47 protein-coding genes, 2 tRNA genes, 2 pseudogenes and 1 riboswitch (2 of these 52 running past the window's edge) are annotated in these 57,394 nt (G+C 63.9%); of the genes and pseudogenes, 21 read left to right on the plus strand and 30 right to left on the minus strand.

The features are described from left to right. The 5 genes from uppS to rpsB all read right to left on the minus strand — a co-directional run. On the minus strand, window positions 1-257 hold the start of the coding sequence (gene uppS, locus CLU86_RS11535) for a polyprenyl diphosphate synthase (RefSeq protein WP_099741698.1). The gene continues 475 nt to the left of window position 1, outside the view; 257 of the gene's 732 nt are visible here — the first part of the coding sequence; its start codon is at window positions 255-257; its stop codon lies beyond the left edge, outside the window. A 32-nt stretch (window positions 258-289) separates the two neighbouring features. Continuing rightward, complete coding sequence (gene frr, locus CLU86_RS11540) at window positions 290-850, minus strand: ribosome recycling factor (protein WP_099656205.1); 561 nt, start codon at window positions 848-850, stop codon at window positions 290-292. Between the two features lie 42 nt (window positions 851-892). Then, complete coding sequence (pyrH, locus tag CLU86_RS11545) at window positions 893-1,615, minus strand: UMP kinase (protein WP_099741699.1); 723 nt, start codon at window positions 1,613-1,615, stop codon at window positions 893-895. A 54-nt stretch (window positions 1,616-1,669) separates the two neighbouring features. After that, the gene (tsf, locus tag CLU86_RS11550) at window positions 1,670-2,596 is read right to left on the minus strand and encodes a translation elongation factor Ts (RefSeq protein ID WP_099656206.1); all 927 of its coding nucleotides are present in this window, start codon (window positions 2,594-2,596) and stop codon (window positions 1,670-1,672) included. 109 nt (window positions 2,597-2,705) lie between these two features. Next, complete coding sequence (rpsB, locus tag CLU86_RS11555; protein ID WP_099656207.1) at window positions 2,706-3,458, minus strand: 30S ribosomal protein S2; 753 nt, start codon at window positions 3,456-3,458, stop codon at window positions 2,706-2,708. Window positions 3,459-3,631: 173 nt separating this feature from the next. On the opposite strand from rpsB, the gene CLU86_RS11560 reads away from it, so the two are divergent. The 3 genes from CLU86_RS11560 (at window position 3,632) to CLU86_RS11570 (ending at window position 7,910) form a co-directional block, all read left to right on the plus strand. After that, the gene (locus CLU86_RS11560; RefSeq protein WP_099741700.1) at window positions 3,632-4,975 is read left to right on the plus strand and encodes an amidase; all 1,344 of its coding nucleotides are present in this window, start codon (window positions 3,632-3,634) and stop codon (window positions 4,973-4,975) included. A gap of 52 nt (window positions 4,976-5,027) precedes the next feature. Then, on the plus strand, window positions 5,028-6,242 hold the full coding sequence (locus CLU86_RS11565; RefSeq protein WP_099741701.1) for an FAD-dependent oxidoreductase: 1,215 nt from the start codon (window positions 5,028-5,030) through the stop codon (window positions 6,240-6,242). 105 nt (window positions 6,243-6,347) lie between these two features. Beyond that, window positions 6,348-7,910 carry an NAD(P)H-hydrate dehydratase gene (locus tag CLU86_RS11570; RefSeq protein ID WP_099741702.1) on the plus strand — a complete coding sequence of 521 codons (1,563 nt, stop codon included), beginning with the start codon at window positions 6,348-6,350 and terminating at the stop codon, window positions 7,908-7,910. A gap of 54 nt (window positions 7,911-7,964) precedes the next feature. On the opposite strand, the gene rnr is transcribed toward CLU86_RS11570, so the two are convergent. After that, on the minus strand, window positions 7,965-10,328 hold the full coding sequence (gene rnr, locus CLU86_RS11575; RefSeq protein WP_099741703.1) for a ribonuclease R: 2,364 nt from the start codon (window positions 10,326-10,328) through the stop codon (window positions 7,965-7,967). A gap of 19 nt (window positions 10,329-10,347) precedes the next feature. On the opposite strand from rnr, the gene CLU86_RS11580 reads away from it, so the two are divergent. Beyond that, window positions 10,348-10,432 (plus strand) — tRNA-Leu (locus CLU86_RS11580). Between the two features lie 165 nt (window positions 10,433-10,597). Next, window positions 10,598-10,682, plus strand: a tRNA-Leu gene (locus CLU86_RS11585). Window positions 10,683-10,886: 204 nt separating this feature from the next. On the opposite strand, the gene CLU86_RS11590 is transcribed toward CLU86_RS11585, so the two are convergent. Together CLU86_RS11590 and CLU86_RS11595 are read right to left on the minus strand one after the other, a co-directional pair. Next, window positions 10,887-11,336, minus strand: coding sequence for a GNAT family acetyltransferase (locus tag CLU86_RS11590; protein WP_099741704.1), 450 nt, complete (start codon window positions 11,334-11,336; stop codon window positions 10,887-10,889). Between the two features lie 8 nt (window positions 11,337-11,344). Further along, window positions 11,345-14,086 carry a DUF349 domain-containing protein gene (locus CLU86_RS11595; protein ID WP_099741705.1) on the minus strand — a complete coding sequence of 914 codons (2,742 nt, stop codon included), beginning with the start codon at window positions 14,084-14,086 and terminating at the stop codon, window positions 11,345-11,347. A gap of 988 nt (window positions 14,087-15,074) precedes the next feature. On the opposite strand from CLU86_RS11595, the gene CLU86_RS11600 reads away from it, so the two are divergent. From CLU86_RS11600 to nrdR, 3 genes are all read left to right on the plus strand, one after another. After that, window positions 15,075-15,929, plus strand: coding sequence for a lytic transglycosylase domain-containing protein (locus tag CLU86_RS11600; RefSeq protein WP_099741706.1), 855 nt, complete (start codon window positions 15,075-15,077; stop codon window positions 15,927-15,929). A gap of 117 nt (window positions 15,930-16,046) precedes the next feature. Then, window positions 16,047-16,197: riboswitch (ZMP/ZTP riboswitch) on the plus strand. Window positions 16,198-16,234: 37 nt separating this feature from the next. Beyond that, window positions 16,235-17,479: a serine hydroxymethyltransferase gene (glyA, locus tag CLU86_RS11605; protein ID WP_099656215.1), complete on the plus strand. Its 1,245-nt coding sequence runs from the start codon at window positions 16,235-16,237 to the stop codon at window positions 17,477-17,479. A 28-nt stretch (window positions 17,480-17,507) separates the two neighbouring features. Further along, on the plus strand, window positions 17,508-17,957 hold the full coding sequence (nrdR, locus tag CLU86_RS11610; protein WP_044402746.1) for a transcriptional regulator NrdR: 450 nt from the start codon (window positions 17,508-17,510) through the stop codon (window positions 17,955-17,957). 303 nt (window positions 17,958-18,260) lie between these two features. Here nrdR and CLU86_RS11615 read toward each other — a convergent pair whose 3' ends face one another. From CLU86_RS11615 to aroC, 3 genes are all read right to left on the minus strand, one after another. Then, window positions 18,261-20,075 carry a bifunctional UDP-sugar hydrolase/5'-nucleotidase gene (locus tag CLU86_RS11615; protein WP_099741707.1) on the minus strand — a complete coding sequence of 605 codons (1,815 nt, stop codon included), beginning with the start codon at window positions 20,073-20,075 and terminating at the stop codon, window positions 18,261-18,263. A gap of 15 nt (window positions 20,076-20,090) precedes the next feature. After that, window positions 20,091-21,293 (minus strand): MFS transporter, encoded by a 1,203-nt coding sequence (locus CLU86_RS11620; RefSeq protein ID WP_099658733.1) that lies wholly within the window; start codon window positions 21,291-21,293, stop codon window positions 20,091-20,093. A gap of 86 nt (window positions 21,294-21,379) precedes the next feature. Then, complete coding sequence (aroC, locus tag CLU86_RS11625) at window positions 21,380-22,477, minus strand: chorismate synthase (protein ID WP_099656217.1); 1,098 nt, start codon at window positions 22,475-22,477, stop codon at window positions 21,380-21,382. Window positions 22,478-22,579: 102 nt separating this feature from the next. Here aroC and CLU86_RS11630 point away from each other — a divergent pair, with 102 nt between their 5' ends. Continuing rightward, window positions 22,580-24,826 (plus strand): EAL domain-containing protein, encoded by a 2,247-nt coding sequence (locus CLU86_RS11630; protein ID WP_099741708.1) that lies wholly within the window; start codon window positions 22,580-22,582, stop codon window positions 24,824-24,826. An 88-nt stretch (window positions 24,827-24,914) separates the two neighbouring features. Here the strand turns inward: CLU86_RS11630 and CLU86_RS11635 are convergent, their stop codons facing one another. Continuing rightward, complete coding sequence (locus CLU86_RS11635; RefSeq protein WP_099656219.1) at window positions 24,915-25,367, minus strand: CBS domain-containing protein; 453 nt, start codon at window positions 25,365-25,367, stop codon at window positions 24,915-24,917. 116 nt (window positions 25,368-25,483) lie between these two features. Between CLU86_RS11635 and CLU86_RS11640 the strand changes: the two genes are divergently transcribed. The 4 genes from CLU86_RS11640 (at window position 25,484) to CLU86_RS11655 (ending at window position 30,460) form a co-directional block, all read left to right on the plus strand. Next, the gene (locus CLU86_RS11640; RefSeq protein WP_099741709.1) at window positions 25,484-26,794 is read left to right on the plus strand and encodes an O-acetylhomoserine aminocarboxypropyltransferase; all 1,311 of its coding nucleotides are present in this window, start codon (window positions 25,484-25,486) and stop codon (window positions 26,792-26,794) included. Between the two features lie 3 nt (window positions 26,795-26,797). Next, window positions 26,798-27,607 (plus strand): alpha/beta fold hydrolase, encoded by an 810-nt coding sequence (locus tag CLU86_RS11645; RefSeq protein ID WP_099741710.1) that lies wholly within the window; start codon window positions 26,798-26,800, stop codon window positions 27,605-27,607. Between the two features lie 85 nt (window positions 27,608-27,692). Further along, on the plus strand, window positions 27,693-28,730 hold the full coding sequence (locus CLU86_RS11650) for a DUF2157 domain-containing protein (protein ID WP_099741711.1): 1,038 nt from the start codon (window positions 27,693-27,695) through the stop codon (window positions 28,728-28,730). Further along, window positions 28,727-30,460, plus strand: coding sequence for a GDYXXLXY domain-containing protein (locus CLU86_RS11655; protein ID WP_233194967.1), 1,734 nt, complete (start codon window positions 28,727-28,729; stop codon window positions 30,458-30,460). Before CLU86_RS11650 ends, CLU86_RS11655 begins: the two co-directional genes overlap by 4 nt. 223 nt (window positions 30,461-30,683) lie before the next feature. On the opposite strand, the gene CLU86_RS11660 is transcribed toward CLU86_RS11655, so the two are convergent. Further along, the gene (locus tag CLU86_RS11660) at window positions 30,684-31,934 is read right to left on the minus strand and encodes a YihY family inner membrane protein (protein WP_099741713.1); all 1,251 of its coding nucleotides are present in this window, start codon (window positions 31,932-31,934) and stop codon (window positions 30,684-30,686) included. A 176-nt stretch (window positions 31,935-32,110) separates the two neighbouring features. On the opposite strand from CLU86_RS11660, the pseudogene CLU86_RS11665 reads away from it, so the two are divergent. Together CLU86_RS11665 and CLU86_RS11670 are read left to right on the plus strand one after the other, a co-directional pair. Next, a pseudogene (locus CLU86_RS11665) lies at window positions 32,111-32,509 on the plus strand (DUF2069 domain-containing protein); the annotation flags it as partial. 157 nt (window positions 32,510-32,666) lie between these two features. Further along, window positions 32,667-34,097, plus strand: a complete 1,431-nt coding sequence (locus tag CLU86_RS11670) for an FAD-binding oxidoreductase (RefSeq protein WP_199175117.1) — start codon at window positions 32,667-32,669, stop codon at window positions 34,095-34,097. A 250-nt stretch (window positions 34,098-34,347) separates the two neighbouring features. Here the strand turns inward: CLU86_RS11670 and CLU86_RS11675 are convergent, their stop codons facing one another. Further along, window positions 34,348-35,007: a hypothetical protein gene (locus CLU86_RS11675; RefSeq protein WP_143226704.1), complete on the minus strand. Its 660-nt coding sequence runs from the start codon at window positions 35,005-35,007 to the stop codon at window positions 34,348-34,350. Between the two features lie 159 nt (window positions 35,008-35,166). Here CLU86_RS11675 and CLU86_RS11680 point away from each other — a divergent pair. Then, window positions 35,167-35,418: pseudogene (locus tag CLU86_RS11680) on the plus strand (GNAT family N-acetyltransferase); the annotation flags it as partial. An 81-nt stretch (window positions 35,419-35,499) separates the two neighbouring features. Here the strand turns inward: CLU86_RS11680 and CLU86_RS11685 are convergent. The 12 genes from CLU86_RS11685 to CLU86_RS11735 form a co-directional block, all read right to left on the minus strand. Further along, entirely contained in the window at window positions 35,500-36,003 is a 504-nt protein-coding gene (locus CLU86_RS11685) for a GNAT family N-acetyltransferase (protein WP_099741717.1), read from the minus strand. Between the two features lie 45 nt (window positions 36,004-36,048). Next, entirely contained in the window at window positions 36,049-36,318 is a 270-nt protein-coding gene (locus CLU86_RS11690; protein ID WP_099741718.1) for a hypothetical protein, read from the minus strand. A gap of 247 nt (window positions 36,319-36,565) precedes the next feature. Then, window positions 36,566-37,324 (minus strand): hypothetical protein, encoded by a 759-nt coding sequence (locus CLU86_RS11695; RefSeq protein WP_099741719.1) that lies wholly within the window; start codon window positions 37,322-37,324, stop codon window positions 36,566-36,568. 70 nt (window positions 37,325-37,394) lie between these two features. Continuing rightward, window positions 37,395-37,562: a hypothetical protein gene (locus CLU86_RS22825; protein ID WP_158236326.1), complete on the minus strand. Its 168-nt coding sequence runs from the start codon at window positions 37,560-37,562 to the stop codon at window positions 37,395-37,397. Between the two features lie 157 nt (window positions 37,563-37,719). Continuing rightward, complete coding sequence (locus CLU86_RS11700; RefSeq protein WP_233194971.1) at window positions 37,720-38,751, minus strand: PfkB family carbohydrate kinase; 1,032 nt, start codon at window positions 38,749-38,751, stop codon at window positions 37,720-37,722. 263 nt (window positions 38,752-39,014) lie between these two features. Next, on the minus strand, window positions 39,015-40,532 hold the full coding sequence (xylB, locus tag CLU86_RS11705) for a xylulokinase (protein ID WP_099741721.1): 1,518 nt from the start codon (window positions 40,530-40,532) through the stop codon (window positions 39,015-39,017). Between the two features lie 271 nt (window positions 40,533-40,803). Beyond that, a complete protein-coding gene (locus CLU86_RS11710; protein WP_099741722.1) occupies window positions 40,804-41,733 on the minus strand; it encodes an AraC family transcriptional regulator in 930 nt (309 codons plus the stop codon). Between the two features lie 35 nt (window positions 41,734-41,768). After that, complete coding sequence (dalD, locus tag CLU86_RS11715; RefSeq protein ID WP_099741723.1) at window positions 41,769-43,208, minus strand: D-arabinitol 4-dehydrogenase; 1,440 nt, start codon at window positions 43,206-43,208, stop codon at window positions 41,769-41,771. A 60-nt stretch (window positions 43,209-43,268) separates the two neighbouring features. Then, complete coding sequence (locus CLU86_RS11720) at window positions 43,269-44,318, minus strand: ABC transporter ATP-binding protein (RefSeq protein ID WP_099741724.1); 1,050 nt, start codon at window positions 44,316-44,318, stop codon at window positions 43,269-43,271. A gap of 52 nt (window positions 44,319-44,370) precedes the next feature. After that, a complete protein-coding gene (locus tag CLU86_RS11725) occupies window positions 44,371-45,210 on the minus strand; it encodes a carbohydrate ABC transporter permease (protein WP_099656238.1) in 840 nt (279 codons plus the stop codon). 12 nt (window positions 45,211-45,222) lie between these two features. Continuing rightward, window positions 45,223-46,083 (minus strand): carbohydrate ABC transporter permease, encoded by an 861-nt coding sequence (locus tag CLU86_RS11730; RefSeq protein ID WP_099656239.1) that lies wholly within the window; start codon window positions 46,081-46,083, stop codon window positions 45,223-45,225. A 163-nt stretch (window positions 46,084-46,246) separates the two neighbouring features. Beyond that, window positions 46,247-47,578 (minus strand): sugar ABC transporter substrate-binding protein, encoded by a 1,332-nt coding sequence (locus CLU86_RS11735; protein ID WP_099656240.1) that lies wholly within the window; start codon window positions 47,576-47,578, stop codon window positions 46,247-46,249. A 466-nt stretch (window positions 47,579-48,044) separates the two neighbouring features. On the opposite strand from CLU86_RS11735, the gene CLU86_RS11740 reads away from it, so the two are divergent. The 4 genes from CLU86_RS11740 (at window position 48,045) to CLU86_RS11755 (ending at window position 51,944) form a co-directional block, all read left to right on the plus strand. Then, complete coding sequence (locus tag CLU86_RS11740; protein ID WP_099741725.1) at window positions 48,045-48,899, plus strand: thymidylate synthase; 855 nt, start codon at window positions 48,045-48,047, stop codon at window positions 48,897-48,899. Window positions 48,900-49,115: 216 nt separating this feature from the next. Next, window positions 49,116-49,736, plus strand: a complete 621-nt coding sequence (locus CLU86_RS11745) for a DUF4337 domain-containing protein (protein WP_099741726.1) — start codon at window positions 49,116-49,118, stop codon at window positions 49,734-49,736. A gap of 28 nt (window positions 49,737-49,764) precedes the next feature. Next, entirely contained in the window at window positions 49,765-50,274 is a 510-nt protein-coding gene (locus CLU86_RS11750; protein WP_099741727.1) for a dihydrofolate reductase, read from the plus strand. Between the two features lie 185 nt (window positions 50,275-50,459). Then, window positions 50,460-51,944 carry an FAD-binding oxidoreductase gene (locus CLU86_RS11755; RefSeq protein ID WP_099741728.1) on the plus strand — a complete coding sequence of 495 codons (1,485 nt, stop codon included), beginning with the start codon at window positions 50,460-50,462 and terminating at the stop codon, window positions 51,942-51,944. Between the two features lie 52 nt (window positions 51,945-51,996). Here CLU86_RS11755 and CLU86_RS11760 read toward each other — a convergent pair whose 3' ends face one another. Next, entirely contained in the window at window positions 51,997-53,328 is a 1,332-nt protein-coding gene (locus CLU86_RS11760) for a diguanylate cyclase domain-containing protein (RefSeq protein WP_099741729.1), read from the minus strand. Window positions 53,329-53,634: 306 nt separating this feature from the next. On the opposite strand from CLU86_RS11760, the gene xth reads away from it, so the two are divergent. Then, window positions 53,635-54,426, plus strand: coding sequence for an exodeoxyribonuclease III (gene xth, locus CLU86_RS11765; RefSeq protein WP_099741730.1), 792 nt, complete (start codon window positions 53,635-53,637; stop codon window positions 54,424-54,426). A gap of 130 nt (window positions 54,427-54,556) precedes the next feature. Here xth and ntrC read toward each other — a convergent pair whose 3' ends face one another. From ntrC to CLU86_RS11780, 3 genes are all read right to left on the minus strand, one after another. Beyond that, on the minus strand, window positions 54,557-56,236 hold the full coding sequence (ntrC, locus tag CLU86_RS11770) for a nitrogen regulation protein NR(I) (protein ID WP_099741731.1): 1,680 nt from the start codon (window positions 56,234-56,236) through the stop codon (window positions 54,557-54,559). A 37-nt stretch (window positions 56,237-56,273) separates the two neighbouring features. Next, window positions 56,274-57,296 (minus strand): nitrogen regulation protein NR(II), encoded by a 1,023-nt coding sequence (glnL, locus tag CLU86_RS11775; RefSeq protein ID WP_099658735.1) that lies wholly within the window; start codon window positions 57,294-57,296, stop codon window positions 56,274-56,276. Window positions 57,297-57,369: 73 nt separating this feature from the next. Then, window positions 57,370-57,394, minus strand: partial view of a hypothetical protein gene (locus CLU86_RS11780; RefSeq protein WP_099656248.1) — the final stretch only. Its footprint extends 488 nt past the window's final position; the window shows 25 of its 513 coding nt (coding positions 489-513); the start codon falls outside the window, past its right edge; the stop codon is at window positions 57,370-57,372.

Raw genomic sequence — 57,394 nt, forward strand, 5'->3', positions numbered from 1 at the left:
TCGCGCCCCAAGGCCATGGCCAGCAACTCCATGAGGCCAGAGACCTCATCCGCAGGGCGATTCCAATTTTCGGATGAAAAGGCGAAGACGGTGAGCACCGCAACACCCCGCTGCACACAGGCTTGCACACAGCGGCGCAGCGAATCCACACCTTGCTTATGCCCGGCCAAACGCGGCATGAAGCGGCGCTTGGCCCAGCGGCCGTTGCCATCCATCACGATGGCGATGTGGTGGGGCACCACCGGCGAATCAGACATGCAAACGATCAGTCAGCTCCATTGACGGGAGCTTAGACCGCCATGATTTCTTGTTCTTTGGCAGAGACCAGCGCATCGATCTCAGCGATGTGCTTGTCGGTGAATTTCTGCACGTCGGTTTCTGCACGCTTTTGGTCGTCTTCCGAAGCGAGCTTGTCCTTGACCAGTTTCTTCACGGATTCATTGGCATCGCGACGCAGGTTGCGCACGGCGATTTTGGCGCTCTCGCCCTCATTGCGGGCCAGCTTGGTCATTTCCTTGCGACGCTCTTCGCTCATGGGCGGCATTGGCACGCGAATCAAATCCCCCATCGACGCTGGATTCAGGCCCAAATCGCTCTCGCGGATGGCTTTTTCGATTTTCGCGCCCATGCCCTTTTCCCAGGGCTGCACGCTGATGGTGCGCGAATCCAGCAGGGTCACGTTGGCCACCTGGCTCAGGGGCACCATGGAGCCGTAGTACTCCACCTGGATGCTATCGAGCAACGCAGGATTGGCACGGCCCGTGCGGATCTTCTGGAGGTTGTTCTTGAACGCTGCGATGGACTGGTCCATCTTGGTTTCAGCGGTTTTTTTGATATCGGCAATCGTCATGTTGTTTCCTCAGGGCGAAGCTGCTGCGGGGCACTTGGATGGTCAAGCGTAGACCAAGGTACCTTCGTCTTCACCCATCACCACGCGCTTGAGAGCGCCATGCTTGATGATGGAGAACACGCGCACGGGCAGCTTTTGATCACGGCACAAGGCAAACGCCGTGGCATCCATGATGCCCAGATTGCGGGACATAGCCTCGTCAAAGCTGAGCTTCGTGTAGCGCGTTGCGGTGGGGTCCTTGTGAGGGTCGGCAGTATATACGCCGTCGACCTTGGTGGCCTTCAACACCACCTCAGCACCGATCTCGGCGCCGCGCAGGGCAGCGGCGGTGTCTGTGGTGAAAAACGGGTTGCCCGTGCCTGCGGCAAACACCACGACCTTGCCCTCTTCGAGGTACTGCAGCGCCTTGGGACGCACATAGGGCTCCACCACCTGCTCAATGGCAATGGCCGACATCACCCGCGCCGTCAGGCCTTGCTTGTCCATGGCATCTGCCAAGGCCAGGGCATTCATGACCGTGGCCAGCATGCCCATGTAGTCGGCAGTGGCCCGGTCCATACCGACCGAGCCGCCCGCCACACCACGGAAAATATTCCCCCCCCCAATCACCACCGCGACCTGGACACCCAGGCGGGTCACCTCTGCAATTTCCTCCACCATCCGGACGATGGTGGCGCGGTTGATGCCAAAGGAGTCATCGCCCATCAGCGCCTCACCGGACAGCTTGAGCAAAATACGCTTGTGGGCTGGCGCGGCGGTGGTCATGGGCAATTTCTCCAATGGATGATGGTGTTTGAGGGTTAAGCGGGAGTCAGAAGATCAGGCTGCAGCCTTGGCAGCAGCCACTTGGGCGGCCACTTCAGCAGCAAAGTCGTCTACCTTCTTCTCAATGCCTTCACCCACCACGTACAGGGTGAAACCCTTCACAGTGGTGTTGTTGGCCTTGAGCATTTGCTCAACGGTTTGCTTGCCATCCGCAGCCTTCACGAAGACTTGGTTGAACAGCGAGACTTCCTTGAGGAACTTCTGCACGCCGCCTTCGATGCGCTTGGACACGATTTCATCGGACTGCACCGGCTTGCCTTCAGCTTCGGCCTTGGCCTTGTCTTCAGCCGCCTTGGCTGCGGCCACCGAGCGCTCTTTTTCGATCAGTTCGGCAGGCACATCAGCGCTGGTCAGCGCCACGGGCTTCATCGCAGCCACGTGCATTGCCACATCCTTGGCGGCGGCAGCATCACCGTCAAATTCGATGACCACGCCAATGCGCGTGCCGTGCAGGTAGGAAGCCAGGTTGCCACCCGAGAAACGCTTGAAGCGGCGGAACGACATGTTCTCGCCGATCTTGCCGATCAGACCCTTGCGCACATCTTCCAGCGTGGGGCCAAAGGTCTCTTGCTCGTACGCCAGAGCACTCAGTGCAGCGATATCAGCGGGGTTATGGTCAGCCACCAGCTTGGCAGCAGCGTTGGCCAGGGCGATGAAGCTGTCGTTCTTGGAGACGAAGTCGGTTTCGCTGTTCACTTCGATCAGGGCACCCACATCGCCGTTGATGTAGCTGGCCACGACGCCTTCAGCCGTCACGCGGGCAGCAGCCTTGCCAGCCTTGGTGCCCAGCTTGACGCGCAGCAGCTCTTCCGCCTTCGCCATATCGCCGTCGGCTTCTGTCAGTGCCTTCTTGCATTCCATCATGGGAGCGTCGGTCTTGCCGCGCAGTTCAGCAACCATGCTTGCGGTAATTGCAGCCATCTGTGTTCCTTCAGTATTCAGTTCAAACGATTCAAAACTCGGGCTAAAAAAAAGGGGGCTAACCAGGAGCCCCGCTTTCATTCGCGACCACGGTCGCGCAGCCGGGCGCTCAGGCAGCCGACTCTTGCACTTCCACGAATTCGTCAGTGCTTTCCGAAGCCACAGCCTTCACGACTTCGTTCACGGCGTTGGCACGGCCTTCGATGATCGCGTCAGCGATGCCACGGGCGTACAGCGTCACAGCCTTGGCCGAGTCGTCGTTACCAGGGATCACGTAGTCGATGCCTTCAGGCGAGTGGTTGGTGTCAACCACACCGATCAGTGGGATGCCCAGCTTCTTGGCTTCAGCCACGGCGATCTTGTGGAAGCCCACGTCGATGATGAAGATGGCATCAGGCAAGGCAGCCATGTCCTGGATGCCGCCGATGTCTTTTTCCAGCTTGGCGATTTCGCGGCTGAAAGTCAGTTGTTCTTTCTTGCTCAGGCTGTCCAGACCGGTTTCCATCTGGGCCTTCATGTCCTTCAGGCGCTTGATCGAAGTCTTCACAGTCTTGAAGTTCGTCAGCATGCCGCCCAACCAGCGTTGGTCCACGAATGGCACGCCAGCGCGCTGCGCTTCAGTGGACAGGATTTCACGGGCTTGGCGCTTGGTACCCACCATCAGGATGGTGCCGCGGTTCGCAGCCAGTTGCTTGGCGAACTTTTGGGCTTCCTGGAACAGTGGCAGCGACTTTTCCAAGTTGATGATGTGGATCTTGTTGCGGTGACCGAAGATGTACGGGGCCATCTTGGGGTTCCAGAAGCGGGTTTGGTGACCAAAGTGGACACCGGCTTCCAGCATTTCGCGCATAGTAACGGACATAAAAATACTCCAAAGGTTGGGTCTAAAATCCAGCCCCATAACTTGCGACTTCTGCTTGAAGCCGCAACACCTTGACGGGGCTGGTTTGCGATTGGTTTTGCCTCAACTGCGGGCCCAGGCCAAAAGACCACGCGCCACTGCGTACAGCAAAACCCAAAGATTCTAGCACACCCATGCAAGCCGACCTGATCGCGACCCGCGCCCTGTTACAAGAGGGCGCCCTGACCGCAGCCCAGGCCATGGAGGCATCGGAGCGCTTGGCGCAAGCCCCTGCTGCGGCCCACTGTTTTCTTTCCTCATCCTTTGAGCAAGAGCGTGATCGGTTGCAACGCACCGAAACAGCGCACCAACCCTTGGCGGGCCTGGCCATTTCCGTCAAAGACCTTTTTGACGTGGCAGGGCAAGTCACCGCAGCAGGCTCGCTGGCTTTGCAAAATGCCCCGGCAGCCGCAAGCGATGCGCCCGCCGTGGCCCGGCTGCGCGCCGCAGGCGGCAGCATTGTGGGCCGCACCCACATGGTGGAGTTCGCTTTTTCCGGAGTGGGCACCAACCCGCACTTCACCACCCCCGCCGCCTTCGACGCCCGCTTTGGCGCCATCCCCGGTGGTGCGCGCGTGCCGGGCGGATCGTCCTCGGGTGCCGCTGTATCGGTGGCCAGTGGCGCCTGCTTTGCCGCGCTGGGCTCAGACACAGGGGGGTCCATCCGCATCCCTGCGGCTTTCAATGGACTGGTCGGTTTCAAAAGCACGGCAAGGCTGGTGCCCACCGGGGGCGCCATTCCCCTGTCGACCACCCTAGACACCGCCTGCGCCATGACACGCAGCGTGCGCGATGCCATCCTGGTGCACGAGGTTCTGGCCGCACGGCACGCAGTGCGCAGCGCTGCCCCCCTGTCACAGTGGCGCCTTGCGGTACCCGCCACCACATTTTTGGAAGACCTCGCCCCAGAAGTTCGCACCGCGTTCCAGCGCTCTCTGGACGCACTGCAGCAAGCGGGCGCACACATCGAGACCATCGATCTGCGTGAAACAGCCGAACTAGGCCCCATGCAAGCACAGGGCAGCCTGGCCGCCGCCGAGAGCTACGCATGGCACCGCCCCCTGCTGGCCCAGTCGGCCCATCGGTACGACCCTCGGGTTCGCAGCCGCATCGAGCGGGGCGGCACCATGGGCGCCGCCGATTACATCGACCTGCAGCACGCCAGGCAAGACTGGATCAACCGCATGCAAGCCCGCATGGCCTCTTTTGATGCCCTGCTCTCCCCTTGCACCCCCATCCCCGCCCCGCTCATGGCCGATGTAGCACCAGGCGAAGCGCGTGACGAGGCCTTCTTCAAGGCCAACGCTTTGGTGCTGCGCAACACCAGCGTGGTCAATATGCTGGACGGCTGCGCACTCTCATTGCCCTGCCATGTGCGCGGCGAATTGCCCACCGGACTGATGGTCTGGCACGCGGGGGAGCACGATGACGCCGTGCTCGACATTGGCTTGCGCATCGAAGAATTGCTACAAAAATAATAGCTGCTAGCGCTTATAGAAAAAGCGCCAGAGCACCATTTCATTCAAAACCATGAAGATCGCCATTGTGGGCGCCGGGATCATCGGCGTAACCACCGCATACGAATTGGCCCACGACGGCCATGAAGTGACCGTGCTGGAACAGCGCAGCGCCGCCGCCGAGGAAGCCAGCTTTGCCAACGCCGGGCTGCTCGCCCCCTACCTGACCACCCCCTGTGCACTGGCTGGCAAAGCCGGGCTGCTGGGCAGCACACCAGCGGGCATCCGCATGGCGCAAGGCGCCGGACTGAAGGAGCTGGCCTGGCTGTGGCGCTGGCGGCGCAGCCAAACGCCACTGGCAGCACTGGAGGGCCTGGCCCGCTACAGCCGCCAACGCACCCTGGACCTTGCCGCGCACCACGAGCTGGATTTTGAAAGCAATACCGCCCGCTTGGTTCTTTTCCGGTCCGCCAAAGACCGCGCGCAGCTCCAGCCACTGCTGGACTGGCTGCGCGAATCCGGCACCCCGGTCCAAGACATCAGCCCAGACAATGCGCGCCAACTGGAGCCCGGCCTGTCGCCCGAAGCACCACTGGACAGCGTGGTGCTGCTGCCCTCCGCCGCGTCCGGCAACTGCCGACTGTTTGCCCAGATGCTGCGCCAAGGCATGCAAAGTGCCGGGGTGCAATTTGCGTTCAACACCCCAGTGACTGCGCTGTCCAGCGAGCCCACCGGCCTGTGGCTGCAGGGCGAGCCCGACATGCGACGGTTTGACGCCGTGGTGCTGTGCGCGGGCGCCGCCTCCCCCGCCCTGCTGCGCCCACGCGGGCTGAAGCTGCCCATGGCCTCGGTGTTTGGCTACTCCGTCAGCGCCCCCCTGCGCGAGGCCACCCATGCGCCGCTGACCAGCGCCATCGACGCGCAACAGCAAATCACCATCACACGGCAGGGCCAGCGCATTCGCATTGCTGGCGGCGCCGAAGTCGGATCGCCGCAGGCGCCGCACCACCACGCCACCCTGCAAAAGCTGTACCGCGCCGTCAATGACTGGTTTCCCGGCGGCGCGCAATTGTCTGGCAGCCTGCAAATCTGGCGGGGCGCACGCCCCACCCTGCCCGACGGAGCGCCCGCCCTGGGCAACAGCGGCTTGCCCGGCATCTGGCTCAACACCGGGCACGGCGCCGGTGGCTGGGCCCTGGCCTGCGGCAGCGCCCGCGTGTTGGCCGATCTGATCGGCCAACGCACCCCGGAAGTCAACCTGCAGGGGCTGGAGGCGCAGCGCTTTTAAGCGTGCTCAAGGCATGGGGGCTTCTCACCCTCGCGAGATCGTCAACAGCCCCCCAGCAGCGCAAAATCAAGGGATAAGCAGCCCTTTGCGCTGCGGGACCCTGCCATGCAACGCATCACGCCCGACCAAGCCCACCCGTTATTCGACACCGCCGCCACGCGCCGACAAGAACAGGCCATGGCGGCCGCACTCCCACCCCACACCCTGATGCAACGCGCCGGACGGGCCGTGGCCCAGCTGGCGCAGGCGATTGCCCCGCACGCACGCACCGTGTGGATTGCTTGCGGCCCGGGCAACAATGGCGGCGATGGGCTGGAGGCCGCCACCCATCTGGCACGCAGCGACCGCCAGGTCATCATCACCTGGCTGGGCTCGCCCGAGACACTGCCGGACGACGCACGGAAGTCCTGGGAGAAAGCCCGAAACACCGCCCACACCACCTGGAGCGACACCCCACCCGAGCACCTGACGCCGCAAGACCTGTGCATCGATGCCCTGCTGGGCATTGGCGTGCGCGCCTCCACCCCGCCCGCACCAGCCCCCAACACCGCAGGCAGCGTGCTCGCCCAATGGCTGGCACAGCTGCACACCTGCAGGGCCCCGGTGCTGGCAATCGACGTGCCATCGGGGCTGGATGCAGACACCGGGCAATATGCCCACGGGCTGGAAGCCGCTGCCAGCGCAGGCCTCGCGGGTGGCGCTGGGGCACGCTACACCCTCAGTCTGCTGACCCTGAAGCCGGGGCTGTTCACCGCCCACGGGCGAGACGCAGCAGGACAGGTGTGGCTGGACGACTTGAGCGCACCACCCCATCCGCACACACCGCACAGCCGCGCACAGGAAAACAGGGAGCCCCCCACCGCCTGGCTGGCAGGCCCACCCGCCAGAGCGCAGCGCCACCATGCCAGCCACAAAGGCAGCTATGGTGATGTCGCCATCGTGGGCGGCGAAGGGCTGGCCCAGCGCGGCATGGGCATGACAGGGGCCGCGCTGCTCGCCGCATCAGCAGCATTGCATGCAGGCGCTGGCAGGGTGCTGGTCAGCCTGCTGGACCCCGCGGAGACCGCCGAGATCAGCACACAGCCTGAGCTGATGCTGCGCCGTTTTGAAGCCTTGGAGCTGGAGGCCCTCACCGTGGTGTGCGGCTGTGGCGGCGGGCAAGCGGTGCGTGGCGTGCTGCCAGCCGTGCTGCAACGGGCAGGCACCTTGGTCTTGGACGCCGATGCCCTCAACGCCCTAGGCGCAGAGGGCAGCCTGCAACAGGTGCTCAAGGCGCGCGCCGCACGCCAGCACACCACCGTGCTTACCCCCCACCCGCTGGAAGCCGCACGCCTGCTGCACACCCACACCGCCCAGGTGCAAGCCCATCGGCTGGCTGCAGCGCAGCAACTCGCCCGTCAATTTCAGTGTGTGGTGGTTCTCAAAGGCTCAGGCACCATCATCGCCCCCCCCCAGGGCACCCCCACCATCAACCCCACGGGCAATGCCCGCCTGGCAACGGCGGGCACCGGCGATGTCTTGGCAGGCATGATTGGTGCCTATCTGGCACAAGGCATGCCCCCCGAGCAGGCGGCCATGACCGCCGTCTTTGTCCATGGGCAAGCAGCAGACCAGTGGCCAGAGCAAATGCCGTTGACTGCGGGAACACTGGCGCAACGCTTGGCCTAGCCGCCAGGCCTAACACGCCACCGGGGACGCCCCCCCCCCCCGGTGGCACTGTGCTCAACTGCGGCGCGCCTTACGGCCCTTGCCCTTGGCGGGCTTGCCACTGGTCACAGCCTGCTTGACCGAGGCCTTCAGTGACTGGATGGGGGAACGGTTGCCCCGGTCACGCGCGGACGGGGTCGCGTCCAAGGCCGATGCATCTGCCGCAGGCCTGCGGCCCTTGCCCGCCGCCCCTGCGGCAGAGCCTTTGCGCTCTGCCGCAGAGCGCCCTTTTTTACCGCCCGGTGCGGTGGCCGAATCACCGCCAACCCCCTTGTCCCTGAGCGCACGGCCGATCAGCTCTTCGTTCTCACGCACCAGACGGAAGTCAATCTTGCGCCCGTCCAGGTCCACACGGCTGACCTGCACCCGCACCCGCGTGCCAATGGCGTAACGGATGCCCGTGCGCTCACCGCGCAACTCCTGGCGCGCTTCATCGAACTTGAAGTACTCGCCCCCCAGCTCGGTGATGTGCACCAGCCCTTCGACATACATGGCGTCCAACGTCACAAAGATGCCGAAGCTGGTGGCCGCGCTGACCACGCCGCTGTACTCCTCGCCCAGATGCTCGCGCATGTACTTGCACTTGAGCCAAGCCTCCACATCACGGCTGGCCTCATCGGCGCGGCGCTCATTGGCACTGCAGTGCAGGCCCGCCGCCTCCCAGGCCTGGGTTTCACGGCTGGCAGGCTTGGCTTCTTTTCTTGGCTTGGTGCCCGGGGGCGCCACGCGCGCCGCCAGCCGCTTGGCCAGCTTGGCATGGGCCTCACCAGGGGTGGGCAAGGCGGGCAACTTGTACTGCGTCTTGCTCAAAATGGCTTTGATGACGCGGTGCACCAGCAAGTCGGGGTAGCGGCGAATCGGGCTGGTGAAATGTGTGTAGGCCTCAAACGCCAAGCCAAAGTGCCCACTATTGATGGGCGTGTAGATCGCCTGCTGCATGGAGCGCAGCAGCATGGTGTGGATCTGCTGCGCATCCGGGCGGTCTTTGGTCGCCTCGGCAATCGCCTGAAACTCCGAAGGCTTGGGGTTGTCGCTGATCGACATCCCCACCGCCATGGCCTTGAGGTAGCCCCGCAGAATTTCTTGCTTTTCAGGGGTTGGGCCCTCGTGCACCCGAAACAATCCGGGCTGCCCACCCTGTGCGATGAAGTCGGCACTGCAAACGTTGGCAGCCAGCATGGCTTCTTCAATCAGCTTGTGGGCATCGTTGCGGGTGCGGGGGACGATTTTTTCGATGCGTCCGTTTTCATCGCACACGATTTGCGTTTCAGTGGTCTCAAAGTCCACAGCCCCGCGTTCACGGCGCGCCACCAGCAGGGCGCGGTACACATCGTGAAGGTTCAGCAAATCCTTCACCCGGTCCTTGCGCTTGCTGGCCTCAGGACCACGGGTGTTGGCCAAAATCGCAGCCACTTCGGTGTAGGTGAAGCGGGCGTGGCTGAACATCACTGCCGGGTAGAACTGGTAGGCATGGACCTCGCCCTTGGCGGTCACCAGCATGTCGCACACCATGCACAGCCGCTCGACCTCGGGGTTCAAAGAGCACAGGCCATTGCTGAGCTTCTCGGGCAGCATGGGAATCACGCGGCGCGGAAAGTAAACGCTGGTGGCACGGTCGTAGGCGTCAATATCGATGTCACTGCCGGTTTCGACGTAGTGGCTCACATCGGCAATCGCCACCAGCAGGCGCCAGCCCTTACTGCGCCCCACTTTAGCGGGCTCGCAATACACGGCATCGTCAAAGTCGCGCGCGTCTTCTCCGTCAATGGTGACCAAAGGTACATCGGTCAAATCCACCCGGCGCTTCTTGTCCAACGCCCGAACCTTGTCTGGCAGCGCCTTGGCCTGCGCCAGACAGTCCGCAGAAAACTCATGCGGAACACCGTACTTGCGCACCGCAATCTCAATCTCCATCCCTGGGTCATCGACCTCGCCCAGCACTTCCACAATGCGGCCCACAGGTTGCCCGAACAAAGCAGGCGGCTCGGTCAGTTCCACCACCACCACTTGCCCCGGCTTGGCAGCGCCAGTGGCCCCCTTGGGGATCAGGACATCCTGTCCATAGCGCTTGTCCTCAGGGGCCACCAGCCATACGCCGCTTTCCTGCAACAAACGGCCAATGATGGGCTGAAAAGGACGCTCAATGATCTCAACGACCCGCCCCTCAGGGCGACCGCGGCGGTCCTGGCGAACGATGCGCACACGCACACGGTCCTTGTGCAACACAGCCCGCATCTCGTTGGGAGGGATGAAGATATCGCCATCCCCGTCGTCGCGGATGACAAACCCATGCCCATCTCGGTGCCCCTGAATGCTGCCTTCGATTTCGTCAGACAGGTGTGCAGGCGCTGCGCCGGGGGTGTTTTTTTTGATATACAATCTAAATCTTTCCTGAAATGCCCAGGTGGCGGAATTGGTAGACGCACTAGTTTCAGGTACTAGCGAGTAACATCGTGGAGGTTCGAGTCCTCTCCTGGGCACCAAGTTTAACGACAACCGATGACGGTTTTCTAAATAAAAAAGCCACTGCCTCTGCGGTGGCTTTTTTATGGATGGCAAACGGACTGCACAAGCCATCCTTCAAAAAAATCAAAACAACTTATAAAAACAGGAAAAACCTGTTCTATAATTCAAATCTTTCCTGAAATGCCCAGGTGGCGGAATTGGTAGACGCACTAGTTTCAGGTACTAGCGAGTAACATCGTGGAGGTTCGAGTCCTCTCCTGGGCACCAAATCATTAAAAAGCCGTTGCACATGCAACGGCTTTTTTGTTTTGCGCTAACCCTTTTTGGCAAAGTACCTCGCCGCAGCCCATTGGCCTTCACGCATGCCAAATGCGTTACAGACCTCGCCGAAACCCAGGAGAGAAAGAAAGATGATTCAGGGTCGGCACTGGAGCAAGATCGCGCTGACACACCAGCGCACCCAATCCGCACTCAATGGTCAGGGATCAATCGCTTGCCAAGGCAAAAAGCCTCATCCCGCGCGTAACCCAGCGCGTCATAAAAGCCAAGCACCTGCACATTGCTGGTCCGCACCAGCACATTGACCTTGGGGCAGCCTAGCGCCAGCAGACGCTGCTCCACTTCCTGCATCAGCCGACGACCCAAAGCCGCCCGCTGATGCCCTGGCGCGACAGCAAGGTAGTACACCGATCCACGGTGACCGTCGTACCCCGCCATGGCAGATCCGACCAACACCTCCACACCCGCCGCATCAGCCTGCGTGGCCACCAAAAAAAGCCCGGGCTGAAAGCTTCGTTTGCGCTCAATATCCTTGTACGGATCATTCCAGGGGCGCACCAGCCCGCAGGCATGCCAAAGCGCCACCACCTCCGACTCGTCAGCCGAGTCGAAGGTGCGGATGCACAGCGCAGCAGCGGGCATGGGCAGAGTTACTTGCGCAGCAATGCCTTCAGCACATTTTGCAAACGCCGTGCACCGGCGGCGTCGCTGGCACTGGCCAACACCTGGGCTGCATCAGCGCCCCAGGTTTGGTCTGGCGCTGGATCGTTGCGGCGCGTGAGCAATTGCAGTTGCAGCATGCGGCGAGCGGCAATGTGCTCTGCCGGAGTGGGCACTTCAGCGGCCATTTCCAAGCGCAACAGCGCCTGGGCCGCATCGCCCTTGGGCGCTGCAGACAAAGCCTGCGTCCAGGCAGAGCGAACAGCTGGCGTGACACGCCCGCCCAGATCCTGAGCGCTGGGCACCTGCGCCGCATCGCGCTTTTCCCAAGCCGACAGCAACTGGGTCAGGGCTTCGCCATGAGCCTGTGCCGCCAACTTTTTCAGCGCTTGCTGGGCATGCTCCATGGCATCGCGCTGGGCTCGGAAAGCAGCGTCCCCCAGACGAGGGCCACGGTCTTCGCGCTCTGCACGGTCGCCAAAGCGGCCTGGACGGTCATTGCGATCACCGAAACGCCCCTCCGTGCGAGGACCACGATTGGCATCGCGGTCACCAGGGCGCGCATCGCGGCGATCACCTGGGCGTGCGCCACGACCAGGGGCGGCCGGGGCTTCTTTTTTCATACCGGGTCGATCATCACCACGCACAGCCACCACTGGACGGGCCACTGGCTTGGGCGCTGCAACAGGCGCAGGGGTCGCCACGTCCTCAGAAGTTTCTGAAGAGGCCTCAACCGCTCCTTCTTTAGGAGCATCTTGCGCTGATTCAACGGGCGCTGGCGCCTGATTTGACTCATCTTTTTGCGCCGTCTCCACGGCTTGGGCTGCTTGCGCTTGTCCACGCAAAGCAGCCTCCAGGGCCTGCATGGCAGAGCGAATCTGCTGTGCGTCACCCGTGGCGTTAGCAGCCTCCAGCGCCTTGGAGGCATCCACCACCACACGGTCTCTGGCACTCAACTCAGTCACTGCGCGCTCACGGTCTGCAGACTTGCGATTGAACGCCTCATCAATCGGCTTACGGAAAGCATCCCACAGCTTTTGTTCGTGCTTGCGGTCCAGAGGCACAGACTGTGCCTCGCCTTGCCAGCGCTGCTGCAGCGCCTTGACCGCATCAATGCGCAACATGGGCGCGGCACCCAGGGCCGTAGCCTCTTCAATCATGGCATGGCGCCGGGCCAGACTTTCCTTCTGGGCTGCCTCAAACGGCGCGGCAGCGGCGGCAATGGCCTGCTTCCACAACGGCTGCAACTCGGCAAACAGCTTTTCACCGATATGACCGCTTTCGCGCCAACGGTCGCCAAACTGGTACAGCGCACGATGGATGCCCTTCCAATCGCCAGAGGCTGCATGCTGCTGGGCCCAGGCCTTGACCTCTTCGATCAAAGCCAGGCGCTGGGCCTTGTGCTCAGCAGCCTCCGCCCGGATCTTGTCCAGCCATGCTTCCACCACTTTGTGGGCTGCATTGCAGGCCTCGTCAAACTTCTTCCACAACCCGTGGTTGGGTGCGCCACCCTGGTCGGCTTGCTTCCATTGCTCACGCAGCTGGCGCAGGGTTTCCTGCATCTTGCGCCCACCCAAGGCCTGGCCTTCAGGGCGATTGAGCAGCGCTTCGGCCTTGGCCACCAACTCTTCACGCACCTGATCGGCACTCCAACGCTGCCAGCCTTCCAGCTCACCAGCGGCCACCAAGGCAGCATGCACTTGCTGCTCCAACGCGGCATCCAGGTGCTTGCCATGGACCTTCAGCACGGCGCGCAAAGCGGCTGCCGCACCCGCGCTGGCCTTGCCGTGGCCCTCGGCAGTTTCCTTTTCTAGCACGACCAGCGCTTCGCGTACGGCCTGCACCGCCTTGTCGCGCACCTCGGGAGCCACCTTGGGCTTGGCTGGACGGGCCGCCTTGGCCGCTGCGGCAGCCGCCTCAGAGGGCAGGCCCCGCGCCACACGCAACTCATCAGCCCACACAGGCACAGGCGGCAGTGGGGCATTGGCATCCTCGGCCGCCGCAACCGCTTGGGCCAGCGCAGGCTGAAATGCCTCCCACACCACCAGCAGCTGGGACTTGGAAGCATCCAACAGCGGGGGAAAACGGGCTTCCACACTGGCCCAACTGGCATCACCTGCCAGACCAAGGGCTTGCTCTTGCCAACGGGCGACATCCGCCCCCAGCAATTCCAAGGCGGCCTGCGCATCACGCCAAGATTTTGTCGATAGCACTTCAATGCGCTGTGCGAGCAATACGGCCGCTTCGCGCTGCACCTGGACACGGTGCTGCAGGTCTTCAATCACCTTGACGCGGTCGGCAATTTGCACCTTGAGCACAGACAGGGGCTCACGCGACAGAGGTGCACCTGCCTTGGCGGCATCCCGCTGCCAGGCTAAAGCGTCAGCGATATTGAGCTTGGAGGCCGCCAGCAGTGCCTGGGCTTTCTCGGCCCACTCGGCCGCGATCGCTTCTTGCCCCTTGGCCCGGCGAATCTCATCCAGACGCTCGCGCACCGCGCGGGCCGCGCCCTTGTCCCGGCCACTCAGCTCCTTGAACACCTCTTGCAGTTGCTCAGGCGCCGGCTGCGTGGTGAGCCAATCGCGGATACGCGAAGCGCGCTCACCAGAGGTCGCTGCTGAAAAAGCACCACCAGTCAGTGCGTCCAGCGGGTGCAACTCTTGGGTTTTGGCCGGGGCCGGATTCACTTCAGGGGCTTCAGACATTTTGCTGCGGGAAAAAAAAGGAAACATGGATCAATCAAAAACGAATGGGGCCTGGAGGCCAACACCCCTAGCCAGACCAGCCATGGCACCGGCCTTACAGACAGGCCATGGCAAAAGAAACTATTGTCACAGACAGGCCAACCGACCTGCGTGGGGATGATGCCCGGGCATCCGCCCGATCAACATGACATGGCACAAACACCCCCTGCCCATGCACAGCAACCCTGCTGGCCAGTGACCAGGGTCTAGGGCAACCCCAAGGGCAACAGCGCCCATTATCTATATATATGCAAAGGTACCGATTGACAGCCCCTGGAGCCGAGGAAAAACCAAAGGGGTGTCAACCACACCAAGCGCCAGCCCACAAACAAGAAAGCCCGATGAACACGGCCATGTGGCTTGCTCACCGGGCTTGACGGCTGACACAACGGTCTTTGCCATCGCTTCGCAACGCGGAGGTTCACGTCCTCGTTGCGAGGGGGCAATGGATTGCCCCCATGGGGTGCCATGAAAGCCTCGTCTGCTGCACCTAGGCACTGAATGCGGTTGGAGGGAGATTTGGCTTCGTCCGGCGATGCCTGATCTTTCAGGCGCCTCCACGTTAACAAACTACGCCAACCGCTTCAAACAGCAATTTCAATCACCACATATCAATTGATTGAAAAAATCTTTCAAACAACACCCTCCCCTCGACAAACCGAGGCCACAAAGCACTTCCTCCATCAAAAATATGGATGCAATCACAGTGTTTTTATAATTTTTATGTCTTAAATCAATTTTTGATAGTATTGACCATGAATTAAGTACCCTCCTAGAATCCGCCAGCCTTCAAAACCAAGGCTGGTAAAAACCCCAACCCGCTGCCGAACCCGGCTAAGTCAACTCTGCCAGCGTCGCAACCTGCGATCGCACCGACACAGAGTTTGATGGCGTACCAATCCAAGCGGACACCCGCAACCGCACTGCCAACACCGGCAGGCGCCCCGTGCGGAATCCGCCTCAGAAAGGAAGAGCTATGACAGCGTCAGGAAAAATAGTCTCCGGCGTACGAACCTTCGTTGCCGATGTGACCAACGGTTTTCTTGAGATCACCCACAACAGCTTTGCCCTCATCGGCTTGGCCGTTGCCTTTGTGGCCATCACTTTGACGGCCCGACCCGACCTGCGCCAAGCCGGCGAGGAGCAGCTCATGGGCTGGCTTCAGGCCCGGCAGGTCGCAGCCATTGGCATGCCCGTTGAGCCCGAGGCCAGCGAGCGCGCCACGGCCAGCAACCCCAAAGACCTGCCCAAAGAGCAGGCTGCGGTGGCCTTCTGGCTCAGCAAAAAATACAAGGTGGCAGCTGAGCCCCTGAGCGCGCTTGTGGCAGAAGCCTACGAAATCGGCGGGCGTACCAAGCTGGACCCCACGCTCATCCTCGCCATCATGGCGATTGAGTCCAACTTCAACCCCTTTGCGCAAAGCGCGGTGGGTGCGCAGGGCCTCATGCAAGTGATGACCACGGTGCACACCGAGAAGTACCAGAATTTTGGCGGTCACTTTGCCGCGTTTGATCCCGTCTCCAACCTCCGGGTTGGCGTCAAAGTGCTGCAGGAATGCATTGCACGTGCAGGCTCGATCGAAGGCGGGCTGCGCTACTACGTGGGCGCAGCCAACTTGGCAGACGACGGTGGCTACACCGCCAAGGTGATGGCCGAACATGCCCGCCTGAAGCAAGTGGCCAGCGGCCGCTCGGTGCCACTGAACGCACCAACGATGCTGTCAACCCAGGCGCCAGCGACACCAGCCCAGGCAACCCCCGCCACCTCGCGCAACACGCCTTCCGCAGCAGGGAACGACAGCAAGGTCGCGCTGCTCACGACCGGGCTCTGACAGCCCTGGTCAACGGGCCACCAAGGCACCGCCATGGCCCGCAGCGGGAGCACATTGCTTCGCACAGCCCCACAGCAAAGTCAGGCAAAGTGGCAGTCCCCAGACCTCAGCTACACTACGCGGGTACGCAACTGGCGATAGGCGCAAGGCCCTCACGGGTGTTGCCGCTGACGTGGAAACCAGCAAGAACCTGCTTCTTGTGAACCACTGGGGAGCGTGCCGCAAGGTCCCAAGACTTTGCGTTCCGCCGTTCGCCTGGGCAGCCCTTGTTTCAAGGGACACAAGTTCATAGGACTGCCAACACCATGTACGACCGCAATATTCTTGTCGAACAAACCGATCCCGAGCTGTTTGCCGCCATCCAGGCTGAAAACGCCCGCCAAGAGCACCACATCGAGCTGATCGCCAGCGAGAACTACGCCTCCCCCGCCGTGATGTGGGCGCAGGGCACCCAGCTCACCAACAAATACGCCGAAGGCTACCCAGGCAAGCGCTACTACGGTGGCTGCGAGCATGTGGATGTGGCCGAGCAACTGGCCATTGACCGCGTCAAGAAGATCTTCGGCGCCGACGCCGCCAACGTGCAGCCCCACTGCGGCGCATCTGCCAACGAAGCCGTGTTCCTGGCCTTCTTGAAGCCCGGCGACACCATCATGGGCATGAGCCTGGCCGAAGGCGGCCACCTGACACACGGCATGCCGCTGAACATGTCGGGCAAGTGGTTCAACGTGGTCAGCTACGGCCTGGACAAGAACGAAGCCATTGACTACGACGCGATGGAAGCCAAGGCCCGCGAACACAAGCCCAAGCTCATCGTGGCCGGTGCATCCGCCTACAGCCTGCACATCGACTTTGCCCGCTTCGCCAAGATCGCCAAGGAAATCGGCGCGATCTTCATGGTGGACATGGCCCACTACGCTGGCCTGATCGCTGCCGGCGTGTACCCCAACCCCGTGCCCCACGCTGATGTGGTCACCTCCACCACGCACAAGAGCCTGCGCGGCCCCCGTGGCGGCATCATCCTGATGAAAGCCGAGCACGAAAAAGCCATCAACAGCGCCATCTTCCCTGGCCTGCAAGGCGGCCCGCTGATGCACGTGATCGCAGCCAAGGCCGTGGCCTTCAAGGAAGCAATGCAGCCCGAGTTCAAGGCCTACCAGGAACAAGTGGCCAAGAACGCCAAGGTCGTGGCCGAGACGCTGACCGCACGCGGCCTGCGCATCGTGAGCGGTGGCACACAAAGCCACGTGATGCTGGTCGACCTGCGCGCCAAGGGCATCACCGGCAAGGAAGCCGAGGCCGTGCTGGGCGCCGCCCACATGACCATCAACAAGAACGCGATCCCCAACGACCCTGAAAAGCCGATGGTGACCAGCGGCGTGCGCATTGGCACCCCCGCCATGACCACACGCGGCTTCAAGGAAGAAGAAGCCCGCATCACTGCGAACCTGATCGCCGACGTGCTGGACAACCCACGCGATGAAGCCAACATCGCCGCCGTGCGCGCCAAGGTCAACGCCCTGACCGCACGCTTCCCTGTCTACCGCTAAGCCGTCAAGCCGATAGCGATCAGCGACCATGAAATGCCCCTTCTGCAGCCACCTGGAAACGCAAGTCGTTGAAACACGGGTGTCTGAAGACGGGGTGTTCATTCGCCGCCGCCGCCAGTGCGGCGCGTGCGACAAGCGCTTTACCACCTACGAACGGCCGGAAGTGAACTTCCCGGCCATCGTCAAAAAAGACGGCCGCCGCATCGAGTACGAGCGCGGCAAGCTGCTCGCCTCCTTCAACCTGGCGTTGCGCAAGCGCCCGGTGAGCACCGAGCAAATCGACAGCGCCATTGAGCGCATTGAAGAAAAGCTGCTGAACCTCGGCCAGCGCGAAGTGAACTCGGGCCGCATCGGCGAGTTGGTGATGCGCGAGCTCAAGAAGCTCGACAAGGTCGCCTACATCCGCTTTGCGAGCGTGTACCGCAGCTTTGAAGACATTGATGAGTTCCGGGCACTCGTAGACGAAGTGCGCAAGTAAGTCACCGCACCTCGCATTGGCGACCCGGGGCAAAGCTGCCGCAGACTGCACTGCAGTCATTCCACTTCTTCGGTAGCCCAGCGCCCAATTGCTACCAAATTTATAGCTGCCAGCGCTTTAACCACAAGCGATAGAGGCCTATTTGGCTTAAACCTCCAGCAAAAGCTCCAGCGCGCTTGCCGCCTGATGTGCGGTGCGAGGCAACGATCCCACAGGCATCCATCCCAGGCGGCGGGCTCACCCGGCAGTGGGCCGGGTCCGTAGACCTGGCTGCCACCACGCAGGGCGAAGCCCCTCAACCCATCAGCGCACCACCCGCTGAATGCGATCGGTGGCAGGCGGCACCACCGGGTTCTGCGCCCGCACATAGGCCTCCAGGGCATCCAGGTCCTGATCTCCCCCCAGGGTGTCACGCCCTTCAGAAAATACGGTGAACCCATCGCCCCCGCTGGCCAGGAAGCTGCTGATGGCCACGCGCACCTGGGCGCCCTCTTCCAGCGGCTTGCCGTGCATAGTCATGTGGGTGATGCGAGCCCCCGCAGGTTGCGAAAGGTCGTACCGGTAGCCAAAGCCTTCAGACACCGACAGCACCCGGGGTGCCTCTGGCCGGCTGGTGCCGCCGCTGAACTGCTGCTCCAGCACCGCGCGAATCTGAGCCCCGGTGTAGGTGCGCACCATGATGTTGTTGCCAAAGGGCTGCACGCTGAACAGCTGCCCATAGCTCAAGCGGCCCTGGGCATCAGGCACCAGGTCGGCACGCAGGCCGCCGGGGTTCATGAACGACAGCTGGGCGCCGCCCTTGTCAGGCGCCTGGGTAGCGGCCAGTTGCGCGTCGGCAATCAGGTTGCCCAGCGCGCTTTCCTGGGATGCGGCACGCGCCCGCAGCACCGGGGCGCTGGCCCGCCCCACAGGCCGCTGGGCCAGCGGCTCGGCCGCAGCGCGGTAGCGGGCCACCAGTTGGTGCACGAAGGGGTCTGCAGCGAAGGCTGGCACGGCCGGGTTCAGCGGCACCAGCCCCTGGCTGCCGGTAAAGGCCTCGCCTTGCACGATGTGGTTGTGTGCCGTCTTGCGCACCACGCGGCGGGTGCTCAGGTCCACCTGCAAAGCCACCTCGGTCACCAACGAGCCATATTGCCCCGCACTGGTCAGCAAAAATGGCCGTGAGGGGTTTACCCGGCCGTAGTCGCACACGTAGGCCTGGTGGGTGTGGCCCGACACCACCACATCCACCGCAGGGTCCAGCCGCTCCAGGATGGGCACGATGTCCCCATTGATGCCCGAGCAGCTCTGCTCCAGCACCTTGGCGTTGGTATAGCCGCCTTCATGGATGGCCACCACAATCACATCGGCGCCTTGGGCACGCAGCTGGGGAATCAGCGCATTGGCGGTGCTCGCCTCGTCTTCAAAGCGCAGGCCCTTCACCCCCGAGGGGCTGACCATGGTGGGCGTGGCCTTGAGGGTCATACCAATGAAGCCCACGGTCACGGTCACCCCGCCTTGGGTAAAGCGCTTGATGCCCGTGGCAGGCAGCAGCGGCTGTCCGTCTTCACGCAGGGTGTTGGCGGCCAGAAAGCCAAAACGCGCGCCCTCAAAGGGCTTGCTGATCTGGCACGGCTCGCGCACCGTGAACTTCTCGCAGCCGCCCCGCTGCAGGCGCAGCAGTTCCTGCCAGCCCCGGTCAAACTCATGGTTGCCCACGGCAGAAAAGTCGATCTGCATGTGGTTCACCGCTTCGATGGTGGGCTCGTCCAGAAACAGTGCCGAGACCAAGGGCGAGGCCCCCACCATGTCCCCCGCCGTGATCACGGCGTGGTGCGGGTTGCGCGACTTGAGCTGGGCGATGGCACTGGCCAGGTAGGCCGCTCCACCGGCAGGCACGCGTTCGACGCCAGCGGCACCACGGATGGGCACCGCGATGTGCGGTGGCTCCAGGTTGCCATGCAGGTCATTGAAGGCGATCAGCCCGATGTCCATCGTGGCGGCGCCAGGGGCTACCGCGCCGGGCTGCATCGCCGGGCCCGCTTCAGGGCCATGGGCACAGCCCACCAATGCGGCCGCAGCCAGCACGCAGGCCGCAGCACCCACCCATCGCACTTTGCCCGTTTGAATCTGATTCATGTCATCTCTCCCTATTCACTGCGGAAGGCGGGCAGCCAGCCGCCCCACCCTCCACGCACACACACAGGCCAGCAGGCTGCTGCCCATGGCCAGCCAGTACACCGAGGCCAGACCCAGCGCCGCGCCCACCGCGCCACCGGCCAAGGCACCCAGCACCCCTGGTAGGCCATAGGCCAGCACCGAGTACAGCGCCTGCCCCCGGCCACGCAAACGCCCTGGAAAGAACTGCGACAGCAACGCAATGCACGCCGTGTGGTGCGCGGCAAACGTCAGCGCGTGCAGCACCTGCGCAGCGCACAACACCGCCCACCACTCGCCGCCTGCCGCCGTCATGCCCATGCGCAAAGCCATGGCGGCAGCGCACACCAGCAGCCAGCCCGTCAAGGGCCAACGCGGCAGCCACCGGCTTTGGGTAAAGAACCAAACGATCTCGACCACCACCGACACCGCCCACAAAATGCCAATGGTGGATTTGGCGTAACCCAGCGCGTCCAGGTACAGCGAAAAAAACACATACACCGCCATGTGCGCCAGCACATGGAAAAACGCGGACGCAAAAAACCACCGCACCACGGGCTGGCACAGCACCGGCCACACAGGCGGGTTCAGGGTGCCGGGCGTAGCGGCCTCGGCAGCGTCTTCCTTGAGCCCCGGCAACAGCCAGGTGCTGACCACCACGGCCAGCAAGGTGCCCAGCGTCCAGCCCGGGAAATGCGCCATGCCATGGCGCTCAAACCAGGCCCCAGCCGCAAACACCGTGACCAAAAAGCCCAGCGAGCCCCACAGCCGCACCCGGCCATAGCGCCGCGCATCAAAGCTGCCACCCTGGCTGACCAGGTGCGCCATGGCGGCCTCGCTCATGGGCATCATGGCGCTGGTGTGGGTGAACATGAGCAGCAGCACAGCAGCCAGCCAGAACACACCAGCCTCCCACCACAAGCCCAGCGACACCACCAAGGCCACCGTGGCACACAAGCGCAGCCAGCGCACCCGCTCGCCCGTGTGGTCGCTGAGCATGCCCCAGCCATAGGGCGCAAACAACCGCGTGAGGGACTGCACCGACGTCAGCACGCTGATGGTGAGCAATGGCAAGCCCAGGCTTTTGAGCCACAGCGGAAGGTACGGGTTAAAGAACCCGATGTGCGCAAAATAGCTGGCCGACAGCGCAGCAAATGGCAGCAAGGGGCGGCTCGCCCAGGCCGTGCGCAGCCTGTTCATGCCTGTCAGGCCGCGCAGGCACAACGTGCCCGCGCAGCAACGCCCATGCCATCACGCCGCAAATTGCGCACAGGCCGTGCGGGTCTTCAGAGGAACGAGGCTTTGATCGGTGCCACGTCGTGCACCACATCGCCGCACTGGGCGCGGTGGCGCAGGGCATGGTCCATCACCACCAGCGCCAGCAGCGCTTCTGCGATAGGGGCCGCACGGATGCCCACGCACGGGTCGTGGCGGCCCTTGGTGATGACTTCGGTGGGGTTGCCGTGGATGTCAATGGAGTCGCGCGGGCTGATGATGGAGCTGGTGGGTTTGATGGCAATGCTCACTTCCAGGTCTTGCCCGGTGCTGATGCCGCCGAGCACACCGCCCGCGTTGTTCGAGAGAAAGCCGTTAGGCGCCATCGAATCGCCATGCGTGGTGCCCCGCTGGGCCACGCTGGCAAAGCCGGCACCAATCTCCACGCCTTTGACGGCATTGAGCCCCATCATGACAAAGGCGATGTCGGCATCCAGCTTGTCGTACAAGGGCTCGCCCAAGCCCACTGGCACGCCCGTGGCCTGCACCCGGATGCGCGCACCACACGAATCACCCGCCTTGCGCAGGGCATCCATGTAGTCCTCATACTGGGCCACATCGGCCACAGGGGCAAAAAACGGGTTGCTGCGCACGTGGTCCCAGCTCTCGAAGGGAATCTCCAGCTCACCCAGTTGCGTCATACAGGCACGAAACTGCGTGCCATATTGCTGCTGCAGCCACTTCTTGGCCACGGCGCCCGCCGCCACGGTGGGGGCCGTCAGGCGTGCAGACGAGCGACCACCGCCCCGAGGGTCGCGAATGCCGTACTTGTGCCAGTACGAATAATCGGCGTGGCCGGGGCGAAAGCTCTGGGCGATGTTGCCGTAGTCTTTGCTGCGCTGGTCGGTGTTGCGAATCAGCAGGGCAATGGGGGTGCCGGTGGTCTTGCCCTCGTACACGCCCGAGAGGATCTCCACCGCGTCAGGTTCGTTGCGCTGGGTCACGTGCCGGCTGGTACCAGGGCGGCGGCGGTCCAGGTCGATCTGGATGTCGGCCTCGGTCAACGGCATGCCGGGGGGGCAGCCGTCAATCACGCAGCCAATGGCTGGACCATGGGATTCACCAAAATTGGTGACAGCGAAAAGGGTGCCTAGGGTATTGCCGCTCATTCAAGGATTATCCCAGAGCAAACCTGTCCCGCATGCGTATCCAGCGCTTGGCAGAGCGCCCGCCAAGGGCTAGCATGGGGTACGACTCCTCCTGAGAAGCGCATGCCAGCCTCCATACTGCCCCCCGGAGACCCAGCCACCGCTGCAACGCAGCCAGCACCGGCCCCATTGCCGGAACTGGCCAATGGCCCTTTGCGCAACGCCCTGGACTGCAGCGACAACGCCATCGCCATGACCAACAGCGACCGCCAGGTCGTGTACGTCAACCACGGCTTCACGCGCCTGTTTGGCTTCAGCATGGAAGACATTCGCGGCAAATACCTCAGCAACCTGCTGCAAGGACCGCACACACAGCAAGGGCTGGCCGACGCCATTCGCAACGGGCTGCGACTGCACGGGCACTACCACGGCGATGCCCTCATTTACAGCCGCGACGGCCAGCCCCGCTGGGTGTCGATGGTGGTCAATGCGGCCGACGAAGCCGTGGGCGGACCCGGTGGGTCCATCACCGTGCTGACCGACATCACCCTCACCAAGATGCACGAAGTGCTGCAAAAGCGCGTGCTGGAGAGCATGGTCAGCGAAACCAGCCTGCCCGCGCTGATGGCCCAGGTGTGCAAAGAGGTCGAAGGCATTGCCCCCGAAGTCACTGCCTCCATCCTGGCGGTGGATGCCAACGGCCTGATCCACCCGCTGGCAGCCCCCGGCTTGCCGCCAGATATTTGTGCAGCGCTGGACGGCTTGCGCATTGGCCCCAAGGCGGGCTCGTGCGGCACCGCCGCCTACTGGGGGCTGCCCGTGGTGACCACCGACATTGCCACCGACCCACGCTGGGACGACTACCGAGCTCTCTTCCAGCCCACCGGGCTCAAGGCCTGCTGGTCCAGCCCCATCCGCGACCACCAGGGCCTGGTGGTGGGCACCTTTGCCTTCTACTTCAAAGAGCCCCGCGAACCCAACGCACTGCACCAAAGCCTGGTGCAGGTGTGCCTGCACCTGTGCGCCCTGGCCATCGAGCGCGATGCCGCACGCCAGCGCATCCACCAACTGGCGTTTTTTGACGCACTCACCGGTCTGCCCAACCGCGCCATGTTCCGCAGCAATGCCGAGCGGGCCCTGTCCCAGATGGAGCGAGACCACCAAAGCGGCGCTGTGCTCTTTGTGGACCTGGACCGGTTCAAGCAAGTGAATGACACCCAGGGCCACGCAGCGGGCGACGCACTGCTGCGCGAAGTGGCACAGCGCCTGGGCGAATGCGTGCGTGCGCAAGACGGCATTGGTCGCCTCTCGGGTGATGAATTCGTGCTGCTGCTGTCCAATTGCAGCAGCCAGCAGGCGGTGCAAACGGCCCAGCGCGTGCTGTCCAGCATCGCCCGCCCGGTGGACATCCAGGGCCAGGTCAACCTGCCCAGCGCCAGCATCGGCATTGCCATCTACCCAGACGACGGCACCGACATCGACACCCTGCTGCTGCACGCAGACCAGGCCATGTACCAGGCCAAAAGCGATCATCTGCACAGCCTGCAGCTCTTCAGCCTGGAGATGAACCGCCGCGCCCAAGAGCGCGCGGCCATGGAAAGGGCCTTGCGCCAGGCGCTGGAGCAGCGCCAGCTCACGCTGCACTACCAGCCGCAGACCACAGCGGACCCAGTGCTCACCCTGCACGGAGTGGAAGCTCTGGCCCGCTGGAGCCACCCCGAATGGGGCGCCATCTCGCCAGCCCAGTTCATCCCGCTGGCCGAAGAAACGGGGCTGATCCACCCTCTGACGCGATGGCTGGTGGACGAGGCCTGCACGCAGCTCACGGCCTGGCGCGCTGCGGGCCTGGCCGTGCCACATGTCGCACTGAACCTGTCGGGCCGCAGCTTCCACCAAAAAGGCTTTGCGCAAAGCATCAGCGCAACCCTGCTCCAGCACGGGCTCTGCGCCCAAGACCTGCTGCTGGAGATTACCGAGCGTGTGGTGATGGATGGCCGCGCCGTCACCCAGGAGAACATCGAGCAGCTCAGCCAGCAGGGCTTCAAGCTATCGCTGGATGACTTTGGCACCGGGTATTCCAGCCTGAGCTATCTGCACCGCCTGCCCATTGCAGAGCTCAAGCTGGACAAATCGTTTGTGCAAGACCTGGAACACAGCGAAACGGCACGGGCGCTGACCATCTCGGTGCTCAGCATCGCCAAAAGCCTGCACATGACGGTGGTTGCCGAAGGGGTGGAAACGCAGCACCAATGCCGCTGGCTCAAAGACCACGGCTGCGAGGTGATGCAGGGCTATTTGCTGGGTCGCCCCATGCCAGCAGAGATGCTGGCGTCGTGGATGCCAGGGGCTAGTACGGCCTGCTGCGCCTAATGCTGCAGGACAGGGACTGGGGTTACCGGTAATGACCCGCCCCACGTGGGCGGGCACCACATTGGCGCCCTAAAAACACCGTGACTTGTCAGGCCTTGGTGTCGTCCTCAGCGGGCCAGTCGCGGATGTAGGCCTTGAGCATCTGGTTTTCAAAGTTCTGGCTGTCCACCACGGCCTTGGCCACGTCGTAGAAGCTGATGACCCCCATGAGCATGCGCTTGTCCATCACGGGCATGTAGCGGGCATGGCGGTCCAGCATCATGCGGCGCACCTCGTCCATCTCGGTTTCCAGCGTGCAGGTCAGCGGCGCATCGTCCATGGCCGATCGCACCCGCAGCGTGCCCACCGAGCCCCCGTTGCGCACCACGGCCTGGATCACCTCGCGGAAGGTGAGCATGCCCACCAGGTCACCCAGCTCCATCACCACCAGCGAGCCAATGTCTTTCTCGGCCATCACCTGAGCGGCGTCGGCCAAGGGCTCGTCCGGTGTCACGGTGTAGAGGGTGTTTCCTTTGACGCGCAGGATGTCGCTGACTTTCATGGGGCAGGGTCTCCGAGGGGATGCGCGCAGCGCTGTAGGCTGCGTCTTAAGGCTGATTCCGGGTAAATATAGCCCACAATTTGCGCCCATATCGACAACATCGGAGACAGACACCTATGCCCGGATATTCAGACCCCGGCTTTGACACGCTCGCCTTGCACGCAGGCGCCGTGCCCGACCCCGCCACCGGCGCGCGTGCGGTGCCCATCCACCTGACCACCTCGTTCGTGTTCGAGTCCAGCGAACACGCTGCCTCGCTGTTCAACCTGGAGCGGCCCGGCCATGTGTACAGCCGCATCAGCAACCCCACCAACGCGGTGCTGGAACAGCGTGTGGCCGCGCTGGAAGGCGGCGTGGGCGCCATTGCCGTGGCCAGCGGCCAGGCCGCGCTGCACCTGGCCATTGCCACGCTGATGGGCGCGGGCAGCCACATTGTAGCCAGCACGGCCTTGTACGGGGGCAGCCAGAACCTGCTGCACTACACGCTGAGCCGCTTCGGCATTGAAACCACGTTTGTGAAGCCCAGCGACATCGACGGCTGGCGCGCGGCCATGCGGCCCAACACCAAGCTGTTCTTTGGCGAGACCGTGGGCAACCCAGGCCTGGATGTGCTGGACATCCCCACCATCAGCGCGATTGCGCACGAGGCCGGGGTGCCGCTGCTGGTCGATTCGACCCTCACCTCGCCCTGGCTGATGAAGCCGCTGGAGCATGGGGCCGATCTGGTCTACCACTCGGCCACCAAATTCCTCTCGGGCCACGGCACTGTGGTGGGCGGCATTGTGGTGGACGGCGGCAGCTTTGACTGGGATGGCCCACGCGCGGCAGGCCGCTTTGCCGAGCTGACAGCGCCCTACGCAGGCTTTCACAACATGGTGTTCACCGAAGAAAGCTCAGTAGGCGCCTTCTTGCTGCGCGCGCGGCGCGAAGGCCTGCGCGACTTTGGCGCCTGCATGAGCCCGCACACGGCCTGGCTCATTTTGCAGGGCATTGAGACCCTGCCCCTGCGCATGGAGCGCCACATGCGCAACACGGCGCGGGTGGTCGAATTCCTGGCCAGCCAGCCCTTCGTCTCGCGCGTGGGCCACCCCATGCTCGCATCGCACCCCAGCCACCAGCTCGCGCAAAAGCTGCTGCCGCGCGGCGCGGGCTCGGTGTTCAGCTTTGACCTCAAGGGCAACCGCGAGCAAGGCAAGAAGTTCATCGAAACCCTCAAGGTCTTCAGCCACCTGGCCAATGTGGGCGACTGCCGCAGCCTGGTCATTCACCCCGCCAGCACCACGCACTTCCGCATGAGCGATGAGGCGCTGGTGCAGGCGGGCATCACGCAGGGCACCATCCGTCTGTCCATTGGTCTGGAAGACGCGGACGACCTCATCGACGACCTGAAGCGCGCACTCAAAGCGGCAGAGAAAGCGGGGGCCTGAGCCATGTACACCACCGTCAACGGACACAGCACCTTCTGCTACACCGGCGGCAAGCCCTTCGATGCTGCCAAGCCCACCGTGGTCATGGTCCACGGCGTGCTCAACGACCACAGCGTGTGGGCCCTGCAAAGCCGCTACCTGGCGCACCACGGCTACAACGTGCTGGCCGTGGACCTGCCAGGGCACTGCAAAAGCGCGGGCGATGCCCCCGCTACGGTAGAGCAGGCGGCCGACTTCATCGTGGCGCTGCTCGATGCCCTGGGCATTGCCCGCGCTGCGCTGGTGGGCCACAGCTGGGGTTCGCTCATTGCGCTGCAGGCCGCCGCCCAGTTGGGCGAGCGCGCCACACACCTGGCCCTGGTGGGCACGGCCTACCCCATGAAGGTCTCGCCCGCGCTGCTCGAATCGGCACTGAATGAGCCAGAAAAAGCCCTGCACATGGTCAACGTGTTCTCACGCTGCTCGCTGGCGTCGCCCTCAGGCGCCGGGTTCTGGGTGTTTGGCGCAGGCATGGCGCTGGGGCGCAAGGTGCTGCGCAGCAATCCCACCGTCAACGTGTTCCACCGGGGCTTCAACGCCTGCAACACCTACGCGAACGGCGAACAGGCCATGGCGCAAGTCACCTGCCCGGTGCTGTTTGCGCTGGGCGAGCAAGACCAGATGACCCCGCCCAAAGCGGCGCAGACCCTGGTGAAGGCCGCCCAGGCCGCAGGCAAAGCGGTGCAGATCCGCCACCTGCCCAGCGGCCACCACCAGATGACCGAAGCCCCTGAGGAGACGCTGACAGCGCTGCGCGATTTTCTGGCGCAGTAAAGTGCGCACTCACGAGGAATGCAGCGGGCCACCGTCTACCCAGCGCAGGTAGGCACTCCAGGCCCCGTTCCTCGAGGGAGAAAACATGAACCTGCGCACCGCTTGGCTGGCCCTCGTCCAGCACCACGCGCTGGACCGCCCCGCCGCGCTCCAGCTCGAATCCCTGGCCCCCTGGCACGAGCCCCCGCCCCAGCTGCAGCGCCACCTGTGGCGCACCGTGGCCGTGCTGGCGGCCGCCCTCGGCGGCCTGGGCATCGTGATGTGGATCGCATCGAACTGGGACACGCTGGGCCGCCCCGCCCGCTTTGCCCTGCTGCAAGGCTTTGTGGCCGTGATGTATGCCGGGGCGCTGTGGCGTGCAGCGGCGCGGGTGCCTCTGGGCATTCTGGCGCTGCTGGGCACGGGCGCTCTGTTTGCCTACTTCGGGCAAACCTACCAAACCGGGGCCGACCCCTGGCAGCTGTTTGCCTGGTGGGCCGTGTTGACGCTGCCCCTGGCCATAGCCGGGCGCAGCGATGCGCTGTGGGCCCCGTGGGTGCTGGTGGCCACCACCGGCATTGCGCTGTGGGCGCAGGCCCACACGGGCCACCGCTGGCGCGTGCTGCCCCAGGACCTGGGCGTGCACCTGCTGGCGCTGTCGGCGGCGCTGGGCGTCACGGCCGCCATGCTGCCCTTGCCCGCCTTGCAGCGCGTGACGGGCGCCGGGCTGTGGTCCTTGCGCACCGCGGGCGCACTGGCCATCACGCTGGTGACCACCACGGCCCTGCCCGCACTGTTCCACTCGCCAGTGGCGCCGCACTACGCGCTGGGCTTGTTGCTGCTGGCGGGCACTGCGGCCGTCACAGGGCAGCGCCGGTGTTTTGACCTGTTCTTGCTCAGTGCCTCCACGCTGGGGCTGAACGTGCTGCTGGTCACCGGGCTGGCCCGCTTGCTTCTGGAGGGCTCGCGCGGCGATTTGATAGGCGGGCTGCTGATGGTGGGCCTGATGGCCGCAGGTTTGCTGGCAGGCAGCGTGCAGCTGGTGATGCGCATGGCGCGCAATGCCCAGGCCCTGGACCCGCAGCCCCAGCCAGCCCACAACAGTGCCGATGCCCACGCAGACGCCACCAAGGACAACGCATGAGCCAGACCGCGATACCTCATACGGACAACACCCAGGCAAACAACGATTTGCCTGGATCGCCGCTAGAAAAAATGCTGCACAGCGCCCAAGCCCTCGGCCTGTTGCCCGCCAACGCTCAGCCCACTGCAGACCCCGGCCGCCCCTGGCCCGTGGTGCTGCTGACCCTGCTGGGCGCATGGCTGGCAGCCCTGCCTGTGCTGGCGATTTTTGCGCTGTTTGCCGGCCGCTGGCTGCTGGACGGCGCGGGCACCTACGTGGTGGGCGCGCTGGCCCTGGCGGGTGCCGTGGCGCTGCTGCGCGCACAGGGGCTTGCCCTGTTCCTGGAGCAGATCGCCATCCCTGCGCTGTTCACCGGCGGGTGGCTGCTGGGCTTTGCCCTGGTGCGCGATGGGCCTCACTTGCTGGCCGCGGCCACGCTGCTGTTGATCACGCTGGCCGTGGCCGCAGCCGTGCCCCAACACTGGCTGCGCACCCTGCTGGGGGGCGCGGCCGCAGGCCTGTGGGCCTGGACGGTGGGGGCCACTTGGCACCACCTGCACCGCAGCATCGACGTCACTATTTTGTGGGGGGCCCTGCATGTGGCGCTGCTCACCTGGGTGGGCCTGCTGGCCCTGCAACACCAAGCCCTGGGCCAGCACAACCGGTTGGCCGTGGCGCTGGAACCCCTGGCCTGCGGCTGGGTGGTGGCGGTGCTGTGCGGGCTGGCCCAGCTGTCGGGCATGACGTTCATGCTGGCGGGCGTGCTGGGCGGCAGCGGTGGGCTGTGGGAGCCTGCCAACCACACCACGGGGTCGGGAGCCTCGTCGCTGGTGTCCGTGAACCAGGTGGGTTCTGTGGCGCTGGTACTGGCGGCAGGCTGGGTGGCGCAGCGGGCCTGGCCTGCGCTGCGCCAACCCCAGGCGGCCGCGCTGCTGCTGGTGCTGGCCGTGCTGGGCTTTTTCATGCCCACGCTGGGGGCCGCCCTGCTGGCGCTGGCCATCACCGGCACCACGCAGCGCTGGCGCCAGGCCGCAGTGGCCGCGCTGGCTGCGGCGTGGATGGTGGGCAGCTTTTACTACCAACTGGCCTGGCCCCTGGCCACCAAGGCCATGGTGCTGGCAGGCTGCGGCGCCGTGCTGGGGCTGCTGGCCTGGACGGCACTGCGCGCAGCGCAACACACCGCCACCGCCCAGCCCGCCCACAGCACCGCGCCCGCAGCCCAGGCTGCTGGTGCTATCGGGGCTATCGGGGCTACACCGCGCATCGCCATCTGGGCCCTGGTGCTGGGCCTGGCCTGCACCCTGCTGGTGGCCAATGTGGGCATTGCACAAAAGGAGCACACCATTGCCCAGGGCCGCAAGGTGTTTGTGCCCCTGGCTCCGGTAGACCCACGCTCGCTGATGCAGGGCGACTACATGCGGCTGAACTTCCAGCTGCCTGCAGAGCGCATCACTTACGAGGAACTGGCCTGGGGCCAGCGCCCCCACGCCGTGGGCACGCTGGACGAGCGCGGCGTGGTGCAGTGGCTGCGCATCGACTTGGCCGAAGCACCGCTGCAGGCCGGGGAGATGCGCTTTGCCCTGACCCCACGCGACGGGCAGTGGACGCTGGTGACCGACGCCTGGTACTTCCGTGAGGGCGATGCGGCCCGGTGGGAAACGGCGAAGTTTGGAGAGTTTCGCGTAGAGCCCGATGGCAAGGCCCTGCTGGTGGGCTTGGCGGATGCGCAGTTGCGCGGCATTGCCCCCTGACGGGACAAAGGGGGCAGAGCGCGCCGCAATCTATTTCACACCAAACGCCTGATTAGCAACCTGCCCCAGACCGCTTACCCCCAAGCCGTTCGGGCTGAGCCTGTCGAAGCCAGGGCGCCTTTTTCCAACAGCCCTTCGACAAGCTCAGGGCGAACGGTCTATCTGAGGCAAGTAGCCATTCAGAAAAAACAGCCTCCAGCGCTTATTTCACAAGCGCTAGCAGCTATTTAATTGATAGCAAATCCTGCAACCGCAACCGCGCAAATCCAGCGGCATCCCACAGGGGGGCCAGCCGCACGGTCTGGTCCAGCAGCAGGCATTGCACCAGCGGCTCCAGCGCGGTGCGTTCGGGGTCGGCCAGCAGCACGTAGCGCAGCTCGGGGGCGTCGGACGGGCCCGCCACCGCATCGCTCACCTGGGCAATCCAGTCCAGCGACGTCAAGGTCTCCAGCACAGGCTCCAGCTGCAACGCATCCACGCGCAGCAGTTCGGCCAGTTGCGCTGCCCGCAGGCCTTTGCTGGGCAGCTGACGTGCCCGGTGCAGCTCTTGCAGCACCTCTACCGCCAACTGAAACCCCCAGCCCGCCACCGTGCCACGCCGCGCCACGCCTGCCAGCAGGCTGGGCAAATACGCCGTGACCACCGCCCCCAGCAGCACGATGACCCAGGCCACGTAAATCCACACCAGCAAAATCGGCAGCGTGGCAAACGCACCGTACACCACCGAATAGGTCGGCACCTTGGCCAGGTAGGCGGCCAGCACCTTCTTGGCCAGCTCCATGCACACGGCCACAAACAGGCCGCCCACCCAGGCGTGCTGCCACTTCACCGGCGTGTTGGGCACATAGTGGTACAGCCCCGCCATGCCCGCCGCCAAGATCAAGAACTGGATCGAATCCACCAGCAGGCCCACCCCATCGGGCAGCGTGCGCACCAGCCCGCTGGATGCCGACATGACATACGACGTGAGCGCCAGGCTGCCGCCCAGCAGCAAAGGCCCCAGCGTGATGGCCGCCCAGTAGATCAGCACCCGCTGGCCCAGCGGGCGCAGCCGGCGCACGCGCCAGATGTTGTTGAGCGTGCGGTCGATGGTGAGGATCAGCATGAGCGCTGTGCCCAGCAAGATGCTGAAGCCCAGCGCCCCCAGCCCGCTGGCCTTGGCCGCAAACTGGGTGAGGTAGCCCAGCACCTGGCGCGAGATGCTGTCGGGCACCAGGCTTTCAACCAGCCACTTCTGCACCACGCCCTGCAGCTTGCCAAAGATGGGAAAGGCCGTGAACACCGCCAGTGCCACCGCCAAAAATGGCACCAGCGCCAGCACCGTGGTGAAGGTGAGGCTGCTGGCCGTCAGGCCCAGCTGGTCCTCGCGAAAGCGCTCGCGCAGCGTCTGCGCTGTGGTGCGCCAAGGAAATTTCGACAGATCGTCCAGCAGCATCTCAATGCGCTGGGCCACTGTCTGCAAGGTCAATCGCATGGCCTATATGATCCAAAGCCCGTGATGGGCCCCAAGGGTTAAACGGGCGCCTGGCAGCTGCAGACCCATGGCCTGCAGCTGCCAGGGCAACAGCGCGCATTGTGACCGCTTGCCGCCCCCTGCCCCGCCCGGCCGCCTGCCCATGGCGCCCATCCCCCTGCACCCAACGTTTGCCCATGACCGACACCGCCCACCCCGCCACGCTCCAAGCCGCCCCCCCCGAAGTGGCTGCCACCCGCTGGGTGGCCACCGCCAGTCTCATCGCCCTGATTGCGCTGTGCGTGGCATGGGAGCTGGTGCTGGCACCACTGCGCCCCGGCGGCACCTGGCTGGCCATCAAGGCGCTGCCGCTGTGCATCCCGCTGGCAGGCATCCTCAAAAACCGCATGTACACCTACCGCTGGGTCAGCCTGGTGATCTGGCTGTACTTCACCGAAGGCGTGGTGCGCGCCTGGAGCGACAAAGCCCCCGGCAACTGGCTGGCCATGGCCGAGATTGCGCTGTGCCTGGTGCTGTTCACGGCCTGCACGCTGCACGTGCGGCTGCGCCAGCGCAATGCGCGTGCGCTGGCCGCCACGCAAGTACTAACCCAGCCCGCCAAGCCCGCCCACCCTGACACCGCGCAAGCCGACACCGCGCAAACTGACACCTCGCAAACTGACACCCCACAAAGCGATGCAGCCAGCGCACCCACTGCCCTCACAGAACCTCTCGCGCGAAAGGACTAATGCCATGCCGAACCTGACCACCCCGCTGCTCGATACCTTGCGCTCCATCGTGGGCGATGCCCATGTGCTGACCGAGGGCGACCTCACCGCCTGGGAGCAAGACTGGCGCCGCCGCGTGCGCGGCAAGGCCCTGGCCGTGGTGCGCCCCGCCAGCACGCCCGAGGTGGCTGCCGTGGTCAAGGCCTGCGCCGCCGCAGGCACCGCCGTCGTGCCGCAGGGCGGCAACACCGGGCTGGCCGTGGGCTCCACGCCCGACGACACCGGCACGCAGATCGTGCTGAGCCTCACGCGCATGAACGCTGTGCGCGCCGTGGACACCGACAACCTCACCATGACGGTGGAGGCGGGCTGCATCCTGCAAAACCTGCAAGAGGTGGCGCGCAACGCGGGCCTGCTGTTCCCGCTGTCGCTCGCGGCCGAGGGCAGCTGCACCATTGGCGGCAACCTGGGCACCAACGCAGGCGGCACCCAGGTGGTGCGCTACGGCAACACGCGCGACCTGTGCCTGGGGCTGGAGGTGGTCACCGCGCAAGGCGAGGTGTGGAGCGGCCTCAAGGGTCTGCGCAAGGACAACACCGGCTACGACCTGCGCGACCTGTTCATCGGCAGCGAGGGCACGCTGGGCATCATCACCGCCGCCAGCATGAAGCTGTACCCCCAGCCTGCCGCCAAGCTCACCGCCTGGGCCGCCGTGCCCTCCATCGAGCACGCCGTGCAGCTGCTGGGCATGGCCCACAAGCAGTTGGGCGCGGGCCTCACGGGCTTTGAGGTGATGGGCCAGTTTGCGCTGAGCCTGGTGGGCAAGCACATGCCCCAGTTGCGCGTGCCCTTTCTGGGTGAAGAGACAGCGCCCTGGTGCGTGCTGCTCGAAAACTCCGACAGCGAATCCGAAGAGCACGCCCGCGCGCGGTTTGAAGCCTTGCTCGAATCCGCCTTTGAAGCCGGCTGCGTGACCGACGCCGTGGTGGCCGAGAACCTCACCCAGGCGCACCAGCTCTGGCACATCCGCGAGAGCATTCCGCTGGCCCAGGCCGAAGAGGGCCTGAACATCAAGAACGACATCTCCATCCCCATCTCGCGCATCCCTGCGTTTGTGGCCCACACCGACGCGCTGCTGCAAAGCCAGATCCCTGGCGTGCGCCTGGTCAACTTTGGCCACCTGGGCGACGGCAACCTGCACTACAACGTGCAGACACCGGCCGAGGGCGATGCCAAGGCCTTCCTACGCGACTACGAGGCGCAGGTGAACCATCTGGTCTATGAAGCGGTGGCCGAGTTTGGTGGCTCCTTCTCTGCCGAGCACGGCGTGGGCGAACTCAAGGCCGACAAGCTGGAGAAATACCAGTCCCCGGTCGCGCTGGGCATGATGCGCGCCATCAAGCAGGCGCTCGACCCACAAGGCCTGATGAACCCGGGGCGGGTGTTGAAGGCTTAGGCCAAGGGACGGACAAGCGTCATCCGCTCTGGACAGCTGGGTGACTCAGGGATGTCGTGCATAACCCCTGCGAGCTGCGATCGCACGGTTTCGGGCGGCCCACTGCGTTGCGTTTCTTGCCAATAGCACGGCTATTGGCAAGAAATAACGCCTTCTGATCCATCCCTACCAGCACGGTCACTGCCGCGCGACGGATATGCGGGACATCCGTTAAGCGGTGACGGTTGAGGAAGGTGACTGCACTCGCCGGTCAGCTTTTGCAATCGGCGGTTGTAAGGCGTATGCGCGTGATCTCCACACCATCAGAGCCACTGTATACATACACCATATTTACGTTGTTATCGCGAAACATCCGCATGTCCGGACCCTTGCAAAAATCTTCAAGGTGAGGGGGGCGCAATAACTGCCCGACTCGATTGGAGTCAAGGCCAGACGATTTGAGCGCCATCAGCGTATGAAAATAATAAACCTGTCTTCCAGGCTCAGCAGAAATTCGATCCAGACGAATTTCGTTAGAAAGCAGCATGGGCAATTTTTTGTTGTTTATTTCCGCAGCTTGCGCCAGTTGTTTTTCGACACTAGGCCCTTCCGACTCTTTTGCTGCGACATTTTTATGGCCTGCCGAAGAAATATTCTTCAGTGAATTCCCGATATCTTTAAACCCAACCAGGAATACGAGGGCAACCACAGAAACAAGGTATGCCAGAACGATTTTCCAGCGCGGCGCGTCCATCCTTCCTCTGCCAAAAAGCCAACCAACAAATAAGGATGGGAAAAATAGAACCACGATCAAACCGCCAATCATCTTTGGCTCGGTGACACCATTAATCTTCAAAAACACCAATGCAGCCACAAAAAACAAAACTGCACAACCAAAAGCTACCCGATAAGGACTCGATTCCGTTTTCATAAAAACAATTATTATAAAAATATAAAAATGAAATTCACCAAATAGAATTCGAAAAATTTCACCCCCCGATCCCCTTTAATCTACAAAAGGTTCTCATCCTCGAATATAACTTCACTCAAGCCAAAATTTGAGGGAAAAGCATGCAGTGCGAATGACCCGACGAGGATCGAACCGGTGTGCTACCTCAGTGACCTGTTTACCCACGAAGCGGCGCGCGGGCGCGGTGTGGGCCGCGCGCTGGTGGAAGGCGTTTACTCAGCCGCACGTGCCGCCCGATCGCGGCGGATGTACTGGCAAACCCAGGCCACCAATGCCGCCGGACGCCACCTGTACGACCAGCTGGCCAAGCACCAGGGCTTTATCGTGTACGCCCACGAGCTGCTTGCGCACCAAACGCTACCAAAACGATAGCCTCTAGCGCTTATGTATAAAGCGCTAGAGGCACTTTAGACCACCAAAAATGGTGCAATGAGTGTGCGCCCCGGCCCCCGCTCACAGGCGCTTGCGCATGGGCTGCGCCTGCAGACCAGCCCAGGCCTGCACCGCACCGGCGGGCTCGTACCCATGCCGCCGGTAAAAGGGTTCTGCCGTGCGCGTGCTCTCTAGCTCCACAGCGGCCACACCCGCTTGCCGTGCAGCGTCTTCTGCGGCCTGAAGCAGCGCACGCCCCACGCCCTGGTGCAAGGCCTGCGGCACCACGTAGCACAGGGCGAGCTTGCTTTGCATGAGCAGCACAAACCCCACCATGCGGGCGCCCTCATCACCGCCCCGGTAAGCCCCCCAGGCCATGGCGCCCGGCGCAGTCATCCAGGCAGCGAAGCGTTCTGCCGTCTTGTTGGCCAACCACGCGGCAAGCACCTGCGGGTCATCGCGATGGTCCAGTGCGCAGCAGTGGGTGATGGACTGCCGCACCACGTCGCAGGCCTGCGCCGCCTCAGCGGCGTTGGCGCGGCACACGTCGGTGTGGGGTGTGAGGAGAATTTCTGGCGTGGCCATGCTGCTGGACCCAGGCGAATCAAACTGCCGGACGCTGAGAGCGATTCAAACCAAAGAGCTGACCATGAGAGCCGCAAAACCCAGCAGCACGTAAAACACCAGCCCGGCCAGCTGCATACCGCTCCAGGTGAAAACCCGCTGACCATCACGCTTGAAGGAGAGCGCGCCCGCAGGGCCATGCATACGGCCCTCCGCGCCACCCAGCGACTCACCACGCCAGCGGCCGAGGCTGATCATTTGCACAAACAGTTTTCCCGAAAGGGCGATCACCAACTCCATCGCGCCCCATGCAAGCGCGGCAAGAAGTTCGGGCATTTCAGTCTCCTGGCTCAAGAACGGGACACAGCATACATGTCGACGACAAGACTGGGACCGCAGACCCCCAACCAGATTTGCGGAATGCCAGAGAACGGCTTGCCCTCTCAGCCTGAGCATCTGTTCAGACCAACGGAAGGGGGCGATCCATGGAAACGTGCGGCTGCCGGGAGGCGTAGTCCTGCCCCTTTGGAACACACGCCGCCAACCCCATAGCAAGCTAGCCTGCAGGCATGAGCCACCTGACCTATCTGCGACCACCAAGGATGTAGATGGGCACGTAAATGGCAGGGCTTACACACGCACTGGACACCGGCATCGCCCGCGTTTCTGCGCGCCGCACCTCGCCCGTCACGTTCGGATAGTGGGTCCGAAGGTAACGTGTCGCAGCGGCGATGTCGTCGCGGTACTGCACACCGATCTGAGCCCCCGATGGGGTGTATTCAATGTCGCCAAGATAGACCACCGAGGCTTGCGGAACTTTGAGCACCAGTGCCTTCGCGCCGTTGCAGGGGGCATAGGGTTTCGCAAACGCTCCGGCGCGTGTATCGGCGATCATGGTCAGTCCGATCAACTGTTCCGGCTTCACTTTGGCGACGAGATAACCGTCGGTTGGGGTGCCATTGATCACGGCATTCGACCAGCTGCTCTTGACGAATCTGCCTTGTTCCTCGGAACCAGGAAAAAACAGCACTTTGTAATGCGCCGGTTTGATACCAAGCACAACGACGGTTTCATCGGCTGCAGGCGCCTCCGCTCCCGCCTGCAATACGGCAGAAGTCCCGCAGGCCGTCAACAGCGCCATGGACGCGCAAACGATAAGTGTTTGTATGCGTTTCAAAAAAATCTCCGAAAGTCTTTCCAAAGTTGTTGCCAACATCTCCGGTTGCTGGCCCGATCCGATGACCTGCGGCAAAACCTGCACCGTCTCAGGCAGACGCTTTGAATCAGCCAGGCGCAGCACACACGACGCAATCCCGATAGCCCAAAACGTCGAGATGGTCAAAGCACGGCCCTTCGCAAGCGAAGCACACCATGCGGCGGTACGTATGGGTGATGTTTGCGCTACTAAACGGTCACTGTTTTTTGAACGACGACCACGCCCACCAGACGACCCAACCCAGCACCAAACCACCCACAGCGGCGCCAACGAATGAGCCGATGACTTCAGGGGTAGCAAGCTCCTTGCGGTTCACAAAATTATTGATGCGGACCACAAGGCTGATGACGGTGGCAACCAGCAAGAATTTCCAACGAGCTTGACGCGCCGACTCTCTGACAACCATAGAACCTCTGTTGAATGAAGAAACCGGCGGCATGTTATCGATGGATGCTGTTCAAAGCTGATTCCATTTGTACGCAACCAATGCCCCCTCCAGAGACTCGTTTACCAGCGAGCGATCATGCCGTCTGCGCCGGATGCTTTTGCGCCCAATCCACCGCCGCCTCCCACCCCGGCGGAACACACCCCTGCTCCATCACGCACAGGCTGGCGCTGGCCAGGGCGTGGCGCAGTGCGTGTTGGCAGGCGGTGTCTGACAGCGCCGCCACAAACCGCGCAAACGACCCCGCCCCCGCTGGCTGAGACTGGCGCAGCAGGTGGGCCAGCAGGCCCGCCAGAAAGCTGTCGCCCGCGCCCACGGTGTCGGCCACGGGCAAGGGCTGGGCCTCTTGGGCAAAGCACTGGGTGCCGTTGCGGTGCAGCAGCCATGCGCCGTTGGCGCCGAGCGTGAGGGCCAGCAGATGGGCTTGGGGGTTGGCGGCCAGCAGGTGGCGGGCGCGCTCCAGCGCGCTGGCGCCGGGCACGGCCAAGTGGTCCAGGTCTTCGTCGCTGGCTTTGATGAGGTGGGCGTGCGCCAGGGCGGCGTGCACGGTGCTGCGGTAGGCGGCCAGGTCGGGCATGACGGAGGGGCGCAGGTTGGCATCGACCACCACGCAGTGGCCTGCGGTGCGCTGGGCGGCTAGCCAGGGCAGGTAGGTGGCGGCGTCGCGGGCATCGAGCGCCAGGGCGCCGGTGCAAACCACCTGCAAAGCGGGCAAGGCGGTGCAGGCATGGCCCAGGCCTTGTGCTGACACGGCGCGGTCGGCCACGCCTTCGCGGTAGAAGGCGTAGTCGGGGTGGCCGTTGGCGTTGAGGTTGACGACGGCCAGCGAGGTGACTTGCTGCACCGGATCGGGCTGCGCCAGGTGCACGCCATCAGCCATCAACTGGGCCTCCAGCTCGCGGCCAAAGCGGTCTCGGGACAAGGGGTTGAGGTACTGCGTGCCCACCCCCTGGCGGGCCAATGCGCGGCACAGGTTGTAGAGCGCACCGCCCAGGCAAGGCAGGTAGCTGCCATCGGGGCGGCGGATCAGGTCGATGAGGGCTTCGCCCGCGATGGCGGCCTGGATTGGGGTTGCGGCGGGCATTGGAGAGAGATCAACAGCGTTCATGGGAATCGGTGGTGGGGTGGTTCAGGCACACATCCCGTTCACCCTGAGCTTGTCGAAGGGCATGCATGGCACACGCCCTGGCTTCGACAGGCTCAGACTGAACGGTGGTGGTGGCTTGGATACAAAACGGCCTGCAGACCAGATAAATCAAGCGCTGGCAGCTATGGTTTTTGATGATTCTGTGCCAACGCCTCGACAGGCTCCGCCCGAACGGCGGGAGGAATTCACGGCGGAGGTGCATTGGCGGCAATGCGCTACGGCCGTCAGAACTGCGCTTGCAGCGCCGGGTACAGCGCCACATAGCGGGCATAGCGCTCGGCCAGCAGGGCTTGCTGGGCGGGCTGGGGCTGGAAGGTGGCATCGGCCGCCAGGGGTTGGCACCAATGGGCTTCGTCGCCACTGCAGGCCATGGCGACCAGGCGGGCCGCGCCCAGCGCGGCGGCGGCGTGGGCGCCCTCGGGGCGCTGTAGTGGGGTGCCCAGGGCGCTGGCCAGCAGCTGGGCCCAGGGGTTGCTGCGGGCACCACCGCCGACCAGGGCGAGGGGGCTGGAGTTCACTTCAGTGTTGGAACGGAGACGGGCTTCGACAGGCTCAGCCTGAACGGCTGGGGTGGAACCCGCAGCGCGCATGGCGTTGAGGCCATCGAGCAAACCAAAGCCCACGCCTTCCATCACGGCATAGGCCAGGTCAGCGGCGTCGTGCTCGGCCCGCAAGCCCATGAAGACGCCGGTGGCAGCGGCGTTGTTGTGCGGGGTGCGTTCACCACTCAGGTAGGGCAGAAACAGCGGGGCCTGGGCCTGACGCGCGCAGGGCAATGCGCCGACTGCGGCGGACAACTGGGCCTCGTCGCCCCGGCCGGTCAAGCGGGTGACCCAGCCAAAGGCGCTGGCCGCGCTGAGCATGACGGACATGTGGTGCCAGCGCTGGGGCAGCGCGTGGGCAAAGGCGTGCACGGCGCGCTCGGTGGCAGGGGCAAAGGCATCGGTCACCCGAAACACCACGCCCGAGGTGCCCAGCGACACAAAGCCCTGCCCAGCGGTGCGCGCGCCCACGCCCACGGCGCTGGCGGCGTTGTCGCCCGCGCCTGCAGCCACGACCACGCCTTCGCCCAGCCCCCAGCGGCGGGCTACGTCACCCAGCAGCGTGCCGGCGGGTGCATTGCCCTCAGCCAGGGCGGGCATGTGCGATGCATCCAGCCCGCAGGCCTGCAGCATGGCCGGGCTCCAGGCGCGGGCCTGCACATCCAGCCACAGGGTGCCGGATGCATCGGACATATCACTCACCGCCGTGCCGGTGAGCTGCAGCCGCAGCCAGTCTTTGGGCAGCAGCACGGTGCGGATTTGGGCGAAGACTGCGGGCTCGTGCGTGCGCAGCCACAGCAGCTTGGGGGCGGTGAAGCCGGGCATGGCGAGGTTGCCGGTGATCTGGCGCGCAGTGGGCACGGCCTGTTCGAGCGCAGCGCATTCGGCGCTGGCGCGGCCATCGTTCCACAGAATGGCGGGGCGCAGCACCTGGCCCTGCGGCCCCAGCACCACCGCGCCGTGCATGTGGCCCGACAAGCCGATGCCACGCACCTGGGCCCAGGCGGTGGGCACCTGCGCGCGCAACTGGGCGACGGCGGTCTCGACGGCAACGAGCCAGTCGGCGGGGTGCTGCTCGCTCCAGGTGGGCTGGGGACGGTACTGAGGCACGGCGGCATCGGCCGTGGCGATGACGGTGTGCGCTTCGTCCAGCAGCAAGAGCTTGACGCCGGAGGTGCCTAGGTCGATTCCGAGGTACATGGGGTGGTGATGCAATGGGTCAGCCCAAGAGGGCCGAGGCGGTTTGAAAGCGAATGCGGCGGGGCGGCTTCGACAAGCTCAGCCCGAACGGCTGTGGCGATGGTTTTTTGAATAAAAATGGCCTGTAGGGCTCGTCAATAAAGCGCTGGCAGCTATGGTTTTTGATGACGCTGCGCCCTGGCTTCGACAAGCTCAGCCCGAACGGTAGGGGGAAAGCTGGGAGCACAGGTTTGAACGCAGGACGCAATGAAGCCCCGGTGCCAGATAGACATCACACCTTGCCAAACCGCCCCACGCCCTGCTTGCGGTATTCACTGGGCGTCATGCCCTTGATGTCCAGAAAGCGGCGGTTGAAGTTGGCCATGTTGTTGAAGCCCACGTCATAGGCGATGTGGGTGATGTAGCGGTCGGTCTCCATCAGCAGTTGGCAGGCGCGGTTCACGCGCACCAGGTTCACAAAGTCGGTGAAGGTGTTGCCCGTGGCACGGCGAAAGAAGCGGGAGAAGCGGCTTTCGGTCATGTCCAGCTCTTGCGCCAAATCGGCAGCCGACAGCGGCTCGGCAAGGTGGTCGGTGATGCGGCTGACGATGGCGTTGATCTGCGCGAGTTGGGTGTCGCTGTCTTCGCTTTGCAGCTGGGCGCTGGAGAGCAGGCGATAGTCCGTGCAGCGGGCCAGCTCGCCCATCCATTCGCAAAACGCCGCAAAGCGCGCCAGCCCCTGGGTGGACTTGATGCGCCGCCAGTGCTCCGTGGCCTGGGCCTGCTGGCCAAAAAACTCGATGCCGTGGCGGGCGCGCTCCAGCAGAGGCAGCACCTCGCGCAGCTCGGGGATGCCCTCGCTGGCATCGACCAGTGGCTGGTGCGGGAACTGCACCACCAAGTCGCGCTCGGGGTAGCCCGCCTCGGGCACGTCCATGCTGATCCAGTTGTGCGGCAGGCGCGGCCCTGTCAGCACCAGCTGGCCGGGGGCGAACTGGCCAATCCAATCGCCCACAAACAATTTGCCCGACGAGGCCGTGATGAGGTGCAGCTCGTACTCGTCGTGGTAATGCCAGCGCGCCAGCGGGGTCGGAAAGCCGTGCGACAGGCAGCGGATAAAGCCCGCAGTCTCTGGTGGCTCGTAGCCGAGCTCGGGTGAGCGGGAGTAGGCATGCTCCAGCTCGGGCTTGGTCTGGCGCGGCAGTGCATGAAGCGTGGACATGGCGTTTGGAATGCAGAGTCGGGTGACGTGACGGCTTATTGTGCGGCGGTGCTGCTGCCCAGCCCCGCCTTGCGCGGGTGCCGGGCCACAAACGCGGCCACCTGGGCGCTGGCCGTGCGCAGGGCCTGCACCAGGCGCGCATCGCCCGCCAATTCGCCCCACAGCACCTTGTCAGCAGCAAACGCGGCCACGGGGTCAGCGGCTTCGCAGATGGCATGGGCGGCGGCTGGGTCCATGGCCTGGTCTTGGTAGGTGTAGGGGATGTGCCCCGCGTGCCAGCGCTGCAGATAGGCCAGGAACAGCGCAGGCAGCACGGCCACGGCGGCAATGCCCTCGCCCCGGGCCAGGCGTTCGCGCACCGTGGGCGCGATGAAGCCGGGGATCTTGCTGTAGCCGTCCATGGCCACGCGCTGGTTGGTGTCTTCAATGGCGGGGTTGCCAAAGCGCTCCAGCACCACGTCTCGGTAAGCGGCCAGATCAATGGGGCTGGGTTGCAGCACGGGGATGGTGTCTTGCGTCACGTAGTCAAACGCCAGCTGGCGGATGGCGTCGTCGTGCGTGCCTTCGTGGATGAAGCGGTAGCCCACCAAGGTGCCCGCCCAGGCAATGCAGCTGTGCGTGGCGTTGAGCAGGCGGATCTTGGCCTCTTCGTATGGTGCGACAGATTCGACCAGCTCCACGCCCACGCGCTCCCACGCGGGGCGGCCATTGGCAAAGCGGTCTTCAATGACCCACTGGATAAAGCTCTCGCCCATCAGCGCAGCGGGGTCGGTGCGGCCGGTGGCCGCTTGAACGCGGGCCACCACATCGGCCGTGGGGCGCGGGGTGATGCGGTCCACCATGGCGTTGGGGCTGGTGGTGTGGGCTTCGATCCAGGCGACCAGATCGGCATCGCCCAGGGCCTGCACAAACTGCAGCAGGCCGCTGCGCGAGCGGTCGCCGTTGTGGCGCAGGTTGTCGCAGTTGAGCAGCGTCACAGCCCCTGCTCCGGCCTGTCTGCGCGCACGCAGCAAGGTGGTGAGCGCGCCGTAGATGGTGCTGCCCGCGCGGCCCTCCCGCAAGGCTTGCAGGTCGGCCTGCAGATCGGGCGCGCTGGCCCAGTCGAGCTGGTGGCGGCTGTCGAGGTAGTAGCCCGCCTCGGTCACGGTGAAGGAAATGATGCGGGTGCCGGGCTGCGCGGCAATGGCGATGAGCCCCGCCAGATCGGGCGTGTAGGGCACCACGGTGCGGATGGACTCGACCCAGGTGTAGCTGCGCTCGCCCTGGGCGGTCACCGTCTCCAGCGTGTAGGCGCCGCCTTGGGCTTGCAGGGCGGCAATGGTGTCTTGCATGTCGGGGCGCAGGTTGCCGCCGGCCAGCACCCAGCGGGTGTCGCCCAGCTGGTGCAACTGGTGCAGGTACAACGCCTGGTGCGCGCGGTGGAAGGAGCCCAGCCCCAAGTGCAGGATGGTGAGCGTGTCTTGTGCGGTGGTCATGGAATGCGGCGTCTGAAATGCGAAATCGGGGTTGCAAACGAATGGGGAGTCAGCGGGCAGTCAACGGGAATTGGCCTGGGCCAGCACCACACGGCCTGCGCTGTCAAACCAGTGGGCCTGCTCGGTGGCCACGTTGAGCGACACGGCATCACCCGGCAGCAGCAGCGTGCGTTCATTGAGGCGGGCCACCAGTTGCGCGCCCTCGGCGGTGCGCACATACAGCAGCGTCTCAGCCCCCAGGGCTTCGACCAGCTCGACCTGGCCGGTGATGGCGCCCTGCCCTTTGGGCTGCACCGTCACGGCCTCAGGCCGCAGGCCGATGGAGCCCCCCGCAGCCGCGCCAGGCGCCAGTTGCTGCACCGCCGCAGGCAATTGCGCCAGGGGCACCACGTTCATCTGCGGGGTGCCGATGAACTGCGCCACGAACTGGTTGGCGGGGCGGTCGTACAGCTCCAGCGGCGTGCCGACTTGCTCGATCTGTCCATCGCGCAGCACCACCACTTTGTCGGCCAGCGTCATGGCCTCGACCTGGTCGTGCGTGACGTAGATGGTGGTGGCGCCCAGGTCGCGGTGCAGCTTGGCGATCTCCACACGGGTCTGGCCGCGCAGGGCGGCGTCGAGGTTGGACAAGGGCTCGTCAAACAAAAACACCTTGGGTGCGCGCACGATGGCGCGGCCAATGGCCACGCGCTGGCGCTGGCCGCCCGACAGCTCCTTGGGTGTGCGCTGCAGGTACTGCGTGAGGTTGAGGATGCGCGCCGCGTTCTGCACTTTCTCGTCGACGACCTGCTTGTCGACCTTGGCCAGCTTGAGGGCAAAGCTCATGTTTTCGTACACGCTCATGTGCGGGTACAGCGCGTAGCTCTGGAACACCATGGCCAGGTCGCGCTTGCTCGATGGCTGGTCGGTGATGTCGCGGCCGTCCAGCATCAGCGTGCCACCGTCGATGGCTTCGAGCCCCGCAATCAGCCGCAACAGCGTGGACTTGCCGCAGCCCGAAGGGCCGACGAAGACGATGAACTCGCCCTGGTTGATGGTGAGGTCAATGCCCTTGATGGCGCGGTGTTCGCCAAAGAATTTTTCGATGCCGCGCAGTTGAAGGTAGGCCATGGAATCAGGTTCCTGAAATCTTGAAAAACTGTGGAGACGACAGGCTGCGGATTTACTTCACCGCGCCGAACGTGAGGCCCTGAACGAGCTGCTTCTGGCTGAACCAGCCGAACACCACGATGGGCGCAATGGCCATCAGCGATGCGGCGGACAGCTTGGCCCAGAACAGGCCCTCGGGGCTGGAGTACGACGCGATCAGCGTGGCCAGCGTGCCTGCCTTGGCGGCGCTGAGGTTCAGGCTCCAGAAGGCTTCGTTCCACGACAGCACCAGGCACAGGAGGCCGGTGGATGCGAGGCCCCCCATGCCCAGCGGCAGCAGCACCAGGCGCACCTCTTGCCACAGCGTGGCGCCGTCCATGCGGGCGGCCTCCAGGATCTCGCGTGGGATGTCCTTGAAGTGCGAGTACAGCATCCAGACCATGATGGGCAGGTTGGACAGCGCGAACACGATGATGAGTGCGAGCTGCGTATCGAGCAGGTGGCTCTTTTGCGCCAGCACGTAGATGGGCACCAGCGCGCCCACGGCGGGCATCATCTTGGTCGAGAGCATCCACATCAAAATGTCTTTGGTGTACTTGCCCTTGAAGAACGCCATGGCATAGGCCGCCGGTGCGGCCAGCAGCAGGCCCAGCAGCGTGGAGAGCACGCTGGTGATGACCGAGTTCTTGGCGTACAGCAGGTAGTCGCTGCGCTCTTGCACTTCGTGGAAGTTTTCGAGCGTGGGCGTGAACAGGATTTGCGGGGGCACTGCAATGGCCTGCAGCTCGGTCTTGAAGGCGGTGAGGAACAGCCAGGCCAGCGGAAACACCAGCAGCAAGGCCACGGCCCAGGCCACAGCGGTGCGCAGGGCCAAGAGGCCGAGCGGGAATTTGGAACGGCGGCGAGCAGTCATGGGCTTTCTTTCTTACTTGTCCAGGTTCTTGCCAACCATGCGGATCAGGAACACGGCCGCGATGTTGGCCAGCACCACCGCAAACAGCGCCCCGGCCGAGGCCACGCCCGCATCAAAGTTGAGCAGTGCCTGCTTGAAGATGAGGAAGGTGACGTTGGTGCTCGCATCGCCCGGGCCACCGCCTGTGGTGGTGTAGATCTCGGCAAAGATGCTGAGCAGGAAGATCAGCTCAATCATCACGACCACCGCGACCGAGCGGCCCAGGTGCGGCAGGTACAGGTAGCGCAGCTGCTGCAGGTAGGTGGCGCCGTCCATGCGGGCGGCTTCGAGCTGCTCGTGGTTCATGCTTTGCAGCGCGGTCATGAAGATGAGCGTGGCAAACGGCAGCCATTGCCACGACACCATGACGATGACGGAGAACAGCGGAAAGTCGGTGAGCCAATCCACCGGCTGCGCGCCAAAGAACATCCACACCTGCGCCAGCACGCCGTAGATGGGGTTCATCATCATGTTCTTCCACATCAGCGCGTTCACGGTGGGCATGACGAAGAACGGCGAGATCAGCAACACCCGCACAATGCCGCGCCCCGGAAACGGGTCGTTGATGAGCAACGCAATCGCAATGCCCACCACCACCGTGATCAGGATGACACTGCCCAGCAGCCACACGGTGTTGAGCACGGCGGTGCCAAACGACGGGTCGGTGACGAAGTACTCGAAATTCTCCAGCCCCGCAAAGCCCGACTGGTCGGGCTGCATGAGGTTGTAGCGGATGAGCGAGAAGTAGATCGTCATCACCAGCGGCACGATCATCCACAGGAAGAGCGTGGCCATGGCTGGCGTGAGCAGCAGGCGGGGGAGCAGGCGGTTCATGGGAGTCTCAGGAAAAGTCCAGCCGAAATGGGTATTCATCCAGCCGAAATAGGCATTCAGTCGACACAGCGAAGGCCGAGGTGGCGGTGGTGTTCCTCGCCCTACTTTCGTACGGCGAGGAACACCACCGACAGATCAGCCCACGCAGTCGCCAGATGAATGCTTACTTGTAGTAGCCGCCCTTTTTCATCTCGCGCTCGGCGGTCACCTGGCTGGCCTTGAGCGCGGCGTCCACCGTGGTCTTGCCCGCCAGGGCTGCACTCATTTGCTGGCCCACGGCGATGCCGATGGCCTGGAACTCAGGGATGGCAGCAAACTGCACGCCCACGTACGGGCTCTTGGGCAGGGTCGAATCGGTGGGGTTGGCCGAGTCGATGGCCGTCTTTTCTGCGGCGGCAAAACGGGCGGCTTTCTGGAACTCTGGCGACGCGTAGGTGCTCTTGCGCGTGCCGGTGGGCACGTTGGCCCAGCCATTGGTCTTGGCCACGAGCTGGATGTAGTCCTTGCTGGTAGACCAGGTGATGAACTTCTGCGCGGCATCGACCTTCTTGGAGCCTGCGGGGATGGCCAGATTCCACGACCACAGCCAGTTGGCGCCCTTGGGCGTGTTCATGGTGGGCGCCTGGGCAAAGGCCATGTGCTCGGCCACCTTGGACTGCTTGGGGTCGCTCACGAACGAAGCCGCAATGGTCGCGTCGATCCACATGCCGCACTTGCCGGAGTTGGTAAGTGCCAGGATTTCATTGAAGCTGTTGGACGACGAGCCGGGGGGGCCGTAGTTCTTGAGCAGGTCGACGTAGAACGTGATGGCGTCCTTCCAGGGCTTGGATTCGAGCTGGGGCTTCCACTGCATGTCAAACCACTGGCCGCCAAAGGTGTTGACCAGCGTGGTGATGAAGGCCATGTTGTCGCCCCAGCCGGGCTTGCCGCGCAGGCAGATGCCGTACACGCCGTTCTTGGGGTCGTGCATCTTGGCGGCCAGGTCCTTGATCTGCGGCCAGGTGGGGCGCTCGGGCACCTGCACACCCGCCTTGTCGGCCAGGTCCTTGCGGTACATGAGCATGGAGCTTTCGGCATAGAACGGCGCGGCAAACAGCTTGCCGTCCACCGACAGGCCGCTGCGCACGGCGGGCAGCAGGTCGTCCGCATCGTAGGCGGCGTCGGTCTTGAGCTCTTGCAGCCAGCCCTTCTTGCCCCAGATGGGCGCCTCGTAGAGGCCGATGGTCATCACGTCGAACTGGCCGCCCTTGGTGGCGATATCGGTCGTCACGCGCTGGCGCAGCACGCCCTCTTCCAGCGTCACCCACTTGAGCTTGATGTCAGGGTTGGCCTGCTCGAAGTTCTTGCTGAGCTTTTGCATCTCGATCATGTGGCCGTTGTTCACGGTGGCGATCACCAGCTCGGTCTGCGCCTGGGCGGCGCCACCGCACACGGTCAGCGCCAGGGCAGCAGCCCAAGCCAAGCGGGCGGGCACGGCACGAAGGGAAGAGGACATCGAAAGGTCTCCTGGATAGTTGGTATGGATTCCGGGGTTCAGCACCGCAGGGCGGGCGGAACCTGTGCAAACCCCAGGTTCCTGCGCTGAGGGGTTGAACGATACCGATCTCCGCTTGCCCAATTGGTACTCAAAACACCAACATCCATACTTCATTGCACCAAAAACCTAGGATTTATCCCTAGTACGGCCAAATGGGTACGCACAGGCACCTATCAGGCGGCATTTTGTGCACCGCAGCATCACCTTCACTATCAAAACAATAGCTGCTAGCGCTTTTCCATAAAGCGCTAGAGGCAATTTTCATTCAAATACCAGCGGCAGATGGCGCGCGCAGCGTGGGCCGCCATCCAGCCCGTCCACCGGCCGCTGAAGACCTGCAGCGCGGATGGGCTGGCCCGCTTAAAATCGGCCGCTTGGTCTCCGGCCCCTGCCGTGTGCCGTTTCACCCTGCGAGCCCCCTCCCATGAACCAGCCTGTCGCCCCCACACTGCAACGCCCCGTCCGGTCTCAGTACGAAGACCTCATGCGGCTGGTGTTCACCCAAGGGGTGGAAAAGGCCGACCGCACCGGCACGGGCACCAAGAGCGTGTTCGGCCACCAGATGCGGTTTGACCTGAAGGAAGGCTTTCCGCTGGTCACGACCAAGAAGGTGCACCTGCGCTCCATCATTCAGGAGCTGCTGTGGTTCCTCACGGGCTCAAGCAACAACAACTGGCTCAAGGAGCGCGGCGTCAGCATCTGGGACGAATGGGCGCGCGAGGACGGCGAGCTGGGCCCCGTGTACGGCGTGCAGTGGCGCAGCTGGCCCACGCCGGACGGCGGGCACATCGACCAGATCAGCGATGTGATCCAGACGCTCAAGACCAACCCGGACTCGCGTCGCATCATCGTGAGCGCCTGGAACGTGGCCGACCTGAACAAGATGGCGCTGATGCCTTGCCACGCGTTCTTCCAGTTCTACGTGGCGCCAACGCAGGAGCCCGGCGGGCGCGGCACGCTGAGCTGCCAGCTGTACCAGCGCAGTGCGGACATCTTTTTGGGCGTGCCGTTCAACATTGCCAGCTATGCGCTGCTCACGCACATGGTGGCGCAGCAGTGCGATCTGGACGTGGGTGACTTCATCTGGACGGGTGGCGACTGCCACATCTACAGCAACCACTACGAGCAAGTCACCACGCAGCTGGCGCGTGCGCCCTACCCTTACCCCACACTGAACATCAAGCGCAAGCCGGCCAGCATCTTCGAGTACGAATACGAAGACTTTGAGGTGCTGGACTACCAATGCCACCCCGCCATCAAGGCGCCTGTGGCGGTGTGATTCCATTTCCACATCATCCGTGTCGTTGTTGCTTCGCCTTGCCGTGCTACAGCACTGTCTGCGGCTTCGCGCCTAGACACGAATAATCTGGAAACGGAATGACACCAGCCCCCCGTTCGCTTTGCGCTGCAGCGGCTCCTCGCGCAGCGCAGCCCTGATTGCCTCTGCGGCATCGCGGCATCCACTCAACAACCACCATCACAAAGAGCACCCACCATGTCTTCCGGCGGATTCCACGTACACGGCCCCCACGACCATGCCATCGAGCACGCCACCCAAGGCCATGGGGACGACCACGCCCCCAGCCACGGCGAGCAAGGGCACGGCGGCGGCAGCAGCACCAACAAGATCGCAATGTTCACCGCCATCGTGGCCACGGTGGGCGCCATCTTTGCCTACATGGGCGGCGCCACGCAGGCCAATGCGGGGTTGATGAAAAACGACGCCGCAATCAAGAAGACCGAGGCCTCCAACCAGTGGAATTACTTCCAGTCCAAAAGCACCAAGCAGTCCCTGGCCGAGCTGGCCCGCGACCTGACACCGGGCGAGCAAGAGAAGACCAAGTACCAGGCCAAGATTGACCGCTACGAGACCGAAAAGAACGAGATCAAGAAAGTGGCCGAGGGCATGGAAGCCGATGCCCGCGCGTTTGACCACCAAAGCGATGCCCAGATGCACCAGCACCACCGCTGGGCCCAGGCCACCACGGCACTGCAAGTGGCCATTGCCCTCGCCGCCATTGCCCTGCTGACGCGCAAGAAGTGGCTGGAATGGGGCATGTATGGCGTAGCAAGCATTGGCCTGGGCGTGGGCGTGCTGGCCATGCTGCACATCTGATCGCACCGCTAACCGAAGCCCCCGCGCCATGACCCTGCCGCCACTGCACCTCATCTACGCCCGCGCTGCCAATGGCGTGATCGGCAGAGACAACGCCATGCCCTGGCACCTGCCGGAAGACATGGCGCACTTCAAGCAGCTCACGCAGGGCTGCGTGGTCATCATGGGGCGCAAGACCTGGGACTCGCTGCCCCCGCGTTTTCGCCCGCTGCCTGGACGCACCAACATCGTGGTCACCCGCCAGGTCGACTGGCAGGCCGCAGGCGCGCTGCGCGCGGACAGCCTGGCGCAGGCCTTGCAGCAAGCCCAGGCGGCCAGCACCGAGCCCGGCCGGCCGGTGTGGGTGATGGGCGGCGCGCAAATCTACGCCCAGGCCCTGCCCCTGGCCAGCCGGGTCGAGGTGACTGAGATTGCGCAAGACTTTGACGGCGATGCCTACGCCCCCACGCTGGACGCGCAATGGGTGGAGGCCGTGCGCACCCAGCACGTCAGCACCAACGGCCTGCCTTTTCACTTTGTGAGCTATGTGCGGGGCTGAGCGATAGCCACACCGCACACGGCCAATCGCTAACCGCTCCTTATTTCATAGCTGCTAGCGCTTATTAAAGAAGCGCTAGAGGCCTTTTTCATCCAAACCACAGGCCCATCTGCCTTGCCTGTTTTTCATTGGCTTGACGTAACACGCGTGTTACAACGACGACTTTCTTCGGAGGAAAAGCGTCCATGGCCCATCGGAAAAGTCTCAACCGCACGGCAAAGCAACGCCGCATCGCGCACTTCTTGTCACAGCCCCTGCAAGCGGCGGCCCCTGGCCAAAGCGCCACGCTGACGGCGGCCCAAAAAGCCGACCTGGAATCCCGCACCGTCGGGCACGTGGTCTTCCCGTGGGACCCTGACTATGACCAGGACCGGCAGGAGACCAACCCTGCGTTTCAGTATTACCCCCTGGCCATTGTTTACTGCACTTGCGAAACCGATGTGCGGGTAAGCATGGCGGTTGCCCAGGATTGGGGGCTGGCGGTTTCAATCCGCTCGGGCGGGCACAGCACGGCAGGTTATTCGGTCAACACCGGCGGCATCGTGATTGACCTGAGCGAGATGAAGGGCGTGGTGCTGGACGAAGACCGGGCCCTGGTGCATGTGCTGCCCGGCACGCCGTTTGAGGTGTTCAACGGCGCACTCAATGGCACGGGCTGGCATGTGCCCACGGGGGCTTGCGGCAGCGTGTGTGTGGCCGGGTTTGTGCAAGGCGGTGGCTATGGCTACACCTCGCGCACCTTTGGCATCCAAAGCGACAAGGCAGCGGCGTTTCGCGTGGCACTGGCCAGTGGCGAGGTGGTGACTGCCAAGGCCGACGGCGAACATGCCGATCTGTTCTGGGCCTTGCGGGGCGGCACCGGCGGCAACTTTGGCGTGGTGCTGCAGGTCAGCTACCACATGGTGCGCCTGCCATCGGTGTGGGGCTGGTCCATCACCTGGCAAGCCGAGCAGGCCGCACAGGTGCTGGAGCTGCTGCAAAGGGATTACACCCGCCAGGGAGCCCCCGACCAGCTGGGCTACATGATGAACCTGGGCTACTACAACGGGCAGGTGGTTTACATGGTGCAGGGCATGTACTGCGGCCCGCGCGACGAGGGCTACGCAGCCATCCAGTCGCTGCTGCAAATCCCCGGTGCGCAGCTGGTGGTGGACAAGGTGGGCACCTACCCAGAGCTGAACAACTACTTTGAAGACAACCCCTACCCCCTGCCGCAAGACCTGCCCGACGGCATTTGCGAGACCAAGGCCAGCGGGTACATCGACAAGCCTATTCCCCAGGCGGTGTGGCAGCAGGTCATCGACCAGTTCCACAAGGCCGTCAACCCCTGGAGCATGGTCTACACCGAGCCCTATGGCGGCGCCATTGCCCGCTACCCCGTGAAGGACAGCGCCTTCGTGCACCGCCATGTGGACATGGATATCGTGATAGATGGCTGCTGGCGCAACGAGGACGAACGCGTGAAGGTGCAAGCCTGGATCGACGGGCTGTACGACCTGCTGCGCCCCTACATGAACGGGCACGTGTACCAGAACTACCCCAACCGGGCTTTGCAGGACTTTGCCCAGGCCTATTGGGGCGACGAGGCGTACCTGCGGCTGCGCGAAGTCAAGACGAAGTACGACCCGACCAACTTCTTCTGCTACGAGCAGAGCATTGCGCCTTTGTGAGCGAAGCGGCGCCCGTGGGCGCCGCGCCTTGCCGGGCTGCTTGCGCAGCCCATTAAACGGGGGATGGGACGGCGTAATGCACGCTGCCCTTACCGCCCCGTTTGGCCTCGTACATGGCATGGTCCGCGCGGGTCAGCAGCTCGTCCACCTGCGCAGGCAGCGGTGGGTGGGCGGCCACCCCAATGCTCACGCCCAAGGTCACCCGCACGCCATCGGTGTCGGGCAGCGCAAAGGGCGTGGCAAAGGCCTGCATCAGGCGTTCGATAAACAGCTTGAGGTCGTGCGGGCTGGGGTTGCCACGCATCAGGATGGTGAACTCATCACCCCCCAGCCGGGCCAGCGTGTCGCCCGCGCGCACCACGTGGGCCAAGCGCTGGGCCACCAGGCGCAGCACGGTGTCGCCCATGTGGTGGCCATACAGGTCATTCACCTCCTTGAAGCCATCCAGGTCCATGAACAGGATGACCACGCCCTCTGCGGCGCCGCCTTGTCCGTCCAAGCTGCCCACGGCCTCGTGCGCCCGCACCATGAAGGCGCCCCGGTTCAACAAACCCGTGAGGGAGTCGTGCTGCGCCAGATGCAGCAATCGGTCTGCAGCAGCCACGCGTTCGGTGATGTCTTCGATCTGGCACATGATGGAAACCGTCTCGCCGCGCAGATTGATGAGCGCCGAGTTGAACCACATACAGTGCTGAACGCTGCCGTCGGGCCGGACGAAAGAAGCCTCGACCCGGTTTTGGCGCTCGGCCCCTGACAGCAGGCTGTGGAGCCCCTTGCGCAGCGCACTGACCCGGGCACCATCGCCCACCAGGTTCAACAGCGATTCGCCCTGGTGAGAGGCGTGGTGCCAACCAAACCATTCCGTGGCACGACTGGAGCAATGCACCAGCCCCAGTTGGGCATCCAGCTCCACCACGGCCAGCGGGCTGTTTTCCATGTGCGAGAAAAGCTTTTGGTTGGCTGCGCGCAGGGCCTCGGTGGTGACTTTGAGTTCGTGCACCTCCAGCGCGGAATTGACCAAACCACCGACCTGCCCCTCACCATCGAGCCAGGGATGCAGGCTGATGGAGAACCAAACCTCTTGCCCTTCGGAGTTGCAAATCTGCCGCTGATAGGTGACTTCATGGCCTGCCAAGGCACGGTCGATATGGGGGCGAAACTGCGCGCGGGCGGCATCGCTGTACAGCGAGGTCAGGGTGCGGCCCAGCAGTTCTTTAGGCCGGGCGTTGAACCAGTTGGCATAGGCCTCATTGGCGTACAGAATGCTCAGGTCATTGTCGACCACGCAGATCGTCGCACCCGTATGGCGCGTGACGATCTCCAGCAAATGGGGTGCCGGCAATGACTCACCAAGGGCTGTAGAGCAGGACAAACGATCGTTCATAGAAAGCAGGTCGACACCAATTGGCTCCGATGTGAACGGGGTCCAAGCCTATCTGGGACCCTCATCCCAACGCCATGCGCTAAGCCACTGAAAACCACCAAGGGCTGAAGCCACTACGTGGCAGCACTAGGATAACCCAGGCCACCCAAAACAACACCCCGAATTACAGGGCAATCTGTCGTCTGTCACCCCCAAAGTGGAGTGGCGACCACAATGCGGCGTCACTCAGTGCCCGAATGCGCCACCCGGGCACCCAAACGGGTTCTAATGCGCCCCATCTTTGGCCCCTCATCACACACAATCCCCATGAAGCTTGCCACCTGGAACGTCAACTCCCTCTCGGTTCGCCTGCCCCAAGTGCTGGCCTGGCTGGCCGCCAACCCGGTCGATGCACTGTGCCTGCAAGAGCTGAAGCTGACCGACGACAAATTCCCCCACGCCACGTTGCAAGAGGCGGGCTACCAAGCCGTCGCTTTCGGGCAAAAAACGTACAACGGCGTGGCCATCCTCAGCCGCCAGCCGCTGCGCGATGTGGTGCGCAACATCCCGGGCTTTGCCGACGAGCAGTCCCGCGTCATTGCCGCCACGCTGGACACACCTGAAGGGCCCTTGCGATTGCTCAATGGCTATTTCGTGAATGGGCAGGAACCAGGCTCGGAAAAGTTTGCCTACAAGATGCGCTGGCTGCAGGCCCTGCACGACTGGATTGCCACAGAAATGGCTACCCACCCACGTCTTGTGCTGGTGGGCGACTTCAACGTGGCCCCGGAAGACCGCGACTCTTACGACCCTGAGGGCCTGCGCGAGACGATTCACCACACCACCGAAGAGCGCAACCACTTCAAGGCGCTACTGGCACTGGGCCTGACCGATGCGTTTCGCCTGTTTGAGCAGCCTGAAAAGAGCTTTTCGTGGTGGGACTACCGCATGCTGGGGTTCCAGAAAAACCGGGGACTGCGCATTGACCACATCCTGGTCAGCGAGGCCTTGCGCCCCACCGTGACGGCCTGCGTGGTCGACCGTGCGCCACGCAAAAACCCGCAGCCCAGCGACCACACCCCCGTGGTGGTGACGCTGGGCGAGTCACAGAGCGAATAACCGCCGCCGCAAGGCCAATGTGTAAAAGCGCCAAGGGCAGCGAGCATGGTGCGCGCTGCCCCTGGAAATCAACATATCACTATAAATTTAATAGCTGCTAGCGCTTTATTAACAGGCGCTAGAGTGCTTTTTAACCCTCATCCGGAGCATCCAGCCCCAGCTCCTGGATCTTGCGGGTGATGGTGTTGCGACCAATGCCCAGGCGTTGTGCGGCCTCCATGCGGCGGCCATGGGTGGCCGCCAAGGCCGTGCGAATGAGGCGCGACTCAAAGCGGCGGGTCAGCGCGTCCCACACATCGGGCTGGCCAGAGGCCAGCAGCTTCTGCGCATCACTCTCCAGCGAATGCTCCCAGCCAAGTGCGGCGGCAGGCGCTTGCGACGCCAGGGCCGCAGGGGCGATGGAAGCCAGGCCCGCACCCGACGCGTCATACCTGCCTGCGCCAGCGCCCACGGGGGCGGCAGCAGCCGGAGCGGCATAGGGCACCGCTGGGCTCACACCCGCAGGTTGCCCATCGGCAGGCACCGCCGCCGCAGGCGCAGCCACGGGTGCCAATGCCACAGGCACGGCCAGGGCAGGCTCGTGTGTTGGCACAGGTGCTGCGGCTGGCGCTGCAGCGGCCACCGGCACCAAGGGGGCTTCGAGCACCTCAGGGGGCAGGTCTTGCAGCGAAATCACCTGGGCGGGCGCCATCACCGTGAGCCAGTGGCAAATGTTCTCCAATTGGCGCACATTGCCAGGAAAGGCAAACTGCTCCAGGCGGGCCAAGGCCGCGTCGGCAATGCGTTTAGGCTCCACCCCCAGTTGCCGCGCGCTTTGCTGCAGGAAATGGCGGGTGAGCATGGGCACATCGGCATGGCGCTCGCGCAGTGCCGGCAAGCGCAGGCGAATCACGTTCAGGCGGTGGAACAAGTCCTCGCGAAACCCGCCCTCTTTGACGCGCTGCTCCAGGTTCTGGTGGGTTGCAGCGATCACGCGCACATGCGACTTGACGGCCGCATGGCCGCCCACGCGGTAAAACTGCCCATCCGACAGAACACGCAGCAAGCGGGTCTGCAGGTCAAAGGGCATGTCTCCGATTTCGTCGAGGAACAGCGTGCCGCCCTCGGCCTGCTCAAAGCGGCCACGCCGCTGCGTTTGCGCGCCGGTGAAGGCGCCCCGCTCATGGCCGAACAGCTCGGACTCCAGCAAATCTTTGGGGATGGCTGCGGTGTTGATGGCCACAAAGGGGCCATCTGCCACGGGCGAATGCTTGTGCAGCGCACGCGCTACCAGCTCTTTGCCCGAGCCCGATTCGCCGGTGATGAGCACCGTGACCTGGCTCTGCGAGAGGCGGCCAATGGCGCGGAACACGTCCTGCATGGCGGGCGCCTGGCCCAGCATCTCGGGCGTCTCGGCCTGGCGCTCCTCAGTCACCTCTTCGCGCTGGCTTTCTTCCACCGCACGGCGGATCAGCTCGACCGCCTTGGGCAGGTCGAAAGGCTTGGGCAGGTATTCAAACGCGCCGCGCTGGAAGGCCGAGACGGCGCTGTCGAGGTCGGAGTACGCCGTCATGATGATGACGGGCAGCCCAGGCTGCAGCTCGCGCACCTTCTCCAGCAATTGCAGGCCCGAGCCGCCAGGCATGCGGATGTCGCTGACCAGCACCTGCGGGCCTTGCCGGGCGGGGTCGCCCGCTGTCACATCGGCCAGCGCATCCAGCACTTCGCGGGGGTGGGTGAAGCTGCGCGTGGGCAGGTTCTCGCGGGCCAGCGCTTTTTCCAGGACGAAGCGGATCGACGGGTCATCATCTACTAACCAGATCGGCTTCATGTGTTTCTACCTTCCCTGTGGTTGTGTGCCTCGGACCTCAGGGGAGTGGAATCAGGATTCGGAAGTCGGTGCGACCCGCCACGCTGTCGCACTCGATCAACCCATGGTGGCGCTGCACAAACGTCTGTGCCAGCGTCAAACCCAAGCCCGACCCGCCATCGCGCCCCGACACCAGAGGGTAAAAAATCCGCTCTTTGATGGCATCGGGCACCCCCGGTCCGTTGTCGATGACATGCAATTCCAATGCCAGGCGATAACGCTGCCGGCCAAAGGTGACCTGTCGGGCCACGCGGGTGCGCAGGGTGATGACGGCATCGCCTTGCGCAATGCGCTCGGTCAGGGCCTGGGCGGCGTTCTGTACTACGTTGAGCAAGGCCTGAATCAGCTGGGCGCGGTCGCCACGAAACTCAGGGATGGAGGTGTCGTAGTCGCGCACGACTTTGAGGCCCTGCGGGTATTCCACCAACACCAGCGAGCGCACACGCTCACACACCTCGTGGATGTTCACATCACCCACCAAGTGGGGGTGGCGGTGGGGGGCCAGCAAGCGGTCGACCAGGCTTTGCAGCCGATCGGCTTCGTGGATGATGACCTGGGTGTACTCCTTGAGTTCACGGCTTTCCAGGTCCATCTCCAGCAACTGCGCTGCGCCGCGAATGCCCCCCAAGGGGTTCTTGATTTCGTGCGCCAGATTGCGAATCAGCTCTTTGTTGGCCAGCGCCTGCTCCCGCAGGCGCTCCTCGCGGTCCTGCCGGGCCTGCTGTTCCAGCGGCCACAGTTCCACCAGCATTTCGCCCAAGCGCTCTGAAGCCGCCACGTTCACATGCACAGGCACTGGGTCCTGGGTCAGGCGCCGCAGGCTAGCCTCAAAGCGCAGCGCGGCAAAGTCCTGCACCTTGGCACCCGACAGGGCCGTTTGCAGCAAGGCGGGGTCGGTGAAAAAGGCCGAGAAGTCAGCCCCCTCGAGCGTGCGGCGCGACAGCCCCAGCGTGTTTTCCAGAGCCGCATTGGCAAACTGCACCGAGCCATCGGTGCGCAACACGGCGATCAGGGTGGACAGCAGGTCCAGCGAATGAAAACGGCTGAGGCCCTGAGTGGCATCAGCCGTGTGGTTTGTTGTCACAGTGAAAATATCAGTTGGCGGGTAAACGGCTCAGT

It is taken from the genome of Acidovorax sp. 62, assembly GCF_002754495.1.
GTDB lineage: Bacteria > Pseudomonadota > Gammaproteobacteria > Burkholderiales > Burkholderiaceae_C > Acidovorax.

Bases quoted from the DNA above. Each gene is read 5' to 3' on its own strand.
- frr (WP_099656205.1), bottom strand. From the start codon at position 850: ATGACGATTGCCGATATCAAAAAAACCGCTGAAACCAAGATGGACCAG.
- pyrH (WP_099741699.1), bottom strand. From the start codon at position 1,615: ATGACCACCGCCGCGCCAGCCCACAAGCGTATTTTGCTCAAGCTGTCC.
- tsf (WP_099656206.1), bottom strand. From the start codon at position 2,596: ATGGCTGCAATTACCGCAAGCATGGTTGCTGAACTGCGCGGCAAGACC.
- rpsB (WP_099656207.1), bottom strand. From the start codon at position 3,458: ATGTCCGTTACTATGCGCGAAATGCTGGAAGCCGGTGTCCACTTTGGT.
- CLU86_RS11560 (WP_099741700.1), top strand. From the start codon at position 3,632: ATGCAAGCCGACCTGATCGCGACCCGCGCCCTGTTACAAGAGGGCGCC.
- CLU86_RS11565 (WP_099741701.1), top strand. From the start codon at position 5,028: ATGAAGATCGCCATTGTGGGCGCCGGGATCATCGGCGTAACCACCGCA.
- CLU86_RS11570 (WP_099741702.1), top strand. From the start codon at position 6,348: ATGCAACGCATCACGCCCGACCAAGCCCACCCGTTATTCGACACCGCC.
- CLU86_RS11590 (WP_099741704.1), bottom strand. From the start codon at position 11,336: ATGCCCGCTGCTGCGCTGTGCATCCGCACCTTCGACTCGGCTGACGAG.
- CLU86_RS11595 (WP_099741705.1), bottom strand. From the start codon at position 14,086: ATGTTTCCTTTTTTTTCCCGCAGCAAAATGTCTGAAGCCCCTGAAGTG.
- CLU86_RS11600 (WP_099741706.1), top strand. From the start codon at position 15,075: ATGACAGCGTCAGGAAAAATAGTCTCCGGCGTACGAACCTTCGTTGCC.
- glyA (WP_099656215.1), top strand. From the start codon at position 16,235: ATGTACGACCGCAATATTCTTGTCGAACAAACCGATCCCGAGCTGTTT.
- nrdR (WP_044402746.1), top strand. From the start codon at position 17,508: ATGAAATGCCCCTTCTGCAGCCACCTGGAAACGCAAGTCGTTGAAACA.
- CLU86_RS11615 (WP_099741707.1), bottom strand. From the start codon at position 20,075: ATGAATCAGATTCAAACGGGCAAAGTGCGATGGGTGGGTGCTGCGGCC.
- CLU86_RS11620 (WP_099658733.1), bottom strand. From the start codon at position 21,293: ATGAACAGGCTGCGCACGGCCTGGGCGAGCCGCCCCTTGCTGCCATTT.
- aroC (WP_099656217.1), bottom strand. From the start codon at position 22,477: ATGAGCGGCAATACCCTAGGCACCCTTTTCGCTGTCACCAATTTTGGT.
- CLU86_RS11630 (WP_099741708.1), top strand. From the start codon at position 22,580: ATGCCAGCCTCCATACTGCCCCCCGGAGACCCAGCCACCGCTGCAACG.
- CLU86_RS11635 (WP_099656219.1), bottom strand. From the start codon at position 25,367: ATGAAAGTCAGCGACATCCTGCGCGTCAAAGGAAACACCCTCTACACC.
- CLU86_RS11640 (WP_099741709.1), top strand. From the start codon at position 25,484: ATGCCCGGATATTCAGACCCCGGCTTTGACACGCTCGCCTTGCACGCA.
- CLU86_RS11645 (WP_099741710.1), top strand. From the start codon at position 26,798: ATGTACACCACCGTCAACGGACACAGCACCTTCTGCTACACCGGCGGC.
- CLU86_RS11650 (WP_099741711.1), top strand. From the start codon at position 27,693: ATGAACCTGCGCACCGCTTGGCTGGCCCTCGTCCAGCACCACGCGCTG.
- CLU86_RS11655 (WP_233194967.1), top strand. From the start codon at position 28,727: ATGAGCCAGACCGCGATACCTCATACGGACAACACCCAGGCAAACAAC.
- CLU86_RS11660 (WP_099741713.1), bottom strand. From the start codon at position 31,934: ATGCGATTGACCTTGCAGACAGTGGCCCAGCGCATTGAGATGCTGCTG.
- CLU86_RS11670 (WP_199175117.1), top strand. From the start codon at position 32,667: ATGCCGAACCTGACCACCCCGCTGCTCGATACCTTGCGCTCCATCGTG.
- CLU86_RS11675 (WP_143226704.1), bottom strand. From the start codon at position 35,007: ATGAAAACGGAATCGAGTCCTTATCGGGTAGCTTTTGGTTGTGCAGTT.
- CLU86_RS11685 (WP_099741717.1), bottom strand. From the start codon at position 36,003: ATGGCCACGCCAGAAATTCTCCTCACACCCCACACCGACGTGTGCCGC.
- CLU86_RS11690 (WP_099741718.1), bottom strand. From the start codon at position 36,318: ATGCCCGAACTTCTTGCCGCGCTTGCATGGGGCGCGATGGAGTTGGTG.
- CLU86_RS11700 (WP_233194971.1), bottom strand. From the start codon at position 38,751: ATGAACGCTGTTGATCTCTCTCCAATGCCCGCCGCAACCCCAATCCAG.
- xylB (WP_099741721.1), bottom strand. From the start codon at position 40,532: ATGTACCTCGGAATCGACCTAGGCACCTCCGGCGTCAAGCTCTTGCTG.
- CLU86_RS11710 (WP_099741722.1), bottom strand. From the start codon at position 41,733: ATGTCCACGCTTCATGCACTGCCGCGCCAGACCAAGCCCGAGCTGGAG.
- dalD (WP_099741723.1), bottom strand. From the start codon at position 43,208: ATGACCACCGCACAAGACACGCTCACCATCCTGCACTTGGGGCTGGGC.
- CLU86_RS11720 (WP_099741724.1), bottom strand. From the start codon at position 44,318: ATGGCCTACCTTCAACTGCGCGGCATCGAAAAATTCTTTGGCGAACAC.
- CLU86_RS11725 (WP_099656238.1), bottom strand. From the start codon at position 45,210: ATGACTGCTCGCCGCCGTTCCAAATTCCCGCTCGGCCTCTTGGCCCTG.
- CLU86_RS11730 (WP_099656239.1), bottom strand. From the start codon at position 46,083: ATGAACCGCCTGCTCCCCCGCCTGCTGCTCACGCCAGCCATGGCCACG.
- CLU86_RS11735 (WP_099656240.1), bottom strand. From the start codon at position 47,578: ATGTCCTCTTCCCTTCGTGCCGTGCCCGCCCGCTTGGCTTGGGCTGCT.
- CLU86_RS11740 (WP_099741725.1), top strand. From the start codon at position 48,045: ATGAACCAGCCTGTCGCCCCCACACTGCAACGCCCCGTCCGGTCTCAG.
- CLU86_RS11745 (WP_099741726.1), top strand. From the start codon at position 49,116: ATGTCTTCCGGCGGATTCCACGTACACGGCCCCCACGACCATGCCATC.
- CLU86_RS11750 (WP_099741727.1), top strand. From the start codon at position 49,765: ATGACCCTGCCGCCACTGCACCTCATCTACGCCCGCGCTGCCAATGGC.
- CLU86_RS11755 (WP_099741728.1), top strand. From the start codon at position 50,460: ATGGCCCATCGGAAAAGTCTCAACCGCACGGCAAAGCAACGCCGCATC.
- CLU86_RS11760 (WP_099741729.1), bottom strand. From the start codon at position 53,328: ATGAACGATCGTTTGTCCTGCTCTACAGCCCTTGGTGAGTCATTGCCG.
- xth (WP_099741730.1), top strand. From the start codon at position 53,635: ATGAAGCTTGCCACCTGGAACGTCAACTCCCTCTCGGTTCGCCTGCCC.
- ntrC (WP_099741731.1), bottom strand. From the start codon at position 56,236: ATGAAGCCGATCTGGTTAGTAGATGATGACCCGTCGATCCGCTTCGTC.